At 67.9% G+C, this 54,551-nt stretch carries 61 protein-coding genes, 1 tRNA gene and 2 pseudogenes (2 of these 64 only partly in view); 41 read left to right on the top strand and 23 right to left on the bottom strand.

The genetic code is table 11. The features are described 5' to 3' along the window. Positions 1–935: the 3' portion of a GAF domain-containing protein gene (locus tag ABLE43_RS12435; RefSeq protein WP_348978754.1), read on the top strand. 1,051 nt of this gene lie to the left of the window's left edge; 935 of the gene's 1,986 nt are visible here — the last part of the coding sequence; its start codon lies beyond the left edge, outside the window; the stop codon is at positions 933–935. A gap of 65 nt (positions 936–1,000) precedes the next feature. On the opposite strand, the gene ABLE43_RS12430 is transcribed toward ABLE43_RS12435, so the two are convergent. The 3 genes from ABLE43_RS12430 to ABLE43_RS12420 form a co-directional block, all read right to left on the bottom strand. After that, positions 1,001–1,252: a GlsB/YeaQ/YmgE family stress response membrane protein gene (locus tag ABLE43_RS12430; protein WP_348978753.1), complete on the bottom strand. Its 252-nt coding sequence runs from the start codon at positions 1,250–1,252 to the stop codon at positions 1,001–1,003. Between the two features lie 121 nt (positions 1,253–1,373). Further along, positions 1,374–1,676, bottom strand: coding sequence for a CtrA inhibitor SciP (gene sciP, locus ABLE43_RS12425; RefSeq protein WP_348978752.1), 303 nt, complete (start codon positions 1,674–1,676; stop codon positions 1,374–1,376). An 83-nt stretch (positions 1,677–1,759) separates the two neighbouring features. After that, entirely contained in the window at positions 1,760–2,047 is a 288-nt protein-coding gene (locus tag ABLE43_RS12420) for a hypothetical protein (protein WP_348978751.1), read from the bottom strand. A 119-nt stretch (positions 2,048–2,166) separates the two neighbouring features. On the opposite strand from ABLE43_RS12420, the gene mnmA reads away from it, so the two are divergent. The 3 genes from mnmA to dapD all read left to right on the top strand — a co-directional run bounded on the left by mnmA (position 2,167) and on the right by dapD (position 4,924). Beyond that, positions 2,167–3,261 carry a tRNA 2-thiouridine(34) synthase MnmA gene (gene mnmA / locus ABLE43_RS12415; RefSeq protein WP_348978750.1) on the top strand — a complete coding sequence of 365 codons (1,095 nt, stop codon included), beginning with the start codon at positions 2,167–2,169 and terminating at the stop codon, positions 3,259–3,261. Between the two features lie 185 nt (positions 3,262–3,446). Continuing rightward, a complete protein-coding gene (locus tag ABLE43_RS12410; protein ID WP_348978749.1) occupies positions 3,447–4,109 on the top strand; it encodes a pyrimidine 5'-nucleotidase in 663 nt (220 codons plus the stop codon). Beyond that, positions 4,106–4,924 carry a 2,3,4,5-tetrahydropyridine-2,6-dicarboxylate N-succinyltransferase gene (gene dapD / locus ABLE43_RS12405; RefSeq protein ID WP_348978748.1) on the top strand — a complete coding sequence of 273 codons (819 nt, stop codon included), beginning with the start codon at positions 4,106–4,108 and terminating at the stop codon, positions 4,922–4,924. The genes ABLE43_RS12410 and dapD overlap by 4 nt, the downstream gene beginning before the upstream one ends. 128 nt (positions 4,925–5,052) lie before the next feature. On the opposite strand, the gene ABLE43_RS12400 is transcribed toward dapD, so the two are convergent. Beyond that, positions 5,053–6,288: a dipeptidase gene (locus ABLE43_RS12400; protein WP_348978747.1), complete on the bottom strand. Its 1,236-nt coding sequence runs from the start codon at positions 6,286–6,288 to the stop codon at positions 5,053–5,055. Positions 6,289–6,382: 94 nt separating this feature from the next. On the opposite strand from ABLE43_RS12400, the gene ABLE43_RS12395 reads away from it, so the two are divergent. Further along, positions 6,383–6,895, top strand: a complete 513-nt coding sequence (locus ABLE43_RS12395; RefSeq protein WP_348978746.1) for a hypothetical protein — start codon at positions 6,383–6,385, stop codon at positions 6,893–6,895. A 231-nt stretch (positions 6,896–7,126) separates the two neighbouring features. Here the strand turns inward: ABLE43_RS12395 and ABLE43_RS12390 are convergent, their stop codons facing one another. Further along, positions 7,127–7,558 (bottom strand): hypothetical protein, encoded by a 432-nt coding sequence (locus tag ABLE43_RS12390; RefSeq protein WP_348978745.1) that lies wholly within the window; start codon positions 7,556–7,558, stop codon positions 7,127–7,129. Between the two features lie 145 nt (positions 7,559–7,703). Here ABLE43_RS12390 and nadB point away from each other — a divergent pair, with 145 nt between their 5' ends. The 3 genes from nadB (at position 7,704) to ABLE43_RS12375 (ending at position 11,697) form a co-directional block, all read left to right on the top strand. After that, entirely contained in the window at positions 7,704–9,293 is a 1,590-nt protein-coding gene (gene nadB, locus ABLE43_RS12385; RefSeq protein ID WP_348978744.1) for an L-aspartate oxidase, read from the top strand. Between the two features lie 114 nt (positions 9,294–9,407). After that, a complete protein-coding gene (gene bla, locus ABLE43_RS12380) occupies positions 9,408–10,484 on the top strand; it encodes a class A beta-lactamase (RefSeq protein WP_348978743.1) in 1,077 nt (358 codons plus the stop codon). Positions 10,485–10,542: 58 nt separating this feature from the next. Continuing rightward, entirely contained in the window at positions 10,543–11,697 is a 1,155-nt protein-coding gene (locus ABLE43_RS12375; RefSeq protein WP_348978742.1) for a hypothetical protein, read from the top strand. Positions 11,698–11,700: 3 nt separating this feature from the next. Here the strand turns inward: ABLE43_RS12375 and ABLE43_RS12370 are convergent, their stop codons facing one another. The 7 genes from ABLE43_RS12370 to ABLE43_RS12340 form a co-directional block, all read right to left on the bottom strand. Continuing rightward, positions 11,701–12,303 carry an HAD-IA family hydrolase gene (locus ABLE43_RS12370; protein ID WP_348978741.1) on the bottom strand — a complete coding sequence of 201 codons (603 nt, stop codon included), beginning with the start codon at positions 12,301–12,303 and terminating at the stop codon, positions 11,701–11,703. 13 nt (positions 12,304–12,316) lie between these two features. Next, entirely contained in the window at positions 12,317–13,906 is a 1,590-nt protein-coding gene (gene purH, locus ABLE43_RS12365) for a bifunctional phosphoribosylaminoimidazolecarboxamide formyltransferase/IMP cyclohydrolase (protein WP_348978740.1), read from the bottom strand. A gap of 42 nt (positions 13,907–13,948) precedes the next feature. Beyond that, positions 13,949–14,236 carry a type II toxin-antitoxin system RelE/ParE family toxin gene (locus tag ABLE43_RS12360; RefSeq protein WP_348978739.1) on the bottom strand — a complete coding sequence of 96 codons (288 nt, stop codon included), beginning with the start codon at positions 14,234–14,236 and terminating at the stop codon, positions 13,949–13,951. Then, entirely contained in the window at positions 14,233–14,481 is a 249-nt protein-coding gene (locus tag ABLE43_RS12355) for a type II toxin-antitoxin system ParD family antitoxin (RefSeq protein WP_348978738.1), read from the bottom strand. Before ABLE43_RS12355 ends, ABLE43_RS12360 begins: the two co-directional genes overlap by 4 nt. A 57-nt stretch (positions 14,482–14,538) precedes the next feature. Next, positions 14,539–16,275, bottom strand: coding sequence for a heparinase II/III family protein (locus tag ABLE43_RS12350; protein WP_348978737.1), 1,737 nt, complete (start codon positions 16,273–16,275; stop codon positions 14,539–14,541). Continuing rightward, the gene (gene rpe / locus ABLE43_RS12345; RefSeq protein WP_348978736.1) at positions 16,272–16,931 is read right to left on the bottom strand and encodes a ribulose-phosphate 3-epimerase; all 660 of its coding nucleotides are present in this window, start codon (positions 16,929–16,931) and stop codon (positions 16,272–16,274) included. Before rpe ends, ABLE43_RS12350 begins: the two co-directional genes overlap by 4 nt. A 246-nt stretch (positions 16,932–17,177) precedes the next feature. Then, positions 17,178–18,440, bottom strand: coding sequence for an RsmB/NOP family class I SAM-dependent RNA methyltransferase (locus ABLE43_RS12340; protein ID WP_348978735.1), 1,263 nt, complete (start codon positions 18,438–18,440; stop codon positions 17,178–17,180). Between the two features lie 98 nt (positions 18,441–18,538). On the opposite strand from ABLE43_RS12340, the gene ABLE43_RS12335 reads away from it, so the two are divergent. The 5 genes from ABLE43_RS12335 (at position 18,539) to ABLE43_RS12315 (ending at position 21,869) form a co-directional block, all read left to right on the top strand. Further along, positions 18,539–18,706, top strand: a complete 168-nt coding sequence (locus tag ABLE43_RS12335; protein WP_348978734.1) for a DUF1674 domain-containing protein — start codon at positions 18,539–18,541, stop codon at positions 18,704–18,706. 44 nt (positions 18,707–18,750) lie between these two features. Then, positions 18,751–19,137 (top strand): hypothetical protein, encoded by a 387-nt coding sequence (locus ABLE43_RS12330; protein WP_348978733.1) that lies wholly within the window; start codon positions 18,751–18,753, stop codon positions 19,135–19,137. After that, positions 19,130–19,444, top strand: a complete 315-nt coding sequence (locus ABLE43_RS12325) for a YdeI/OmpD-associated family protein (protein ID WP_348978732.1) — start codon at positions 19,130–19,132, stop codon at positions 19,442–19,444. Before ABLE43_RS12330 ends, ABLE43_RS12325 begins: the two co-directional genes overlap by 8 nt. A gap of 67 nt (positions 19,445–19,511) precedes the next feature. Continuing rightward, positions 19,512–21,338, top strand: a complete 1,827-nt coding sequence (locus ABLE43_RS12320) for an AsmA family protein (protein ID WP_348978731.1) — start codon at positions 19,512–19,514, stop codon at positions 21,336–21,338. A 60-nt stretch (positions 21,339–21,398) separates the two neighbouring features. Next, entirely contained in the window at positions 21,399–21,869 is a 471-nt protein-coding gene (locus ABLE43_RS12315) for an SRPBCC family protein (protein ID WP_348978730.1), read from the top strand. 309 nt (positions 21,870–22,178) lie between these two features. Here ABLE43_RS12315 and ABLE43_RS12310 read toward each other — a convergent pair whose 3' ends face one another. Next, positions 22,179–22,883, bottom strand: a complete 705-nt coding sequence (locus tag ABLE43_RS12310; protein ID WP_348978729.1) for a hypothetical protein — start codon at positions 22,881–22,883, stop codon at positions 22,179–22,181. Between the two features lie 246 nt (positions 22,884–23,129). Here ABLE43_RS12310 and ABLE43_RS12305 point away from each other — a divergent pair, with 246 nt between their 5' ends. The 4 genes from ABLE43_RS12305 to holA are packed head-to-tail and all read left to right on the top strand — an operon-like array spanning position 23,130 to position 27,575. After that, positions 23,130–23,564 carry a DUF3576 domain-containing protein gene (locus tag ABLE43_RS12305; protein ID WP_348978728.1) on the top strand — a complete coding sequence of 145 codons (435 nt, stop codon included), beginning with the start codon at positions 23,130–23,132 and terminating at the stop codon, positions 23,562–23,564. Positions 23,565–23,575: 11 nt separating this feature from the next. Next, the gene (gene leuS / locus ABLE43_RS12300) at positions 23,576–26,083 is read left to right on the top strand and encodes a leucine--tRNA ligase (protein WP_348978727.1); all 2,508 of its coding nucleotides are present in this window, start codon (positions 23,576–23,578) and stop codon (positions 26,081–26,083) included. After that, positions 26,080–26,568 (top strand): LPS assembly lipoprotein LptE, encoded by a 489-nt coding sequence (gene lptE, locus ABLE43_RS12295; protein ID WP_348978726.1) that lies wholly within the window; start codon positions 26,080–26,082, stop codon positions 26,566–26,568. Before leuS ends, lptE begins: the two co-directional genes overlap by 4 nt. Beyond that, positions 26,565–27,575, top strand: a complete 1,011-nt coding sequence (gene holA, locus ABLE43_RS12290) for a DNA polymerase III subunit delta (protein WP_348978725.1) — start codon at positions 26,565–26,567, stop codon at positions 27,573–27,575. The genes lptE and holA overlap by 4 nt, the downstream gene beginning before the upstream one ends. Positions 27,576–27,841: 266 nt before the next feature. Here the strand turns inward: holA and ABLE43_RS12285 are convergent, their stop codons facing one another. Beyond that, positions 27,842–28,423, bottom strand: coding sequence for a class I SAM-dependent methyltransferase (locus tag ABLE43_RS12285; protein WP_348978724.1), 582 nt, complete (start codon positions 28,421–28,423; stop codon positions 27,842–27,844). 102 nt (positions 28,424–28,525) lie between these two features. Between ABLE43_RS12285 and ABLE43_RS12280 the strand changes: the two genes are divergently transcribed. Continuing rightward, positions 28,526–28,612: transfer RNA gene (locus ABLE43_RS12280), tRNA-Leu, on the top strand. A gap of 111 nt (positions 28,613–28,723) precedes the next feature. Further along, positions 28,724–28,942 carry a hypothetical protein gene (locus ABLE43_RS12275; protein WP_348978723.1) on the top strand — a complete coding sequence of 73 codons (219 nt, stop codon included), beginning with the start codon at positions 28,724–28,726 and terminating at the stop codon, positions 28,940–28,942. A gap of 246 nt (positions 28,943–29,188) precedes the next feature. On the opposite strand, the pseudogene ABLE43_RS12270 reads toward ABLE43_RS12275, so the two are convergent. After that, a pseudogene (locus ABLE43_RS12270) lies at positions 29,189–29,272 on the bottom strand (hypothetical protein); the annotation flags it as partial. Here ABLE43_RS12270 and ABLE43_RS12265 point away from each other — a divergent pair. Then, the gene (locus ABLE43_RS12265) at positions 29,253–29,378 is read left to right on the top strand and encodes a hypothetical protein (protein ID WP_348978722.1); all 126 of its coding nucleotides are present in this window, start codon (positions 29,253–29,255) and stop codon (positions 29,376–29,378) included. The pseudogene ABLE43_RS12270 and the gene ABLE43_RS12265 sit on opposite strands and share 20 nt — an antisense overlap. A gap of 41 nt (positions 29,379–29,419) precedes the next feature. On the opposite strand, the pseudogene ABLE43_RS12260 reads toward ABLE43_RS12265, so the two are convergent. From ABLE43_RS12260 to ABLE43_RS12245, 4 genes and pseudogenes are all read right to left on the bottom strand, one after another. Beyond that, positions 29,420–30,217, bottom strand: a pseudogene (locus ABLE43_RS12260) (recombinase family protein); the annotation flags it as partial. Between the two features lie 63 nt (positions 30,218–30,280). Further along, the gene (locus ABLE43_RS12255; protein ID WP_348978721.1) at positions 30,281–30,430 is read right to left on the bottom strand and encodes a hypothetical protein; all 150 of its coding nucleotides are present in this window, start codon (positions 30,428–30,430) and stop codon (positions 30,281–30,283) included. Positions 30,431–30,641: 211 nt separating this feature from the next. Beyond that, complete coding sequence (locus ABLE43_RS12250; protein WP_155178511.1) at positions 30,642–30,935, bottom strand: type II toxin-antitoxin system RelE/ParE family toxin; 294 nt, start codon at positions 30,933–30,935, stop codon at positions 30,642–30,644. Further along, on the bottom strand, positions 30,932–31,201 hold the full coding sequence (locus ABLE43_RS12245; RefSeq protein ID WP_155178512.1) for a CopG family ribbon-helix-helix protein: 270 nt from the start codon (positions 31,199–31,201) through the stop codon (positions 30,932–30,934). Before ABLE43_RS12245 ends, ABLE43_RS12250 begins: the two co-directional genes overlap by 4 nt. A gap of 684 nt (positions 31,202–31,885) precedes the next feature. Between ABLE43_RS12245 and ABLE43_RS12240 the strand changes: the two genes are divergently transcribed. Continuing rightward, positions 31,886–33,961, top strand: a complete 2,076-nt coding sequence (locus ABLE43_RS12240; protein WP_155178514.1) for a ParB/RepB/Spo0J family partition protein — start codon at positions 31,886–31,888, stop codon at positions 33,959–33,961. A 448-nt stretch (positions 33,962–34,409) separates the two neighbouring features. Here ABLE43_RS12240 and ABLE43_RS12235 read toward each other — a convergent pair whose 3' ends face one another. After that, positions 34,410–34,724: a hypothetical protein gene (locus tag ABLE43_RS12235; RefSeq protein WP_155178516.1), complete on the bottom strand. Its 315-nt coding sequence runs from the start codon at positions 34,722–34,724 to the stop codon at positions 34,410–34,412. A gap of 78 nt (positions 34,725–34,802) precedes the next feature. Here ABLE43_RS12235 and ABLE43_RS12230 point away from each other — a divergent pair. Both ABLE43_RS12230 and ABLE43_RS12225 read left to right on the top strand, forming a co-directional pair. Beyond that, positions 34,803–35,569, top strand: a protein-coding gene (locus tag ABLE43_RS12230; protein ID WP_155178518.1) for an IS5 family transposase whose coding sequence is annotated in 2 segments (ribosomal slippage) — positions 34,803–35,115 and positions 35,115–35,569 — 768 coding nt in all. Because the reading frame shifts where the segments join, the coding sequence is not laid out codon by codon here. Between the two features lie 41 nt (positions 35,570–35,610). Further along, positions 35,611–37,221 carry a retron Ec67 family RNA-directed DNA polymerase/endonuclease gene (locus ABLE43_RS12225; protein WP_155178520.1) on the top strand — a complete coding sequence of 537 codons (1,611 nt, stop codon included), beginning with the start codon at positions 35,611–35,613 and terminating at the stop codon, positions 37,219–37,221. 597 nt (positions 37,222–37,818) lie between these two features. Here the strand turns inward: ABLE43_RS12225 and ABLE43_RS12220 are convergent. Next, a complete protein-coding gene (locus ABLE43_RS12220; protein ID WP_155178521.1) occupies positions 37,819–38,868 on the bottom strand; it encodes an IS110 family RNA-guided transposase in 1,050 nt (349 codons plus the stop codon). 206 nt (positions 38,869–39,074) lie between these two features. Between ABLE43_RS12220 and ABLE43_RS12215 the strand changes: the two genes are divergently transcribed. Next, positions 39,075–39,374: a DUF736 domain-containing protein gene (locus ABLE43_RS12215; RefSeq protein ID WP_155178523.1), complete on the top strand. Its 300-nt coding sequence runs from the start codon at positions 39,075–39,077 to the stop codon at positions 39,372–39,374. A gap of 291 nt (positions 39,375–39,665) precedes the next feature. After that, positions 39,666–40,508: a DUF932 domain-containing protein gene (locus tag ABLE43_RS12210; RefSeq protein WP_155178525.1), complete on the top strand. Its 843-nt coding sequence runs from the start codon at positions 39,666–39,668 to the stop codon at positions 40,506–40,508. Between the two features lie 155 nt (positions 40,509–40,663). On the opposite strand, the gene ABLE43_RS12205 is transcribed toward ABLE43_RS12210, so the two are convergent. Beyond that, positions 40,664–40,891 carry a helix-turn-helix domain-containing protein gene (locus ABLE43_RS12205; RefSeq protein ID WP_155178529.1) on the bottom strand — a complete coding sequence of 76 codons (228 nt, stop codon included), beginning with the start codon at positions 40,889–40,891 and terminating at the stop codon, positions 40,664–40,666. Positions 40,892–41,037: 146 nt separating this feature from the next. On the opposite strand from ABLE43_RS12205, the gene ABLE43_RS12200 reads away from it, so the two are divergent. The 11 genes from ABLE43_RS12200 to ABLE43_RS12150 all read left to right on the top strand — a co-directional run bounded on the left by ABLE43_RS12200 (position 41,038) and on the right by ABLE43_RS12150 (position 49,477). After that, positions 41,038–41,325, top strand: coding sequence for a DNA -binding domain-containing protein (locus ABLE43_RS12200; protein WP_425475268.1), 288 nt, complete (start codon positions 41,038–41,040; stop codon positions 41,323–41,325). Between the two features lie 146 nt (positions 41,326–41,471). Further along, positions 41,472–41,693, top strand: a complete 222-nt coding sequence (locus ABLE43_RS12195) for a transcriptional regulator domain-containing protein (protein WP_155178531.1) — start codon at positions 41,472–41,474, stop codon at positions 41,691–41,693. 31 nt (positions 41,694–41,724) lie between these two features. Further along, positions 41,725–42,255 carry a DUF2285 domain-containing protein gene (locus ABLE43_RS12190; RefSeq protein ID WP_230461248.1) on the top strand — a complete coding sequence of 177 codons (531 nt, stop codon included), beginning with the start codon at positions 41,725–41,727 and terminating at the stop codon, positions 42,253–42,255. Between the two features lie 128 nt (positions 42,256–42,383). Further along, a complete protein-coding gene (locus ABLE43_RS12185) occupies positions 42,384–42,650 on the top strand; it encodes a helix-turn-helix transcriptional regulator (protein WP_155178533.1) in 267 nt (88 codons plus the stop codon). After that, the gene (locus tag ABLE43_RS12180) at positions 42,647–43,153 is read left to right on the top strand and encodes a DUF2840 domain-containing protein (protein WP_155178535.1); all 507 of its coding nucleotides are present in this window, start codon (positions 42,647–42,649) and stop codon (positions 43,151–43,153) included. Before ABLE43_RS12185 ends, ABLE43_RS12180 begins: the two co-directional genes overlap by 4 nt. Further along, positions 43,150–43,707 carry a S26 family signal peptidase gene (locus ABLE43_RS12175; protein WP_155178537.1) on the top strand — a complete coding sequence of 186 codons (558 nt, stop codon included), beginning with the start codon at positions 43,150–43,152 and terminating at the stop codon, positions 43,705–43,707. Before ABLE43_RS12180 ends, ABLE43_RS12175 begins: the two co-directional genes overlap by 4 nt. 35 nt (positions 43,708–43,742) lie before the next feature. Continuing rightward, a complete protein-coding gene (locus tag ABLE43_RS12170) occupies positions 43,743–44,075 on the top strand; it encodes a DUF736 domain-containing protein (protein ID WP_155178539.1) in 333 nt (110 codons plus the stop codon). Positions 44,076–44,265: 190 nt separating this feature from the next. After that, positions 44,266–44,991: a lytic transglycosylase domain-containing protein gene (locus tag ABLE43_RS12165; protein ID WP_425475267.1), complete on the top strand. Its 726-nt coding sequence runs from the start codon at positions 44,266–44,268 to the stop codon at positions 44,989–44,991. Between the two features lie 238 nt (positions 44,992–45,229). Further along, positions 45,230–46,987 (top strand): relaxase/mobilization nuclease domain-containing protein, encoded by a 1,758-nt coding sequence (locus ABLE43_RS12160; RefSeq protein ID WP_155178543.1) that lies wholly within the window; start codon positions 45,230–45,232, stop codon positions 46,985–46,987. Positions 46,988–47,002: 15 nt separating this feature from the next. Next, entirely contained in the window at positions 47,003–48,982 is a 1,980-nt protein-coding gene (locus ABLE43_RS12155) for a conjugal transfer protein TraG (protein ID WP_155178545.1), read from the top strand. A gap of 9 nt (positions 48,983–48,991) precedes the next feature. Continuing rightward, entirely contained in the window at positions 48,992–49,477 is a 486-nt protein-coding gene (locus ABLE43_RS12150; protein WP_230461249.1) for a ribbon-helix-helix domain-containing protein, read from the top strand. Here the strand turns inward: ABLE43_RS12150 and ABLE43_RS12145 are convergent. Further along, on the bottom strand, positions 49,393–49,824 hold the full coding sequence (locus tag ABLE43_RS12145; protein WP_155178547.1) for a hypothetical protein: 432 nt from the start codon (positions 49,822–49,824) through the stop codon (positions 49,393–49,395). The two genes, ABLE43_RS12150 and ABLE43_RS12145, sit on opposite strands and share 85 nt — an antisense overlap. 174 nt (positions 49,825–49,998) lie before the next feature. On the opposite strand from ABLE43_RS12145, the gene trbB reads away from it, so the two are divergent. The 5 genes in view from trbB to trbJ are tightly spaced (each overlapping or abutting the next) and all read left to right on the top strand, a layout consistent with a single transcriptional unit that may run on beyond the window. Beyond that, positions 49,999–50,985 carry a P-type conjugative transfer ATPase TrbB gene (gene trbB, locus ABLE43_RS12140; RefSeq protein ID WP_155178549.1) on the top strand — a complete coding sequence of 329 codons (987 nt, stop codon included), beginning with the start codon at positions 49,999–50,001 and terminating at the stop codon, positions 50,983–50,985. Beyond that, entirely contained in the window at positions 50,982–51,314 is a 333-nt protein-coding gene (locus ABLE43_RS12135; RefSeq protein ID WP_155178551.1) for a TrbC/VirB2 family type IV secretion system protein, read from the top strand. The genes trbB and ABLE43_RS12135 overlap by 4 nt, the downstream gene beginning before the upstream one ends. Continuing rightward, positions 51,314–51,595, top strand: coding sequence for a VirB3 family type IV secretion system protein (locus ABLE43_RS12130; protein WP_155178553.1), 282 nt, complete (start codon positions 51,314–51,316; stop codon positions 51,593–51,595). The genes ABLE43_RS12135 and ABLE43_RS12130 overlap by 1 nt, the downstream gene beginning before the upstream one ends. Then, positions 51,592–54,081, top strand: coding sequence for a conjugal transfer protein TrbE (trbE, locus tag ABLE43_RS12125; protein ID WP_155178555.1), 2,490 nt, complete (start codon positions 51,592–51,594; stop codon positions 54,079–54,081). The genes ABLE43_RS12130 and trbE overlap by 4 nt, the downstream gene beginning before the upstream one ends. Next, positions 54,078–54,551: the 5' portion of a P-type conjugative transfer protein TrbJ gene (trbJ, locus tag ABLE43_RS12120; protein ID WP_348978720.1), read on the top strand. Its footprint extends 285 nt past the window's final position; the window shows 474 of its 759 coding nt (coding positions 1–474); the start codon lies at positions 54,078–54,080; its stop codon lies off the right edge, out of view. The genes trbE and trbJ overlap by 4 nt, the downstream gene beginning before the upstream one ends.

The raw sequence follows: 54,551 nt of genomic DNA, 5'->3' as shown, positions 1-54,551 counted from the left end.
ATGCCGCGCTGACCCATATCGACGTCGGGCCGGACTGGACGAGCGGGGGCGCGCGCAGCGTCGCCGGGCGGCATCGCTTCGCGGACTTCGGCCCGCTGTGCGATCCGATGGCCAACGGCACGGCGGTGGTGATCGAGGATGTCCGCGCCGATCCGCGCAGCAGCGCGTTGCAGGAGATGATGGACGCGCTGCACGTCGGCGCGCTGGTCAAGATGCCGGTGCGCCGCGACGGGCGGATCGCGGCGATCTTCATGGTGCACGACACCGCCCCCCGCCGCTGGACGCCGGAGGAACTGGTGTTCCTGCGCAAGGTCGCCGACCGGGTCGAGGTCGGCGTGACCCAGGTCGAGGCGGAGATCCAGCAGAGCCTGCTGGTCCATGAACTGGCGCACCGGCTGAAGAACACGCTGTCGATGGTGCAGGCGATCGCGTCGCAGACGCTGCGCGGCCTCGTCGACCGCGCGCCGCTCGAATCGTTCGAGAAGCGGTTACAGGCGCTGGGCGTGGCGCATGACGTGCTGGTCGACCGCAACTGGGTCGGCGCGGACCTGCGCGCGACCGTGCGGCAGGTGATCGCGGTATTCGGCTGCGACGACCGCATCGTGCTGACCGGGCCGGAGGTGGCGCTGGGCGCGCGCGCGGCGCTGGGGCTGGCGCTGATCCTCCACGAACTGGGCACCAATGCGCTGAAATACGGTGCGCTGTCGAATGCGACCGGGCAGGTGACGCTGGCCTGGGCGGTCGAGGACGAGGTGCTGACGCTGGAATGGCGCGAGGTCGGCGGTCCGCCCGTCACTGCGCCCGCGCGTCGCGGCTTCGGGACCAAGCTGCTCGGACTGGGGCTGGCCGGGACCGGGGGCAGCCGGATCGACTATGCTCCGGAAGGGGTGCGTGCGGTGATGCGTGCGACGCTCGACGAACTGACCGGCGGCTGATCCAAACGCAACGGGCCGCCCCGGATGGGACGGCCCGTCGGTTGCCTTGAATTGGCAGGGTGCGTTTAGCGCACCGAACCGCGACGCACGAGGTTCACGATCGCCAGCAGCACGATCGCGCCGACCAGCGAATAGAGGAAGCTCGTCACGGTGATGCCGTTGTTGATGTTCGCCCCGGTCACGAAACCGGCGATCACCGCACCGACGATGCCGACGACGACGTTCAGGAAGATACCCTGCTGCGCATCGGTGCGCATGATGATGCTCGCCAGCCAGCCGACAATGCCACCGACGACGAGCCAGATGATGATTCCCATAGTCCGTCCCTCCATCTTGATGTCCCCACCCGGAATTTCTTCGTCCCGGGCGTACTGAGGGAAAGACTCTTGACAGGCGGGGTGGTTCCACTTCCGTTTTGAACGGACCTTCAATTATGTCTCAATATTTCTGCTGCTGCCGTTCGTAGAGCGAGCGATAATGCTGGATGCGGGTGACGCGCAGCCCCGGCATGCCCGAGCGGTCGACCGCGCGCTGCCAGCTCGCGAATTCCTCGGCCGACAGATTGTAGCGCCGGCAGACGTCGTCGACGCTCAGCAGCCCGCCGTTCACCGCGGCGACCACCTCCGCCTTGCGCCGCACGACCCAGCGGGTGGTGTCGGCGGGCGGCAGCGAATCGATCGTCAGCGGTTCGCCGAGCGGGCCGATCACTTTTGCCGGACGGATCTTCTGGTTCTCAATCATACTGGACCTCAGGCGGGGCATTCCCCCCGATGAAACCGGATGGCGCCGCACAAGCTAACGCCCTCGAAGATGGTATAAAAGACTTAGGTAAACATCGTCTTGCTCCGCATCCCCCCCGCCGCCGCCGGTGCGACGGGCGGGTTCCACGGTGCGACGGATGCCGCCAGCAGCGCCGCGGTCCAGCCGTCGAACGCCCCGTCCGCGGGATGCAGCAGCGAGACGGGCGCCCGTTGCCACGCCAGCCGGGTCTGCATCCGCGCGGTCTGCGTCGCGGCCTGCCGCCCCGCCACCGCCGCCAGCAGCACCGCGAGATCGGTGGGCAGGGTGGTGACGGCGGTGCCGCGATCGTACCGGGCGAAACTCAGATCCAAGCGTGCATCCCTCTGCATCCATTGGGATGATCGCTATGCGCGACCAACGCTGAAGGTCCGGTAAATGAAATCGGGTCGGCTTTTGCAACCTTTGCGGCAAACGCCTATCTGCCGCGATCATGGATTATGTGGATTTTCAGCTCGCCGCGCCGCTCGAACGTCGGCGTATCGTCGTCGCCATGTCGGGCGGGGTGGACAGTTCGGTCGTGGCCGCGCTGGCCCATGCCAGCGGTGCGGAAACCATCGGTGTCACCCTGCAACTCTACGACCATGGCGCGGCGGTCGGACGGGCCGGATCCTGTTGCGCAGGTCGCGATATTCGGGATGCGCGCGCGGTCTGCGACCGGCTGGGAATTGCGCATTATGTGTTCGATCACGAGTCCAGCTTCCGCGAAAGCGTGATCGACGATTTCGCCGACTCCTATCTGGCGGGGCGGACCCCGATTCCGTGTGTCAAATGCAACATGGGGCCGAAGTTCACCGACCTGTTCGCGCTTGCGCGCGACCTGGGCGCGGATTGCCTCGCCACCGGACATTATATCCGGCGGGAGGTCGGGCCGCAAGGGGCCGAACTGCATCGCGCGGCCGATCCGGCACGCGACCAGAGTTACTTCCTGTTCGCAACGACCCAGGACCAGCTGGAGTTCCTGCGCTTCCCGCTGGGGGCGCTGCCCAAGGCCCGCGTGCGCGAGATCGCCGCCGAGATCGGCTTTGCCGTCGCGGGGAAGCCCGACAGCCAGGACATCTGCTTCGTGCCCGACGGCGACTATGCGGGCCTCGTGCGCAAGCTGCGCCCCGAGGCGAACGAGGGCGGCGAGATCGTCGATCTGGAAGGGCGGGTGCTGGGTACGCACGGCGGGCTGGTCGGCTATACCGTGGGGCAGCGGCGCGGGCTGGAGATCGGCGGCCTTGCCGAACCGCTTTATGTCGTGCGGCTGGAGCCTGCGACGAAGCGGCTGGTGGTCGGCCCGCGGCGCGCGCTGGCGGTGGGTGCGGCAAGGTTGTCGGGCATCAACTGGATCGGCGGCGATCATGTCGGGCCGCTCACCGCCAAGGTGCGCTCGATGGCGAGGCCGGTGGCGGCGCGGCTGGAAGGCGACCGGCTGATGTTCGACGCGCCCGAATATGGCGTGGCGCCGGGGCAGGCGGCGGTGCTGTACGCGGGTGAACGGGTGCTCGGCGGCGGCTGGATCGAGGAGACCGAGGCGGCCTGAACGATCCTCCCCGGCACGGGGAGGGGGACCAGCCGCAGGCTGGTGGAGGGGGCTGTCCGCGATAGCAACCGTTGCGTCTGCCGACACCCCCCTCCACCATCGCCTTCGGCGACGGTCCCCCTCCCCGTGCCGGGGAGGATCAGGTGCTTGCCGCCTGGCCTGCACCCGCCTACAGGCCGCACCCGATGCTGCCCGCGCTTGCCCATGTCCGTGACTGGATCTTCGACCTCGACAACACGCTGTACCCGGCGTCGTGCGACCTGTTCGCCGAGATCGAGGCGCGCATGGGCCAGTATATCTGCCGGCTGCTCGACTGCGATCCGCAGGAAGCGCGCCGGGTGCAGAAGATGCACTTCCACGCGCACGGCACCAGCCTGTCGGGGCTGATGACCGAGCATCAGGTCGATCCGCACCATTTCCTGAACTTCGTTCACGACATCGACCTGTCGCCGCTGGTGCCCGATCCCGATCTGCCGCGCCTGCTTGCCCGCCTGCCGGGGCGCAAGCTGATCTTCACCAACGGCGATATCGACTATGCCGGGCGGGTGCTGGAAAAGCTCGGCCTGTCGGACAGTTTCGCCGGGATCCACGACATCCACGCCACCGCCTATCACCCCAAGCCGCACGTCCGCGCCTATGAAGGGCTGTGCGCGGCATGGGAGATCGACCCGCATACGGCGCTGTTCGCCGAGGACATGGCGCGCAACCTCGTGCCCGCCAAGGCGGCAGGGATGACGACGCTGTGGGTCGACAACGGGTCCGAACAGGGGCCGGTCGCGGACCACAGCCATATCGATTACACCACGCACGACCTTGTCGCGTGGCTACGCTTCGTGGAGGAATCATGACCGACCTTGCCGCCCGGATCGACGCAGCGTGGGATGCCCGCGCCGACCTGACCGTCCACACCCAGGGCGAGGTGCGCGAGGCGGTGGACGCCGCGCTGGCGCTGCTCGATTCGGGCGAGGCGCGCGTCGCCGAGCCGGTCGAGGGCGGCTGGCAGGTGAACCAGTGGCTCAAGAAGGCGGTGCTGCTGTCGTTCCGCCTCAACGACAATGCGATCATGGACGGTCCGGGCGGCACCAACTGGTTCGACAAGGTGCCGGGCAAGTTCACCGGCTGGGGCGAGCATCGTTTCCGCGAGGCGGGCTTCCGCGCGGTGCCGGGCAGCATCGTGCGGCGCGGAGCGTTCATCGGCAAGGGCGCGATCCTGATGCCGAGCTTCGTCAACATTGGCGCGTACGTCGGCGAGGGGACGATGGTCGATACCTGGGCGACGGTCGGCTCGTGCGCCCAGATCGGGCGGAACGTCCACCTCTCGGGCGGGGCGGGCATCGGCGGCGTGCTCGAGCCGCTGCAGGCCGATCCGGTCATCATCGGCGACGGCGCGTTCATCGGCGCGCGCGCCGAGGTGGCCGAGGGCGTGCGCGTGGGCGAGGGTGCGGTGCTCTCGATGGGCGTGTATCTGGGTGCCTCGACCAGGATCATCGACCGCGCGACCGGCGAGGTATTCCGGGGCGAGGTGCCGCCCTATGCGGTGGTGGTGCCCGGTTCGATCGGGGGCGGCGACGGCAAGCCTGCGCTCTACTGCGCGGTGATCGTCAAGCGGGTGGATGCGCAGACCCGCAGCAAGACCAGCATCAACGACCTGCTGCGCGACTGATCGCCGGGAAACGGCCCCAATAGCACGTACCCCCGCGCAGGCGGGGGGCCAGGGTGCCGATCGCTATCGCTGCATGGCTCGGCTCTGGGCCCCCGCCTGCGCGGGGGTACGGATGGGATAGGCCAGCCTTACGGTCGCCACGTCGCATCCACCGGCTTGCGGCCCGCCATCGACCGCGCGACCGTCTCCGCCTGCGCCAGCACGCGCAGGATATTGCCCTGCGCCAGCGCCGCCAGATCGGCGTCGCTCCACCCGCGGCGCGCCAGTTCGGCGAACAGCAGCGGATAGCCGTCGACGCCCTGCATCCCCTCCGGCCCGGTGCCGGAGATGCCGTCGTAATCGCCGCCGATCCCGACATGCGCCTTGCCCGCGATCCGGGCGACATGCTCGACATGGTCCGCCATCGTCGCCGCCGTCACGCGTGGGGCGGGGTGCGCCGCCTCCCATGCACGCAGCGCCTCGGGCGCGCGGGCGCCGTAGAGGTTGGTCGGCAGCCCCTGTGCCTTGGCGAAGGCGCTGCGGCTATTGTCCCAGTCGTTCCACGCGCCCGACAGGAAGGCGGGATAGGCGTTGACCATCACCACCCCGCCGTTCCGCCCGATACCGCCAAGCAGCGCATCGGGAATGTTGCGCGGCCGGTCCGCCACGGCGCGCGCGTTGGAGTGCGACGCGATCACCGGCGCCTTCGTCACCGCCAGCACCGCCGCCATCGTCGCATCGGACACGTGCGACACGTCGACCAGCATCCCCAGCCGGTTCATCTCCGCGACCACCTGTCGCCCGAAACCGGTCAGCCCGTTCGCCTGCGGGGCATCGGTCGAGCTGTCGGCCCAGCCGACGCTCTTGCCGTGGGTCAACGTCATGTAGCGCACGCCGAGCGCATGGTACTGCCGGAGCACCGACAGCCGCCCGTCGATCTGGTGCCCGCCCTCCACGCCGATCAGCGAGGCGATCCGCCCGCTGCGCGCGATGCGGCCCATGTCGGCGGCGTCCCGCGCCAGCGCCATGCGCGCGGGGTTCGCCGCGATCATCCGCCGGACGATATCGATCTGCTCGATCGTCGTCTCGACCGCCGCCGGGCCGGTGATGCTCGCCGGAATCCATACCGACCAGAATTGCCCGCCGACATGGCCCTTCGCCATGCGCGCGAGATCGGTCTGGAGCGGCGGATCGATCCGGCTGGTGTCGGCGGTCAGGTCCACCGCCTCCACCGCCGCGGCGTGATGGTCGCGCAATTCCCACGGCAGGTCGTTGTGCCCGTCGATGATCGGTGCGCGCCTGAGCACCGCCTCTGCCCGCGCCCGGTCGCGCGGCGAGGGGGCGGGAAGGGGCGCGGCGAGCAGGAGGAGCGAGGTCAGCAGCATGGGTGCAGGCTAGCGCGCCCGGCCGCCACGGCAAGCGCTTTACCCGCGGCGCGGCGCATGCTTGGATGCATCTGCCCCGTCGTCAGGAGATCCGATGCTCGCACTGCTGCTCCTGCTCGGCCAGACCGCCGCGTCGCCGCTGCCCGGCCCCCCGCAGCGCATCTCGATCCTCGTCGATCCCTGCGCCTCGCAGCGCCGCCATGCGCAGGACGACGAACTCATCGTCTGCGGCGAGGGCGCGCGCGATCCCCGCCTGCCGCTCCCGTCCGAGCGCGGTCCGCCCGACCGGCCGCTCGCCTCCAATCCGAACGCCGACGGGCGCGGCGCGATCGCCGCCAGCGCGCCGCCCTGCGCCACGCTGTCGCAGGGATGCACCACCGGCGTGGACATCATCGGCGGCGGGGTGTTCGCGATCCGCGCGGTCGGCAAGCTGATCGATCCGGGCAGCTGCTGCGAGGAGCCGGGCGAGTACAAGGACGTCGGTCGGCTGATCGGCGATATCGTGCGCGGGGTGAAGGGCGGCCCGTCGAGGGCGGAACGGGCGAAGCGCATCGCGATCCCGCTCGATCCGGCGGTGCCGCTGCCGGTCGCGCCGCCCGCGAAATAGCGGCAAGGACGGATCGACCATCAAGGGGTTCAGCGTCTCCCGCCCCTGCCAGGAGTCCTCTGCGAAATTCGCGCGCCTGACCAGAAGCTATCCGTACCCCGGCGAAGGCCGGGGTCCAGTTGCGATGGTCTTTCCGTACCTTGCCAACGTCGCCCAACTGGGGCCCGGCCTTCGCCGGGGTACGACAAGGGGAGCGATTCCACCCACGGCGCTGTCGATTGTCGCTCGGGCCTATTCGAGCACGATCCGCCCGGTCGGACGCCGGAGCATCGTCGCGGGCGCGACGGTCGGATTGGTCGGATAGCGCCGCCCGTCGAAGCGCAACCGTGCGACATAGGGACGCGGCACCCCGCCGCCCGCCACCGTCACCCCCAGGTCGCGCCAGCCGCGCGTCGTGGTCGCCAGCACCCGCACCGGGGCGCGCGCCACCGTCATGCGCGTGACGATCCGGAATCCGCCGCGCCGGGCGGGCGTCAGCACGTACAGCACGCATCCGCCGCTCCCGCACGCCGCGCGATCCTGCGCCAGCACCAGCCGTTCGGGCGCGCCGTCGCCGTTCAGATCGACCGCGGCGGTGCGATAGCGCACCAGCCCCAGTTCGCGGCGGATGAACGCCGCCGCATCGGGGGTCGCCAGCGCGGCGAGGGCGAGGGACAGCGGCACCGGACATTCCCCTTGCGATTGCAGGCCCCTTGCAAGTGCAGGACGGCAGCATAACGCCCGGCACGCCCGCCCGCTCCCACGTCGGCGCTTGTCTGGCCAAGGCAATCGCGCGTAGGCGGGGGGAAGTCCTGTCCCGGAGAGACCCTTGCCCAACGACGCCCAGCAATCCGACATCCTCATCATCGGATCGGGTGCCGCCGGGCTCACCGCCGCGCTGAACCTCGCCGACCGTTTCCGGGTGACGGTGCTGGCCAAGGGCGCGTTGAACGAGGGGTCGACCGCCTGGGCGCAGGGCGGGATCGCGGCGGTGCTCGAACCCGGCGACACCTTCGACAATCATGTCGAGGACACGATGGTCGCGGGCGCGGGCCTGAACGACCGCGCGACCGTCGAGTTCGTCGTCGAGGAGGCCCCCGCCGCCATCGAACGGCTGGCGAAGCTCGGCGTGCCGTTCAACATGGACGGCGAGGCGCTGCACCTGACGCGCGAGGGCGGTCATTCGCACCGCCGCATCGTCCATGTCGACGATGCGACCGGCTGGGCGGTGCAGGAGGCGCTGATCCGTGCGGCGCGGGCGCATCCCAACATCACCCTGCTGCCCGACATGGTGGCGGTGGACCTTGCCACCAGCCGCCACGAGCAGCGCTATTCGGGCGCGGGCAACGTCTGGGGCGCATACGCCTTCAACCGCGCGACCGACCGGGTGGAGCTCTACACCGCGCGCGCCACGATCCTCGCGACGGGCGGGGCGGGGCGGACCTATCTGTTCAGCACCGCGCCGCGCGGCGCGACCGGCGACGGCATCGCGATGGCGTGGCGCGCCGGGTGCCGGGTGTCGAACATGGAGTTCATGCAGTTCCACCCGACCTGCCTCTACAATCTCGAGGTCAAGAACTTCCTGATTACCGAGGCCGTCCGGGGCGAGGGCGGCAAGCTGATGAACCCGACCACGGGCAAGAACTTCATGCCCTATTACGACCCGCGCGCCGAACTGGCCCCGCGCGATATCGTCGCCCGCGCGATCGATGCGGAGATCAAGCGCTTCGGGCTCGATTACGTCCATCTCGACATCAGCCATATGGACCCCGATTTCGTGCGGGGGCATTTCCCCAACATCCACGACAAGCTGCTCGGCCTCGGCATCGACATGACGCGGCAGGGCATCCCGGTCGTACCGGCACAGCATTACACCTGCGGCGGGGTGGTGATCGACCGCGACGGGCGCACCGACCTGCCCGGCCTCTATGCGGTGGGCGAGGTGTCGCAATCCGGGCTGCACGGCGCGAACCGGCTGGCGTCCAACTCGCTGCTCGAATGTTTCGTGTTCGGCGAGGCGGCGGCGCGCGACATCGCACGCCGCTGGGCCGACCTGCCGCCGCCACCCGCGATTCGGGCCTGGGACGAAAGCCGCGTCGCCGATTCGGACGAAGAGGTCGTCATCAAGCAGAACTGGACCGAAATCCGCCGGTTCATGTGGAATTACGTCGGCATCGTGCGCACCACCAAGCGGCTGGAGCGCGCCCGCCACCGCATCGCGATGCTGGGCGAGGAGGTGGCGGATTACTATGGCCATTTCCGCGTGACGCCCGACCTGATCGAACTGCGCAACCTGCTGCAATGCGCCGACCTGATCGTGCGATCGGCGCTGCATCGCAGGGAAAGCCGCGGGCTGCACTATACGCTCGACTATCCCGACACGGCGGCGGAGGCGGTCGACACCATATTGGTTCCCTGAGTGCTGCGGTTCGTCGCCTGAATCGGGGGTTTCATCGCAAGCGCCGCCGCTTGCGCTTCCCCGTTCACCGATCGCCGACCATGATCGTGGCAGCGGGGTGAGATGAGTGCAGGCATGAAGAATTTGGTCCGGTCGCGCGGCGTGCTGGTCGCGGCGGGGTTGCTGGCGGCGGGCGGCATCGGCATCGCCACGCGCCATCTCCCGCCCGAGGCGCAGGCGGGGACGCAGCGCTATGCGGTGGCGGTGCCGCTGCCCGCGCCGACCCGGCCCGCCCCGGCGGCGCTGGTACAGGCGATCAACGCGCTGGGCGGCGGGTTCCAGGGCAATGTCGGCATCGCGGTGCGCAGCATCGACGAGGGCTGGGTCGTCGGCCATGCGATGGACCGGCGCATGCCGCAGCAGTCGGTCAGCAAGCTGTGGGTCGCGATGACCGTGATGAACGCCGTCGACGAGGGGCGGCTGGCGCTGACCACGCCGGTCACGGTCACGCGCAGCGACCTGACGCTGTTCCACCAGCCGATCGCCTATCTGATGAAGGACGGGGTGTTCCGCACCACCGTCGCCGACCTGCTGCGCCGCGCGCTGACGATGAGCGACAATACCGCCAACGACAAGTTGCTGAACCTGGCGGGCGGGCCGGTGGCGGTGCGCGACTTCATCGCGGCGAAGGGGCTGGGCAACATCCGCTTCGGCCCCGGCGAGCGGCTGCTCCAGGCGAAGACCGCGGGGCTGCCGTGGAAGCAGGAGTATTCGCAGGGCAACAACTTCGCCGTCGCCCGTGCGCGGCTCGACCCCAATGTCCGCCGCGCCGCCTATCAGGCCTATGTCGCCGATCCGCCCGACGGCGCGGGTGCGGGCGCGATCGCCGATGCGCTGGCCCGGCTGCACCACGGCATGCTGTTGTCGCAGCAGTCGACCGCGTGGCTGCTCGACACCATGGCCCATACCCGTACCGGCCGCGCCCGCATCCGTGCCGCGCTGCCGCCGGGGTGGAGCGTGGCGCACAAGACCGGCACGGGGCAGGATCTGGGCGGGCGCACCGCCGGGTTCAACGACATCGGCATCATCACCGCGCCCGACGGCAAGGCCTATGCCGTCGCGGTGATGATCGGCGACACCGCCCGGCCCGTGCCGGAGCGGCAGCAGCTGATCCAGACGGTGGTGTCCGCGATCGTGGCAGTGCACGGCTGAGCTTGCCGGTTGCGCGGGAAGCCTGCATCCTGCGCCGAAACGGGCGGGGGAGGCGGGCATGCTGCGATCGATGGCGACGGTGCTGGCGGCGGCGCTGCTATTGTCGGCAGGGGCCGAGCCGTCCTGCGCCGACAGCTGGGCGCTGCCGACCGTCGAAACCTATGTCTCGGCGAACGGGCGGGCGCGGATGATCGTGACCCCGCGCGATCTCGACAGCCAGCTCGCCTATTTCGAGGACATGGTCGACGGCAAGGCCGGACCCGGCCAGCGGGAGGATGGCGCCAAGGCGGCGCGCGCCCGCGTCGAACGGCTGTCGGGCGGTCGGTGGCAGGCGGTGTGGGACCGCCCGATCCCGAACGGGGTGGCACCGGTGCAGGCGATCGTGCGCGACGATGCGCGCTATGCCGCGACGTTCGACGACTGGCACGGCACCGGCTACGGCCCGAACGCGGTGGTGCTCTATGGGCCGGACGGCCGGGTCATGCGGCGGCTGGCGCTGGCCGACATGCTCCCCGCCTTCTACGTCGATGCGCTGCCGCATTCGGTCAGTTCGATCGACTGGCGTAGGGAGCCCCGCTTTTCGGCGGACGGATCGCGGATCGTCCTGCCGATCGTCATTCCCGAATCGGGCTATGTCCGCAAGGCGCGCACCGTCGACCTGAATATCCGCCTGTCGGACGGCGCGGCATCGTTCGCCGATGCCGGGGCATGGGCGCGGGCGGGCCGGGAGGGCTGTCGGGTCCGCAAGTGGCAACTGGCGGCCGAGGCGGCGGAAAAGGCGGCATTCCTCGCCCCGCTCCGCCGCCCGGCGATCAACGATCAGGGAAGCTGGCATGCGTATCTGCGCGAGGCGATCGCGCGGCGCTTCGGCAACGATCGCAGCGCGTCGTCCACGGTGCTGCGCAAGCCGGACGCACCCGATTATGCGGTATCGGAGTCATGGCTGCGCGAGGAGATGACCGACCCGACCGGCCGGGGGGCGGCGTTCGCCACGCTGTCGGACGACAATCTGGTGGCGGTGGTGCAGCGGGTCGCCGCGACCATCCCGGCGGGGCGGATGCGCGGGACCACGCTGTATTTCGCGATTTCCGCGGATCGCTGGCCCGCCGTCGCCGCGGCGTTGCGCCGGAGCGGCGCGACCCTCGTCCATCTCGATCCCGACGTGCCGATTCCCCAGCGGCCCGAGCGGATCGCGCAGCGCTATGGCGCGTGACGATCAGCGATAGTCGGTGATCGCATGGTCGCCCGCGTCCGGGCGCACGCGGTTCCCGACGACGGCGACGGCGGCCCCCGCCGCCTTGCCCGCCGCGACGCCCGCCGAGGAATCCTCGAACACGAGGCAGTCCCCGGGCGACACGCCCAGCCGTTCGGCGGCGAGGCGGAAGCCCTGCGGGTCGGGCTTGCCCGCCGTCACATCCCCGGCGGTGACGAACACGTCCGGCACCGGCAGGCCGATCGCGCGCAGCCGGACCTCGGCGAGGTTGCGCGGCGCGGAGGTGACGATCGCCCAGTCGCCGGGGGCCAGCGCGCCGATGAACGCATGAATGCCGTCGATCGCGACGATGCCGTCGGTATCGGCCAGTTCGGCGGCGTTGAGCCACGCCGTCTCGACGCCCACGTCCATCCCCGGCGTGGCGAAGCGGCGCACCGTATCCTCGCTGCGCACGCCGTGGCACACCGCGATCAGCGCGTCGGCGTCGATCCCGTGCCGCGCGCACCACCGCCGCCACACCCGCTCGACCACCGCATCGGAATTGAGCAGCGTCCCGTCCATGTCGAACAGGAAGGCGGCATAGGTGGAGTCGCGAAAGACCGGCATCGCCGCCGCCCGATCAGTGGCGGAAGTGGCGCATGCCGGTGAACACCATCGCGAGGCCCGCCTCGTCGGCGGCGGCGATCACCTCCGCGTCGCGGATCGACCCGCCCGGCTGGATCACCGCCGTCGCCCCCGCCTCGACCGCCGCCAGCAGCCCGTCGGCGAAGGGGAAGAAGGCGTCCGACGCGACCGCCGAACCGATGGTGCGCGGTGCGTCCCAGCCCGCCTTGTCGGCGGCGTCCTTCGCCTTCCACGCGGCGATGCGCGCCGATTCCAGCCGGTTCATCTGCCCCGCGCCGATCCCCGCCGTCGCCCCGTCCTTGGCATAGACGATCGCGTTCGACTTGACGTGCTTGGCGACGATCCATGCGAAGCGGCAGTCGGCCAGTTCCTGCGGCGTCGGCTGGCGCTGCGTCACGACCTGCAACTCGACCTGCGACAGATTGCCCGCGTCGCGCGACTGGACCAGCAGCCCGCCCGCGATGCTCTTGACCGTCAGCCCCGCGCGCGCCGGATCGGGCAGGTCGCCGGTCAGCAGCAGGCGCAGGTTCTTCTTGGCGGCGAACACCGCCTTGGCCTCGTCATCGGCGGACGGGGCCGCCACGACCTCGGTAAAGATGCCGCTGATCGCGCGCGCGGTCTCGCCGTCCAGCGGACGGTTGACCGCGATGATCCCGCCGAACGCCGACACGCTGTCGCACGCCAGCGCCGCCTGGTACGCCTCGATCAGCGTCTCGCCGGTGGCGACGCCGCACGGGTTGGCGTGCTTGACGATCACCACGGTCGGCGGCCCGTCGCGGAACTCGCTGACCAGCTCCAGCGCGGCGTCGGCGTCGTTGTAGTTGTTGTAGCTCAGCGCCTTGCCCTGCACCTGCTCCGCCTGCGCGATGCCGCGTGCGGCGGGGCCGCGCGGGATATAGAGCGACGCCGACTGGTGCGGATTCTCGCCATAGCGCAACTCGGCGCCGCGGGTGAAGGCGAGCGGCAGCGTGTCGGGGAACGCCTGCCCCTGGTCCGCAAAGGCGAACCACTGGGCGATCGCCGAATCATAGGCGGCGGTGGCGGCATAGGCCTTGGCGGCGAAGCGGCGGCGGGTGGCCAGCGTGGTCGCGCCGCCGGTTTCGGCCAGCTCGGCGATCAGCGCGGCATAGTCGGCGGGGTCGGTGACGATCGCGACCGCATCATGGTTCTTGGCCGCCGAGCGGACCATCGACGGCCCGCCGATGTCGATATTCTCGATGATGGTGTCGCGGTCGGCGCCCTTGGCCACCGTCGCCTCGAACGGATAGAGGTTCACCACCACGATATCGATCGCGCCGATGCCGTGTTCGTCCATCGACGCGACATGCTCGGGATTGTCGCGCACCGCCAGCAGCCCGCCGTGGACCACCGGGTGCAGCGTCTTGACCCGCCCGTCCATCATCTCCGGGAAGCCGGTCAGGTCGGAAATATCGCGTACGGTCAGGCCCGCATCCCGCAGCGCGGCGGCGGTGCCCCCGGTCGAGACCAGCTCGACGCCATGGCCCGCAAGCGCGGTGGCGAGATCGACGATGCCGGTCTTGTCCGAGACCGAGAGAAGCGCGCGCTGCGCGGTGACGTTTTCCATGGGCGCGCCCTTTCGCGCGAATGGCGGGGGAGGGCAAGGGGGCTACAGATGCAGGCTGACGTCCTGTCGCATGTGCAGGATACGGATGACCTCGATGCGGTCCGCCTCGTCGCGATAATGGATCATGTGCGATCCGGCGCGCTGCTTTCGATAGCCCGGACGGACGTCGACGGCGCAACCGGGCAGTCGCCCTTGCACGAGTCTGTCGCAACTATGGACAATCGTCTCGACGTAGCGGTCCGGCTGATCCGCGTCCCAACGGCTTTCGCTGTAATTCCAGATCGCCGCCAGATCGTCCCGTGCCGCCGGGGTTAGCAGCAGTCGCTTCAACGCGCTTCGAGCTTCCGACGTTGGCCGGCCTTGAACGCTGCGAGATCGAACGGTTGCGGCTCGCCGGAAGCCTCGCCCTGCCGCAAAGCCTCGCGCAGCGCCTCGACCTTGTCCTCGTGCGCTTCAAGCAGGCGCAATCCCGCACGCACGACATCGCTGGCCGATCCGTAGCGCCCGGCCGAAATCTGGTCGCGGATGAAACCGTCGAAATGATCGTCGATGGTGACGGAAGTGCGGTGCGCCATGGCGTTCGATCCGTTGCCTCAAGTCCGGCATAGCATAGCGTCGAATACTGCGGGCCGCTACCGCCCGCGGTGGAACCGCCACGACAGGTCGTGCCCGCCCGGCGGCGTCGTGCCCGACAGCACCAGCTGGAACGTACCCGCCGGCAGCCCGTCCGCGCCGATCCAGAGGCTTTCCTCGACCGAGAGCGTCGCGCCCTTCGCACGGAAATGCCACACCGGGCCGTCGGGCAGGCGCAGCAGCGCCGCCTGATCGTCCGCGCCGCCCTCGATCGCGATGCCGGGGGCGAGGTGGAAACGCACGACGAACGGCGTGTCGCCCCGGCGCGTGCGGCGACCGGTGGGGATCAGCATGTCCTCGCCCTGCACGTCGCGCCCGTCGGCGCTCAAGCTCAGTACCCGGCGGTGGAGGAAGCCCAGCCGCCGGGCATAGCCGTCATGGGCGGCCTCGACCCGACTGATCGCGTCGCTTTCCTGCCGCACCATGTCGACCGTGCCGACGCCCTTGCCGAGCGTGGCATCGTTCAGGATCGCGGTCGAATTGGTGTCGGCCAGCACCAGCGTCGAATGCGCGGCGGTCGAGCGCAGCGCGCGGCGCAGTTCGGCGGACAGGGTCAGCGCCGCCACCCCCGCACCGCCGCAGTTCACCACGATCCGCTGTCCGCCGTCCGACAGCTCGAACGCCAGCGTCGAGGCGCAGCCCTCGCGCGCGGCGCGGGGCGGCGGGGGCGGGGCGGCATCGACGATCAGCACGGTGCGCCCCGCCGCCAGCCGCTGATAGCCCCAGTCGCCCGCATGGCGTAACGGGCGGGTGCGGACGCCCGTCGCGGCGATCACGTCGGCGATGCGTTCGCCGTCCACCGGCCCGGCCCCCTGCCACGATGACAGCCCGCCCTCGCCATGGCAGACCCCCAAGAGCGCCGCGACCATGATCGTCAGCGTCGCCGCGACCGGCTCGGGCAGGTCGAGCCGCCGCGCGGCATAGATTTCGCGCAACGACGCCAGCGTCATCACCGCCTGCAACTGGTCGGCCGGGGAGCGCCCGACCAGCCCGCCGTCGTCGAACACCCCGGTCGTCAGCGCGCGCTCCAGCCCCGCCTCGCCGAAGGCACGGCGCGGATCGCCGCCGGGGATGACGAGGCCACCCGCGACCACGCCCGACCATGCGACGATCGCCGCCAGTCCGGGCGGGGCCTTCGCCGCCTCGCCGTCCAGATGGCGCGCGGTGCGGGCGATCGCGTGCAGCACCTGCGAGCGATAGACGAGATCGGTCGACGACAGGATCAGCGGGGCGTGCGCGATCCACGACAGCATCCGCCGCCCGCACGTCTCCGCCTCCCACGCCGGTTCGGCGATGCGCTCGCCATGGTCGGCCAGCCACTGGCGCATGATCGTCTCGGCGATCGGTACCGCGGTCACCCGCGGCGCGACGCTGGAGAGGTCGCGCAGCCAGCCGAAGCCGTGGAGATGCCCGGCGAAGCTGCGCGAGAATTTGGGGCGGTTGAGCTCCAGCCGGTCGAGCGGCAGCGATTCGCCGCGGAACATCAGCCGTCCGTCGAGCAGCGCCGCGCCGCGTGCCAGATCGCCGAGGAACGGATCGTCGGCGACCGCGATCAGCTTCAGCGGATGCCGCCCCTTCAGCCGCAACCGGTGGAGCGGGGTGCGCCACGCGAGGCGTTGCAGCTTATCGCGCACCCGTTCCGACAGCGACAGGCCGGTGCCGCCGCCCTGCCGCACCAGCCGCTTGCCGACCTCGATCCCGTCGCGCGGCCCGTCGATCGGCGGCTCGCCGGTCATGCGCCGCGCAGGGCGGCGATGTTCGCGGCATAGGCGGTCGGACCGCCGGTGAAGGTCGCGGTCCCCGCCACGAGGCAGTCGGCCCCGGCGGCGATCGCCTTGGGCGCGGTCGCGCGGTCGATGCCGCCGTCGACCTGCAGGTCGATCGCCCGCCCGGTCGCGTCGATCCGGCGGCGCAGGCCCTCGATCTTGGTCAGCTGGCTGTCGATGAACTTCTGTCCGCCGAAGCCGGGATTGACGCTCATGACCAGCAGCAGGTCGACGAGGTCGATGATGGGATCGACGATCTCGACCGGGGTGCCGGGGTTGAGCACCACGCCCGCGCGCTTGCCCAGGGCCTTGATCCGCTGGAGCGTGCGGTGGAGGTGCGGCCCCGATTCGGGATGGACCGAGAGGATGTCGGCCCCGGCTTCCGCAAAGGCGTCGATCAGCGGATCGACCGGCGTCACCATCAGGTGCACGTCGAACGGCTTGGCCGAATGCGGGCGCAGCGCCTTCACCACCATCGGCCCGATGGTCAGGTTGGGCACGAAATGCCCGTCCATCACGTCGACATGGATCCAGTCGGCCCCGGCCTCGTCGATGGCGCGCACTTCCTCGCCCAGTCTGGCGAAGTCGGCGGAAAGGATCGAGGGAGCGATACGAACGGCTTGCATGGGATAGCGTCCTAGCATGGTGGCGGGGGGCGGCAAGGTTTGTGGGCGTCGGGCGTGGGGCGGGCGAAGAAGAAAGAAGGTCGGTTCACGCGAAGGCGCGGAGACGCGAAGCGGTTGCGCCGGAGGCAAGGCCATGCCGCGTCAGCGGCCTTGATCCTCGTCGCGCCGGGCGCAGCGTCTCCCGAACGCGAACCGCTTGCCCCGTGCGCAACGCCTCCGCGCCTCCGCGCGAACCAATCTTCTAACCTACCCTTGCCGTTTCAGCCGGACGATGAAGAACCCGTCCATCCCGCCGACCTCCGCCAGCGTCCCCGGCAACGTCCGCACATGGCCGCGCGGATGGGGGACGACCCCGTCCGGCAGTTCCTCCGCCCGCGCCGGTTCGACCGCGAAGTCGCCCCGCGCCCCCAGGAACCGGTCGAGCTGCGCCTCCCCCTCGGCGGGTTCGAGCGAGCAGGTGGCATAGACCAGCCGCCCGCCGGGCTTCACCCAGTCGGCGGCGCGCGCCAGCAGCCGCGCCTGCAACGCCGCCGCCTCGGCGATCACCGACGGGCGGACGCGGTGAAGCACGTCGGGGTGGCGGCGGAAGATGCCGGTCGCGCTGCACGGCGCGTCGAGCAGCACCGCATCGGCGGGTGCCACGGGCTTCCACACCAGCGCGTCGCCGGTGACGACCTTCGCCGACAATCCGGTGCGTGCCAGATTCTCCTCCAGCCGGGCGAGCCGCGCCGCCGACGAATCGAGCGCGGTCACGTCCCACCCCGCCGCAGCCAGTTGCAGCGTCTTGCCGCCCGGCGCGGCGCACAGGTCGAGCGCGGTACCCGGCCCCTCGCCCAGCAGCCGCGCCGGGATCGACGCGGCGAGATCCTGCACCCACCACGCTCCCTCGGCATAGCCCGGCAGCCCGGGGATCGGCGCAGCATCGCGCAATCGCCGATGGTGCGGCGCGAGCGTCAGCCCCTCCGGCCCATCCGCGCCCTTCAGCGACAGGTCGAGCGGGGGCTGTTCGGCGATCGCCGCCTGCGCCGCGATCACCATGTCCTCGCCCCAGTTGGCGACCCAGCGCGCGTCGGTATCGGCGGGTAGCGCCGCCGTATCGGGCAGGCGGGCGTTGCCGCGCATCAGCGTGCCGAACACGCCGTGGACCAGCTTGCGCGGACCGCCGTCGACCAGCGGCAGCACCGTCGCGATCGCCGCATGCGGCGGCGTGTTCAGCACCAGCGCCTGTCCCAGCGCGATCCGCAGCGCAAAGCGCGCCTTGGCGTCGTCGGGCAGCGGGCGCTGCGTCGCGCTGTCGATCAGCGCGTCGAGATCGGGCAGGCGGCGCAGCACGGCGGCGGCGATCGCATGCGCCAGCCCGCGATCCTCGCGCCGGTCGAGATCGGCGGTGGCCGACGCCAGCGCCGCCTCCAGCGGCAGTCCGCGCCGCAGCACGGCGTCGAGCAGGCGCAGCGCGGCGCGGCGCGCGGGCACGCCGGGCGGTTCGGGGGCAAGGCGGGGGCGGGCCATCTCAGCGCGCCCCGTTCGGGAATAGGTTGCGATCGGTCACTTGAATCCTGTCGTTCCACGGCCAAGTCTGGGTGCGACCGAACCGGAAGGACTCCCCTATGGGCACGCGCCCCGCACATGTGAAGCCGCCCGCGCATCTCTCCAAGTCGCCGCCGGTGCCGACGCCCGAGCCGCTGCCGGCAAAGGACGACCATGACGACCCGCTGGGCCTCAGCCCCACCCGCTACGGCGACTGGACGCACAAGGGCATCGCGGTCGACTTCTGACGCGGACCGTGCTTCATTTCCCCCGGGGTCGGGGGAGTTGAACCATGCCGTCGTTCGTCGTGTCGCTGCTGATCCTCGCGGGTGCACAGGCCGCCCCGCCCGAACAGGCGGCCCCGTCCGAGGAGATCACCGTGGTCGCCCGCAAGCTGCGCGACTGGCGCGGCAATGCATCGAAGCGCGACGGCGTGACCCGTTGCGTGACGCGACGTTCGACCGGCGATGCGGAAATCGATGCGATCGGTTGCCGGGCGTTGACCGACTGCATGCCGCGGTTCGAGCCGGAAATCCTCGCCGTGGCGAACAGCACGGCGAAGCGCGCCGAGCGTGAGCGGCTGAACGCGCCGATCTACCAGCGGATGGGCGTCTGTTTTGCCGAACGGCGCGAAACGCTGGTCCGCGAACTGGCCGACCGGCGCGCCGCCGGTGGCTGACGCGGCACCCTTTCCCGGCGGCACGGTGCACGAAGCCGCCGCTGATGTGCGGGCGTCCATCGCCGACGATCCCGCCGTCCTCGCCCGGTGGCACGGCCTGACGCCGATCGCGCGCAACGAATATCTCTGCTGGATCGACGATGCGAAACAGGCCGCTACCCGCGCCCGACGCATCGCCCGCATCCGCGACGACCTGCTGGCGGGCAAGCGCCGCCCGTGCTGCTGGCCCGGCTGCATCCACCGGACCGACAAGGCCCCCGGCCGCTGGCAGCAGGCGATGTCGACCGGTCGCGGCACCGACGCATAACCTTCAGCATTGTCAGTACTTCCATTGCGGTGACGGAACGAACCGGCCGGTCGGTGCTTGTCGCTCCATGAAGTCGCTTCCCCGTTTCTGGCGTCGGTTGCTTGTCGGGCTGGTCCTGCTGGCTTTGCTGTTGCTGCTCCTGCTTGCCGCGTTTCCGTGGGGCGTGCTGCGCGACCGGGTAGCCACGCGACTGGCCGAGCGGTTCGGCGCGGACGTATCGATCGGGCGGATCGAGCGGGTCGAGCCGCTGTCCTTCTCCCCCACGCTTGTCGTGCGCGACCTGCGCATCGCGCAGCCGCACTGGGCGGGGCAGGGCGATCTGGTGCGGCTCCACCGGCTCGACCTGCGCTTTCGCGTGCTGCCGCTGCTGCGCGGCAGGTTCGACCTGACCGCGCTCGCGATCGACGGCGGGCGGGTGGCGCTGGTCCGCGCGAAGGACGGGACCAGGAACTGGGCCCCCGACAAGCGCGGCAAGGGCGGATCGGCGTCCGACATCACCACCCTCGCCGTCCGCAACCTCGTGATCGACTATCGCGACGCGGTGCAGAACCGGCACTTCGCCGTGACCGTCGCGTCCGATGCGCAGGGGTTCCGCGCGAGCGGCAACGGCGCGATCGATAACCGCCCGGTGCGGGTATCGCTGACCGGCCCGACGATCCGGGGCGACGGGGAATGGCCGTTTGCGGCACGGGTCGCCGGGCCGACCATCACCCTCGATGCGAAGGGCGTGATGGCGTCACCGCTCAATACCAAGCGGATGACCGTCGATCTGACCACGCGCGCCGACAATCTCAAGACGCTCGACGCGCTGGTCGAGGCCGGGCTGTTCGGTACCCAGCCGGTGCGGCTGGTGGCGCGGGTACGCCACGACGATCCGACATGGACGATCGAGCGGCTGTCGGGAGCGATCGGCAGCTCGCGGCTGGCGGGCGCGCGGGCGACCGTCACGAAGGACGGCGACAAGACCGGGATCGACGGGCGGCTGCATTTCGCGACCCTGTCCTTCGCCGATCTGGAGACGGACGAGGGCCGCGCCCGCGCCGCCGCGCTGGAGCGGCGCATCGGTCCGCGCGTCGTGCCCAACACCCGGATCAACCTCGCCAAGCTCGGCAATCTGGACGGCAGGCTGGGCGTCCGGGTCGACCGGCTGCGCGACGCGCCGGGGTTGCGCAGCCTCGATGCGACGCTCGCCATCGCCGACCGCCGCCTGACCGTCGCGCCGTTGATCGTGCGACTGGCGCAGGGGCGGATCACCGGCGGCGTCACCGTCGACCAGCGCGGGCGCAGCACCCCGCGCGCGACCTTCGACCTGACGCTCGCCGATTCGCGCATCTCGACCTTCGCCGGGGGTGCGCCGGTCGATGCGCCGCTGCGCGCCCGGCTGAAACTGGTCGGCAGCGGCGAGACGATCCGCGCCGCGATCGGCCGGTCGGACGGGCGGATCGGCTTTGCCGCCAGCGACGGCACGCTCCCCGCCAAGCTCGCCTCGCTGCTCGGGGCCGATGTCGCGCGCGGGGTCGTGACCGATGACGATGCCCGCGCCCGGCTGCGCTGTCTCGCGCTCGGGCTGGCGGTGACGAACGGCGTGGGGCGGCTCGATCCGCTGGTGATCGACACGTCGCGGGCGCAGACGCGGGGCGAAGGCCGCGTCAACCTCGCCGACGAGACGCTGGCGGTCGCGCTGACCGGCGCGCCCAAGCAGGCGACGCTGCTGCGACTCGACCGGCCGGTGCGGATCGCCGGGCGGCTGCAGGCGCCGCAGGTGGCGATCCCGCCCGGCACCAGGAGCGCGGGCGGCCTCCTGCGCATGCTCGGCAAGGCGATCAGCGGTCGTCAGCCGCCGCTGGCGGGCGATGCCGATTGCGGCGCGCTGATCGCGCGGGCGCTGCGGTAGCGTCGCAGGCTTGCCATGGCACCGGTCAAGCGGCAGCCTTGCCCGAAAAGGAGGCTGCCCATGACCGATTTCCCGCAGGATCGCGAACTGGTGCTCGACCGCATGCTGCATGCGCCGCGCGCCGCCGTCTGGCGTTGCTGGACCGAAGCGGACCTGCTGCGCCGGTGGTTCGTACCCGCGCCATGGACGGTCGCCGCCGCCGTGGTCGATCCGCGCCCCGGCGGCGCGTTCGACGTGACGATGCGCAGCCCGGAGGGGCAGGAGATGCCCCATCGCGGCACCATCCTCGACATCGTGCCGGGTGAGCGGATCGTGACGACCGATGCCTTCACCGCAGGGTTCCTGCCCGGCGACGGGCCGCCGTTCATGGTCGCGACGATGACCTTCGCCGACGACGACGGCGGCACCCGCTATGTCGCCCGCGCCCGCCACTGGTCGGTCGAGTCGCGCGAACAGCATGCGGCGATGGGATTCGACACCGGCTGGAACCGGTGCGCCGACCAGCTGGAAGCGCTCGCGCGGACGTTGTGAGGGCGGCGGGCCGGAGCGGATCGACATTCAATCGCTACTCCGTCACCCCGGACCTGTTCCGGGGTCCACCAGGCCGCAAACGCCGTCGATAGAGCCCGGGACCGTACCGGTTGCTGTGCCGTAGACCCCGGAACCGGTCCGGGGTGACGCAAGGGATGGCTGCAACGATCGAACCGAATCCGGACCGCTGAACGTCGACCCGACCCGGTAATCCCTCGCAGACCGCCATGACCATGGCTTCCCACAGGAACGGGAACGCCGACCATCATCGCAAAAGCCGGACGTCGATCGTTCGCGGCGTCGAACCGGTCAGAAGCGGAAGGCGGTGCCCACATAGACCGCCTGGCTGTCGCGGCGCTCGGGCTCGATCCGGAGCATCCGCTCGCGGTCCGAGCGGTAGCGCACGCCTGCGGTCACATCGAGATTGCGGGTCAGCTTGTACGATCCGCCCATGTCGAGCGAATAGCTCTGCGGATCGGCGATCATGCGCGGCTGGTCGGCGAGCGGACGGTCGCTGCTGGCACCCACGCGCGCGCTGGCCTTGCGGCCCGAATAGCTCAGGCCGACGCCCATCTGCTCGCGGCTGCCCGGCTGTCCGGCCAGATCGAGCCGGGCGAGGTCGCCCGACACCGCGAACCGCTTCCAGCCGACCGACACGCCGAGGTTGTAGGCGACCGGATTGACGCTGGGCATCGCCGCCGCGCTCGCCACGCGATCGGGCAGGCGGCTGGCGCGGGCGGCACGGCTGCGCACCGCGACCTTGACCGCGCGGTTGGTGATGACCGCGCCTTCGGACGGGGTGAACTGGAAACCGGTGGCGCTCAGGCCGGTGCGGGCCAGCGCCGCGGCGAGGCGCGGATCGGCCGATGCCGGGGTGAAGGAACCGATCCCCGCCAGCGGCAGCGGCGTCTGCGCGATGCGCTTGAGCACCCGCGGGGCACGTTGTTCCTGGGCGAACAGCGCAGGCGACGCGACAAGGCCGGCGGCGATCACTGCCCCCAGTCCCACGCTCATCGCTATCCGGCCACCCGTCATGATTTCCTCACTCCCCGCCAATCGCGGTACCACGATTCGGTTGCCGGTATCCATGGGTGCAGGTCGCTTTCCGGACACCTGTTGCATCGAACCCACATATTTGTCCGACTTTGCCTTCGCGCCGTGCCGCCCCGGCCGGAATCGCATCCCGCTTGCCGCACCGGGCAGACCCCCTATAGAAGCGGGCGGAACCGCCATATTGGCCTGTAGTCAAGGAATCCGCCGATGAATCGCCCGCTGCTGATCGCATTGCTGGCAACGTTCGCCCTGCCGATGACCGCGTGCAGCGGGGGCAAGGGCCGGGTGTCGGGCGATCTCGCCGCATCCAAGGTGACGACGATCGGCGTCAACAGCTATCTGTGGCGCGCCAGCCTCGACACGCTGTCGTTCATGCCGCTGACCCAGACCGACTCGAACGGCGGCGTGATCGTGACCGACTGGTACGTCAATCCGCAGACCCCGACCGAGCGGACCAAGGTGACGGTGACGATCCTCGACCAGGATCTGCGCGCCGATGCGCTGCGCGTGGCCGCGCTGCGCCAGGTGAACCAGGGCGGCCAGTGGGTCGAGGCGCCCGTCGCCGCCGCCACCGTACAGAAGCTGGAGGACATCATCCTGACGCGGGCGCGCGACCTGCGCCGCGGGGCGGTGACGGGCTGAGCGACACGGCGATGACTCCACGCTTTTCGCCCGCCGAGGCCGATGCCCGCTGGCAGGCGGCATGGGATGCTGCCGCCACCTTCGTCGCCGACGATTCGTCGCCGAAGCCCAAACGCTATGTGCTCGAGATGTTCCCCTATCCGTCGGGGCGCATCCACATGGGGCATGTGCGCAACTATACCATGGGCGACGTGCTCGCGCGCTTCCTGCGGATGACGGGGCACGAGGTGCTGCATCCGATGGGCTGGGACGCCTTCGGCATGCCTGCCGAGAATGCGGCGATGGAGAAGAAGGTCCATCCCGGCGAATGGACCTATGCCAATATCGCGGCGATGAAGGCGCAGCTGAAGCGCCTCGGCCTCGCGTTCGACTGGAGCCGCGAGTTCGCGACCTGCGATCCCGACTATTACGGGCACGAACAGGCGCTGTTCCTCGAGCTGCTGAACGGCGGCCTCGTCTATCGCAAGGAATCGGCGGTCAACTGGGACCCGGTCGACATGACCGTGCTGGCCAACGAACAGGTGATCGACGGGCGCGGCTGGCGCTCGGGCGCGCTGGTCGAGAAGCGCAAGCTGAGCCAGTGGTTCCTGAAGATCACCGACTTCGCCGACGATCTGCTGTCGGGGCTGGGGTCGCTCGACCAGTGGCCCGACAAGGTGCGGCTGATGCAGGAGAACTGGATCGGCAAGTCCGAAGGGCTGCAATTCGCGTTTCAGCCCGTCGCCCCGTTCGACCGGCGAATCGAGGTCTATTCGACCCGGCCCGACACGATCTTCGGCGCGAGCTTCGTCGCGATCGCCGCCGATCACCCGGTCGCGCGCACCCTCGCGGAAACGAACCCGGACGCCGCCGCCTTCATCGACCTGTGCAAGCAGGGCGGCACCACCGCCGCCGAGCTGGAAACCGCCGAGAAGCTGGGGTTCGACACCGGCTATCGCATGCAGCACCCGCTCGACCCTGCGCAGACGCTGCCGGTCTATATCGCGAACTTCGTGCTGATGGACTATGGCACCGGCGCGGTCATGGGCGTGCCCGCGCACGACCAGCGCGACCTCGACTTCGCGCGTAAATACGGCCTCGACGTGCGCCGCGTCGTCGCGGACGGCGAGACCGTCGATCCGCTGTTCGTCGGCGACGAGGCCTATACCGGCCCCGGTCGCCTCGTGAACTCGGGCCCGCTCGACGGGCTGGACGTCGCCGCCGCCAAGCGCTTCGTGATCGAGCGCGCCGAGGCCGAAGGCTGGGGCAAGGGCACCACCGTATGGCGGCTGCGCGACTGGGGTGTCAGCCGCCAGCGCTATTGGGGCACGCCGATCCCGATCGTGCACTGCGACGCCTGCGGCGCGGTGCCGGTGCCGAGGGACCAGCTGCCGGTACGGCTGCCCGAGGACGTGTCGTTCGACATTCCCGGCAATCCGCTCGACCGCCATCCGACGTGGAAGCACGTCGACTGCCCGGCATGCGGCGCACCCGCCCGGCGGGAGACCGACACGCTCGACACCTTCGTCGATTCGTCGTGGTATTTCATCCGCTTCGCCAGCCAGCCGCAGGACCGCCCGTTCGACCGCGCGGTGGCGGAACGCTGGCTGCCGGTCGGGCAGTATATCGGCGGGGTCGAACATGCGATCCTCCACCTGCTCTACGCCCGCTTCTGGACGCGCGCGCTCGACCATGTCGGGCTGATCGACCTGAAGGAGCCGTTCGCCGGGCTGTTCACGCAAGGCATGGTCACGCACGAAACGTACAAGTCGGCGGACGGGCGCTGGCTCGCCCCCGACGAAACGGAAGTTGGCGAGGGTGTACGCTTCGTCAAAGGAACGAATGACCCGGTTGTCATCGGCCGCGTCGAGAAGATGTCGAAGTCGAAGAAGAACACGGTCGATCCCGAACCGATTCTCGATCGCTACGGCGCGGATGCCGCGCGCTGGTTCATGCTGTCCGACAGCCCGCCCGAACGCGATTTGCCGTGGAGCGAGGCGGGGATCGAAGGCGCGGAACGCTTCGTCAAGCGGGTGTGGAAGCTGGTCGCGGGGCATGTCCCCGGTAACACCAGCCCGCAGGCGCTGACCCGTGCCGTCCACCGCGCGATCGCGGGCGTCGCCGCCGATATCGAGGCGCTGCAGTTCAACAAGGCGGTTGCCAAGCTCTATACGCTGCTTGGTGAGGCGGAGAAGGCGGACGCCATGTCCGACGCCGATCTCGACGCGCTGCTGCTGCTGGTCGGCCCGATGATCCCGCATCTGGCGGAAGAGGCATGGTCGCAACTTGGGCGGACCGGCCTCATCGCCGATGCCCCATGGCCCGCGGTCGATCCGGCGATGCTGGTCGACAGCGAATCGACCATCGCGGTGCAGGTGAACGGCAAGCTGCGCGACACCATCGTCCTGCCCAAGGGTGCCGCCAAGGACGTGGCCGAAGCCGCCGCGCTCGCCAGCGACAAGATCGTCCGCGCGCTGGACGGCAAGGCTCCGCGCAAGGTCATCGTCGTCCCCGATCGCCTGGTGAACATCGTCGCATGACCCGCCTCGCCGCCTCGCTCGCCCTGATCCTGACGCTCGGCGGCTGCGGCCTGCGTCCGCTCTACGGCGGCGGGGAGACCGGGGCGGTGCGCCGGACGCTGTCGGGGATCGAGGTCGCGCCGATCGCGGGGCAGAACGGCTGGCTGGTCGCCAATGCGCTGCGCGACCGGCTGCGGGCGGAAGGCCCTGCGCGCTATCGCCTCGAAATCCGGCTGGACGACGACATCACCGGTCTTGGCGTGCGGCGCGACGATTCGATCACGCGCGAACGGCGGACGCTGCGCGCGCGCTATCAGCTGGTCGACCTGTCGAACGGGGCGGTGACGCTCGACGCCACGGCGGGGTCCGACGCCGGGATCGACGTGGTGCGCAGCGAATATGCCACCATCGCCGCTGAACGCACCGCGCTCGAACGCCTGTCGGTGATCGTCGCCGACCAGATCGTCACCCGCATCGCGCTCACCACCGAGCGCCGACGCCCGTGAAGCTCCGCCCCGAGCAGGTGGGCACCAAGCTCGACCGGCCCGGCCCCGATATCCGCCTCTACCTCTTCCACGGTCCCGATACGGCGGGCGCGATGGCGCTGGCCGCGCGGCTGGCGAGGGGCGTGGGCGAGGGGGCCGAGCGGGTCGACATGGACGGCGCGACGCTGAAGGCGCGGCCGGGCGTGCTGGCGGACGAGGCGGCGTCCCTGTCGCTGTTCGGCGACCGGCGTCACATCCGCGTGACCGGCATGGGCGAGGAATCGCTGGAAGCGGTGACGCTGCTGCTGAACGCCGCCAGCGCCGGAAATCCGGTCGCCGCCATCGCCCCGAGCGTCAAGGGCACGTCGAAGCTGGTGAAGCTCGTCACCGCCGCGCCGAATGCGGTCGCCGTCGCCTGCTACGTGCCCGATGCCGCGCAGGCGGCGAAGCTGGCGGTGGCCCTGGCGCGCGACCACGGGCTGCGGCTGCTGGGCGACGTGCCCGAACGGCTGGCGGCGGTGACGGCGGGCGACCGCGCGGTGCTGGCCAGCGAGATCGAGAAGCTGGCGCTCTACCTCGACGCCGCGCCCGACCGCCCGCGCGATGCCGATGGCGAGGCGTTCGATGCGATCGGCGCGTCGATCGCCGATGCCGAGGTGCACGGCATCGTCGCGGCGATGATCGCGGGCGACGTGGCCCATGCCGCCATCCCCGAACCGCCCGGCGGCGGCGCGATCCCGCTGCTGCGCGCGGTCGCGCGGCGGCTGCTGGCGCTGGCCGAGATGCGGGTCGAGATCGACGACGGGCAGCCGGTCGATCAGGTGATGGAGCGCCACCGCGTGTTCTTCAAGGAACAGGGGCCGACGCGCGAGGCGCTGCGCCGCTGGGACGCCCCCCGCCTCGCCCGCGCGGTCGAGCGGGTGCGCGATGCCGAACGCGCCGCGCTGTCGGGCAGCGGCCTCGGCGACGTGGCGACCGCCGCCGAAGCGATCGCCATCGCCCGCGCCGCCGCCGGGCGCGGGCGATAGGGCGGGCCGGGCTTCGGCGGGAACGCCCGCGAACCTGCTGCCTTCGCGGAAAAGGATTCTGCGGCGGATATCGCGCGCCTGACCCGAACCTGCCCGTACCCCGGCGAAGGCCGGGGGCCAGTCGGGCTGGTCTTTCCGTGGCTTGCCGACGTTCCCCAACCGGGCCCCGGCCTTCGCCTGGGTACGGAAAAGAGCCTTTCGCCGAGGGCTACTGCTCAAGGGAGGGGAATGGCCGGATATCGATCCGCCCCCCAAGCACTCCCAGATCAACGCACGCGAACCGCCGCGTGATAGGCATTGCCACCCGCATCGTCCTCGGTAGCGACCAGCTGCAACCCCACCCGATCGAGCGCCTCGGCATAGGCCGCGATCCCGAGCGAGCGCGACGGGCGACCGGTCAGCGTATCGATCCATTCGCAGCGTTCGCAGGGCGCACTGAACAGGAACTGCCCGCCCGGCTCCAGCGCACCCGCCACCCTCGCCAGCAGCGCGCGCTGCACCCCGGCGTCGAGCAGGAACAGCAGCCCGATCGCGATCGCGCCAGGAAATCGCCTGCCGAAAAAGTCGCTGTCCTCCGCCGGTTCGCAGGCGGCGGGCATGCCGGGCAGGTTGCGGCGGAACGCGGCCAGCAGCGACGGCGATGCGTCCACGCCCCACAGCGCATGACCGTCCGCCGCCAGCGCGGCGGCGATCGGCACGCCCGATCCGCAGCCGATATCGAGGATCGCCGCGCCGGGCGACAGGCAGCGCGCCGCCCACGACCGGACCGGCGCCGTGCCCATGTCGCTGCGCACCGCCATGAACCGTTCGGCGATCGCCTCCCACCCGGCGGAACGGTCCATGGTCATCCGCCGTCTCTCCTGCCACCCGATAAAAGCATTTGCGCGGGGGAAAAACCGCTGCTAGGGGCACCCTCCTACCAGCCGAGGGGGCTTCCCCAAGGTGACTGTGCGGTCGTGGCGGAACTGGTAGACGCGCAACGTTGAGGTCGTTGTGGCCGAAAGGCCGTGGAAGTTCGAGTCTTCTCGACCGCACCATTTCGGTCCAAAAGCCCGAGTCCCTAGCACCGCCGCCTCTACGCCAGAGGCGGCGGTGAGGGTCCGCAGCAACTCGGTGCGCGTGCCGCGGATTCGCACGTCCGTCTTGCTATGGACCTCGACCCGCTGTGCAACCGCTCGAATATGATTCCGCGCATAGGAGCCATCATCGTGGCGGAGCTTGTGCTTCGCCGCCGACGCGAACGCATGAAGGCTCTCGACCGTGATCTCCGGGCTGATCCGCTCGATGTGCGCGACCGCGCGCTCGGCATCGCCTCTGGCCTGATCGCGGAGAACAGTCAGCTCCGCGATCCGCGCCTTGAGCGATGAATCGCCCAAATCGACCAGCCCGTTCTCGATCGCCTCATAGAGCCGGGAGAGTTTGGTGTCCGCCTCCGTCGCCCGCCGTTCCATTTCGGCGACGTGCTGGCGGCGCTCTGTCACCCAATCTTCCCGCCGCGCGATAAGCTGGTCCATCAGCACTTCGAGCCGCGCGGGATCGAGCAGTCGCTTTTCCAGATGGTCGATCACCGCCTCGTTCAGCCGGTCCATCGGGAGCGAGACGCCGGGGCAACCTGTTTTCCCCTTCGTGGCCTTGGTCGCGCAGGTGTAATAGCGATACTCCTGACCGCTGCGGCTGGTGCCGGTGCGTAGCGTCATGGCCCCGCCGCAGCAGGCGCAGAAGCAGATGCCGGTCAGCAGCGTCGATCCGCCCACCGCGCGGGGCGGCATCATCTTCGGGCTGCGCGCTTTCAGGGACCGCTGAACGGCCTCGAACTCCGCCACCGAGACGATCGGCGGCACTTCCATGATAGCGTGTTCACCCTCGGGTTTCCGGCGCTTCTTCTTGACGTCATAGGTGTTGAAACGATGCTGGCCGATGTAGGTCGTCCGCGTGAGCACCTGATGCACCGTACCTTTGCCCCAGCGCCCGCCATAGCGCGTGCGGATATTGTTGTCGTTGAGCCAGCATGTGATCGCCATGACGCCCATCGGCCCGGAGCCATCGGCGCCCTCCAGCGCCAGACGGAAAATCCGGCGCACCGTCTCGACATGGATCGGGTCGATCTCCAGCTTCTTCTTGGTCTTCGTGCCGCGCTGCTCGGCATCAACCACGCGATAGCCGATCGGCGGACGCGCGCCGTTCCAGAAACCCTGGCGGGCATTCTCGTTCATCGCCCGCAGCGTATGCTTGGCGGTCTCCTTCGACTGATATTCGTCGAACAGCGTCATGATCCTGCGCATCATCTCGCTTGCCGGATCATCGCCGAGCACCTGCGTGATCGAGACAACCCTGACACCATTCTTGGCCAGCTTGCGCAGGTAGAATTCGAACTGGAACTGGTCGCGGAAGAAGCGCGAGAAGCTGTGAACAACGACCGTGTCGAACACCGGAGGCTTTTCCAGCGCCGCATCGATCATTTCCTGAAAGGCGGGCCGGCGATCGTCGGTGCCGGAGACGCCGGGCTCTACGAACTCGGCGGCGACCTCCCAGCCTTGTGAGAGGCAATAGCTTTCAAGCTGCCGGCGCTGGTCAGGGATCGAAAGGTCATGGTCCGCCTGACGGGGAGTCGAAACACGAAGGTAGAGTGCGGCGCGGGCCATCGCCACGACAGGCGCGCCCTCTTGCTCAAGCGCAGTGACTGTCATGACGCGATACTCCTCGGTTCACGGCAGCGGACCGAACAGCGCATCCAATTCCTCGCGGAGATGACCTTCGATGACCCGCAGTTCGGCGTCGCCAATAGGGACTTGCTCGGGCCAATCATCGGTGACGACGATCTCATCGCCTTTGGCTGCCCCCAAACTCTTGGACACGCGCCGCTTCGCTTGCGGCTGCAAATAGTCGTGGAGGTCATCGAGACCTTCCGACCATCCGCGTGGCGCGCGGAACCGGCGTTTGCGAGAAAGTACCATCCGCGAAAGCTGCCAATCAACAGCCGCTCTCGCAAACAACGTATCCAAGCGAAGCGCAGATAGGGGCGAAGGGCGGCGCACGGCATCATCGCGTTCCGTGCGGCCAAGCTCATCAATCGTCCGACTCGAAACTGCGCTCCTCGCGACAATGCCAGAGGCGCAGGATGAAAATCGTCGCGTCCGCGATCTCGTAGCGCAGCTCGTAATTGCCGACGATGATGCGCCTGACCTCGCGCGGCGAATAGGCGTCCAGCTTCTCGCCAATCCGGGGATATTCGAGCAACCGATCCGGCGCGCGCGCGAGCTGCTGTACGACCCGCGCCGCTGCCTCGGGGGCGACAGGTCGCAGATGCTCGTGCAGCCGCACGAGATCTAACGATGCCTTGCCGGTCCACTTGATTCTCATGCCGAGGGCGGCGGAAGCGGGGTGTCCGTTCCGAGGCTGTCAGCCCACGCCTGAATCGCCTGATGGTCGATCACCCGTCCGGCATCGACGTCATCAAGGGCTTCGAGCGTCATCCGGTGACGTTCCTCTTCCTGATCGACCCACGCCGCCAGTGCCTGCTTCATCACCCAGCCGCGCGAGCGTTCCAGTCGCGAGGCCATCGCTTCAACCTTTTCCGCGAGCCCCAAGGGGACGTGAGCGGTCAATACCTTCGTCTCGATCGCCATGTTTATCACCTGCTATCAGTCCGATTAAAATATAATCGAAATCGGGTGAAAAGGCAAATTGAGCAAGAGGATTTGGCGCCTCCCTGCGGGACCGCCGCTCTATCTCCGCTGCGCTCCGACCGAGCCGCTGACGGGTCTCGTCCGTGCCGGTGACGATCAGCATGGCGGGTTGGCGCTGACGCGCCGGGCGGAACGCGGATTCAATTGAGCGCACTCTGCGGCGTCTATCGAAACCGACAGGGTTCGCGCGTTGCTTTGGCCGCGTTGCACTCTTGCTCTGGCCGGAGGGCACGGCGACGGCTGGCCCCCAGGTCCGCGCGCACGCCGCCGCGCCGGCCGGTCGCCGCAAGGGTGCGGCATTGATGGCGCCGCTGAGCGGCGCGGTCGCTGGGGCTCCGCCCTCATCGGCGGACCCGCTGGCGGGTCCGGCTTCCTTCCTGTTGCGGAGATCGGACCAGGGCTGCGCCGGTCCGATCGCGTTGCTGTGTCGTTGCACTCCCGCGATGGGGTGGGCGTCGCTTCCCTTTAGGCCCGCCGCGCCGGGCCGCAACGCGCGCGGGGCGCGCTTACCTCCTCTGCGTTCCGGTCCTCACGGATGCTGCCCGGCTCCGCCGGCAGGCCTGCCGGTCGCTTCTTCGCCGCCCACCCCATTCCGGGGTGAATGTGGTTTTTAGGAGAAGTGTGATGAACGCTGTTACCGAAACCGTAGTCGCCGAGCCTGTGTCGGGCGTCGAAATCTTCGTGCCGCTCGCCAAGCTCAAGAAGTCCCCGCGCAATGCCCGCAAGGTGCCGCATGGGGAGGCCGCTATCGAGGCGCTGGCCGCTTCGATCCAGCACAAGGGGCTGATCCAGAACCTTGTCGTGGAGCCGGAGGTCAAGGAGGACGGGACGCCGACCGGCAATTATCTCGTTACCGCTGGCGAGGGCCGGAGGCTGGCGATGCTGCTGCGCGCCAAGCGCAAGCAGATCAAGAAATCCGAGCCGGTGCGCTGCTGGCTGGATACGCAGAACGACCCGTCCGAGATCAGTCTGGACGAGAACGTGACCCGGACCCCGATGCACCCTGCCGACCAGTTCGAGCGCTTTCAGGAACTTTCGGAGAACAAGGGCTGGGGCGCGGAGGAAATCGGCGCGCGGTTCGGCGTGTCGGCTGGCGTGGTGAAACAGCGGCTTCGCCTTGGCGCTGTCAGCCCCAAGCTGTTGCAGGTCTATCGGGAGGACGGGCTGACCTTGGATCAGCTTATGGCCTTCGCGATCACCGAGGACCATGCCCGGCAGGAGCAGGTTTTCGAGGGGCTACATCACAACCGCGAACCGTGGATCATCCGCCGCGACATGACCGCCGCCAACGTGCCCGCCGATGATCGCCGTGCGGTGTTCGTCGGGGCCGACGCCTATGTCGAGGCGGGCGGCAATATCATCCGCGACCTGTTCAGCGAGGATCGGGGCGGGTTTTTCGAGGATGCGGGCTTGCTCGACATGCTCGCCGCCGAGAAACTGCGCGACATTGCGGGTGAGGTTCAGGCCGAGGGCTGGAAATGGGCCGAGGCGCATATCGATTATCCCCATGCCCATGGAATGCGGCGTTTCTATCCGCAGTCGGTTCCCCTGTCCGACGAGGACGAGGCGCGGCTGGAGGTGCTGTCCGCCGAGTATGACGAGCTTGCCGAAGGCTATTCGTCCTATGACGAAATGCCCGAGGACGTGGCGGCGAAGCTGGAGGCGGTGTCCGACGAAATCGACACGCTTTCGGCCAAGCGTTCGGCTTACGATGCCAATGTAATCGCACATGGCGGGGCGTTCGTCGTGTTGCACCATGACGGCAGCGTTCGGGTCGAGCGCGGTTTCGTGCGGGCAGAGGATGAGGCGCTGGCCGATCCGCAGCCGGAGCCGGAAGAAGGCGATGCGACCGAGCCGCAGACCGGCGAGAGCGAGCAGCCGGAGGACGGCGATGAGAGCGTGCAGGATGCCGACGAGGACGAGGAACCGGGCAAACCGATTTCCGACAGCCTCACCCGCGACCTGTCCGCGCATCGGACGCTTGCCTTGCGGGTGGCGCTGGCCGAGCAACCCGATACGGCGTTGATCGCGCTGACCCACACGCTGACCGCGCAACTGTTCTACAGCTATGCGGAGGCCGGTTGCCTTGAGGTTCGTCCGACCGTCACCCCCTTGGGGAGCCATGCGGACGGGATCGAGGATACGCCCTTGGCGGCGCGGGCGAGCGAGCAGCACGAAGCATGGGCCGAGCGGATGCCGCGCGACGTGGCGGACCTGTGGGCCTTCATCGTCGGGCTGACGGACGAGAAGCGGATAGCGCTGCTGGCGCATTGCGCGGCCCGCACCGTCAACGCGCTGCGTCTGCCGTGGGATCGCAAGCCCCGCTCGCTGCAAACCGCCGACAGGCTGGCGACCGCGCTGGCGCTGGACGTGGCGAAGGACTGGACGCCGACCGTGGACAGCTATCTTGGCCGTGTCACCAAAGCGCATATCGTCGAGGCCGTGACCGAAGGCGTGTCGGAAGATGCCGCCCGCCGCATCGCCGACATGAAGAAGGTAGATATGGCCGAGGTCGCCGAGCAGCTTCTGGCCGGGGCCGGCTGGCTTCCCGCGACCCTGCGGACTCCCGAACCGGAGGCGGAGCAATCCGCACCCGTCGAGGCCGAGGATGCCGGGATCGTGGACCAGCCGTCCGAAGCGGAGGATATCGACACCGAAACGGAGGACGGTGAAGCATCTTACGCGGTTGCTGCCGAGTAGCGCCATTGGACCGGGGTCGCATATGCGGCCCCGGTTCTTCCTTGTATTGCGCCAAAATCGCGGCCACGCTCCTACCGGGCGGCCGCTTCTGCTAGGCATAGCTCAATCGCCGCTCGCCGGGCATGGCCCGGCTCGCGGGTCAACGCTTGAAGTTTTATGCGTTTTGGAGAACAACCGCCGCAGGCTTACAGGCAGAGTTGTTATCGAGAATCGCGATATAAGACACCGATGTTGGGCAGTGATGCTCTCCATCTACCCCTAATGCAGCTTTACCGCTGAGCGGACGATCTGATCGAACGCATAGGAGTGCCTGTAAGCCACCTATAGGGGGGTGGGGTGTCTAGTCTGGCGAAACTACAAGCGGCGACGTCGCTCGATGATCTGGCTGCAATCCTGGGATACAAGCCCGCCGCGCTTGCCTACCTAGGCCGTGAACCCATAAAAGTGTTCAGCGGACGGTTTTCGGCCCATCCGGCAACGATATGAGATAGTCGGCTATAGCTTGGGCCGTCGCCGCTGCGGCGTCGGCGTCCACAACAGACATCCCCATGTGCTCGGAGGCTATGCCGGTGAGGTAGGCGGTAGCCTCACCCTTTGAGCCGCCGCGAGAGATCGTGCTGACGACGTGAAGCAGGTAACGATCGTATTCGTCCGCGCACCCCTCATCGGGAGAACTCCCGTTATGCGCCAGTCCGATAGGATCCCAGAACTTCCACCCGATTTCACGTAGGCGGGAGAGCTGTATCTTTGGGTAAAGGGTCATGTTCCAAGCATAGCCGAAAAATGCAGTTCTCAGCCATCTGCACTTTCCATTTTGGCTGTTTGCTGATTCAGACTTTGCATGAGCCGATACGACCTGACCGACTTCGAGTGGCGCGTGATCGAGCCGCTCCTACCCAACAAGCCGCGAGGCGTTCCGCGCGTCGATGATCGGCGCGTGCTCAATGGTATCTTCTGGGTGCTGCGTTCTGGTGCGCCGTGGCGCGATCTGCCCGAACGCTACGGCCCGCGCACTACCTGCTACAACCGCTTCGTCCGATGGCGGAAGGCCGGTGTTTGGGATCGGATGATGGATGCTATTACCGCCGCACATGATGGCGACATCCAGATGATCGACAGCACCTCCGTTCGCGCTCACCAACAGGCCGCGACGGCAAAAAGGGGGATCGAGATCATTGTCTCGGTCGCTCCCGAGGCGGCCTCACCACCAAAATCCACGCGGTCGTCGATGCGCAAGGACTCCCGATCCGGCTCGGCCTGACAGCAGGACAGGCGCACGACGGGCAGGTCGCGGGCACGCTGCTCAACCATCTTGGTCCGCACACAATCGTGCTCGCCGACAAGGCCTACGACGCTGACCGCATCCGTGAGCTAATCGAAGAGCAAGGCGCCACGCCGAACATCCCGGCCAAATCCAATCGGAAGTGGAAACCCTGCTTCAGCAAACGGCTCTACCGCGAACGTAATTTGATCGAGCGCTTCTTCTCCAAATTGAAGCACTTCCGCCGCGTCGCCACGCGATACGACAAGCTCGCCGAAAACTTCCTCGCCATGGTCCAGCTCGCATCAATGCGGCTATGGCTGCGTGCTTATGAGTCTACGGCCTAGTCTATCATCTCCCTGACGCGCAGAAATATACCGCGTTCACCATTCCAAAGCGGGATGGAACGCAGCGGCAGATTCTCGCCCCGACGCCCAAGCTGAAACTTCTGCAACGACGTCTCGCCAACGTCCTCTACCTGGCGCTGGCCGACATCGACAAGGCTGGCACACCCAGGCGCCAGCTCTCTCATGGCTTCGCCAAGCATCTGTCCATCGTGACCAACGCGGCCGTCCACAAGCGGCGGCGTTATGTGCTGAACCTAGATCTCAAGGACTTCTTCCCCTCGATCAATTTCGGCCGCGTGCGCGGCATCTTTATAAAGGACAAGCGCTTCGCCCTCGACCCCAAGGTGGCGACGCTTATCGCGCAGATTGCCTGCCACGACCATGTTCTTCCGCAGGGAAGTCCATGCTCGCCGGTCATTTCCAATATCGTCGGACACTTGCTCGACATTCGGCTGGTTCGTTTCGCCAAAGCGCAGAAATGCACCTATTCGCGCTATGCCGATGACATCACCTTTTCCACGAACGCCAAGGCATTTCCGGCCGACGTTGCCGCTCCGGTATCTGGATCGGAGCACGACTGGGCGCTGGGCGCAGCGCTGCTCAAGGAACTCAAAAAGGCGGATTTCGAGGTCAATCCGGCCAAGACTCGGATGCAATATCGCGGGTCACGACAGGTCGCGACCGGCCTGCTCGTCAACGAGAAGCCGAACGTCCGGCCTGAATACTATCGCACCGTGCGCGCGATGTGCTGGTCGCTGTTCAACAGTGGAACCTATTATCGTATGGTTCCTGCCGCGCTAGCGGGCGGGAAACCCGGCGATCCCGACGTGCAGGAACCGGCCTCCTCGCTGGCCCCGCTGCAAGGCATGCTCGGCTACATCTACCATGTGCGCAATCAGGTCGACACGCGACCTGCTGCCGAGAAGAAGAAAGAGGAGACATCGACGGCGACGCGCAAGCTCTATGTCCGCTTCCTCTTCTACCGCAACTTCGTTGTGGCTCCGAAGCCGCTCATCATTCCCGAAGGCAAGACTGATTCCATCTATCTGCGCGCGGCGATAGAGAAGCTCACCGCCTACCAACCCCGGCTCGGCGAAATGGACAAAGGTAAGTTCAAGCCCGCGCTCAAGTTCATGAATTTCTCCGCCGCAATCCATGACGTGCTTCAGATCGGCAACGGTGCGGGGGATCTGAAGCACTTCATTCGGAAATACCCCGATGCCCTCAAGCACTATCGGCACCGACCTTTGCCGAACCCGGTTATCGTCCTGATCGACAATGACGATGGCGCAAATGATATTTTCAGCGTCGCCAAAAATCTCGGCGCCCCCCACATTTCGCGGACCTCCACCGATCCATTCTATCGGCTTGCCCCCAACCTCTATCTCATCAAGACGCCGGAGATGGGTTCCAAGGGGACGAGTTGCATCGAGGATCTGTTCGAACCCGCCCTTCGAAAAACCGTCATTGACGGGAAGGTGTTTGACCCGAACAAAAAGCACGGCGAAGCCGGGAAATACGGCAAGGCCAGGTTTGCCGAGAAAGTTGTCCAGCCGCAGAAGGACAAGATCGACTTTTCCAAATTCGCGGACCTCCTAGACCGTATTGTTGCGGTCCTCGACGACTACGCCGCAAACCCGCCACCGCCCTGACATGCACGAGTACGGATTTTCTTGGATGGTCGGGAAGCTTCATCATCGCCAGCAGGCAACCATTACCGCGCGGCGTAGATGGACAGTCATCCATATTTTCGGTTCAATTCGTCGGCTCGCGCGATAGGAGGATTTCGTCAGAGGTCCGGCTAGCCTTCACCCTCGATGAGAGGGCCGATGATCCGTCTATGCATCGCGTTTCTTCATCGGCACGACCACGCGGCCTCTCGATTAGCTTGATCTAACCGGGGCCGGCTTCGCCTTGCTCGGCCTGGCGCAACGCCGCCGCGCGACTTTTTTCCGCCGCCTTCGGCTTTGCATCGCGAAACATATGTGGACGCCCCTATCGGGAGAAGATGCAGTTTTCGAGCAGGAGCAAGAAACGGTCGGGTGCTTCCATATGTCCGGCCTCTGCGAGGCGGCGCATCTGGCCGCGGGCCCTGATGAAGTCCGCGGATCCTGGTCCCTATCAAAAAAACGCGCTCGGATGGCGCAGCTTCGCGAACGGGTTGTCCTGATCCAGCGGATTGACCGACTTGCATCATACTCTCTGGTGCCCCCTCCCGAACTGTTGTGAGGCTCAGCCTCGAAAGGCGATCAGATCGCGGCCGGCGCCGGCGTCACGATGCTGTTGCTGAAGGCGCGCTTGCGCATGAGCACCGCCCACGCGATGCGCGCCAGCTTGTTGGCCAGCGCTACGGTGACGAGCCTCGCCGGCTTCTTCTCCAGCAGCCCGCGCACCCAGTCGAGGAGCGGTCCCGGGCAGTTAATCCGTGCCGATCGAATGATCGCGGTCGAACCGACCACCAGCAGGGTGCGCAGATATTTGTTGCCGGCCTTGGTGATCCTGCCGAGCCGCTCCTTGTTGCCGGACGAGCTCTGTCGTGGCGTCAGCCCGAGCCATGCCGCCATGCCGCGACCGGAGTCGAACTGCGCGGCATCGTTGATTGTGGCGGCCAGCGCCGTCGCCGTCACCAAGCCGATACCGGGGATCGTGGCGAGCCGGCGGCTGTCCTCGTTGGCGCGATGCCAGGCGAGCATCTCGGCATCGAGCGTCGCGATCTGCTCTTCAAGCGCTTCGAGCTGGCCGATGTGCACCGCGACCACCGCACGGGCATAGGCCGGGATCGTCTCGGCCGACCGTGAACCATGAACACGCTCGATCAGCTCGGGCAGCCGCTTGATCCCCTTGGGTACGATGATGCCCAGCTCGGCCATGTGCGCCCTCAGCGCGTTGACGATCATCGTCCGGTGCTTGACCAGCATCATCCGCGTCTTGTGCAGCATGAGGGCCTCCTGCTGCTCGACCGTCTTGACCGGAACGAAGCGCATCGTCGGCCGCGTGACGGCTTCGCAGATCGCCTCGGCATCGAGCGCGTCGTTCTTCCCGCGCTTCAGATACGGCTTCACATAGACCGGCGGCATCAACTTCACCTCATGCCCAAGCTCTTCGAGCTGGCGCGCCCAATGATGCGCGGTGGAGCACGCCTCGATGCCGACGAGGCAAGGCGGAAGGCCTGCAAAGAACGGCACCACCTCATCCCGGCGTATCTTCTTGCGATTTACTACCTTGCCCTCCGAGTCGACCACGTGGGCCTGAAAGACGTTCTTTGCGATATCGAATCCGACCGTAAGAAATGTAGACATACAAAGCTCCTGCTCGAAAAGAGGCTTTGCCCAACCTGCCATAAATGTCCGGCTGGGTGGGGCGTCCACATCATCAAAAAAAGCCGCGCGTCGCCATCCTCCGCTGCGCTCCGGCCGCAAGCGGTGCGCGTCCGATCATCCCCGCTTCACCGATCGCCATCGAGGCCGCGGCGGTCGTGGCCCGAGCGAGAGAAAGGAACTTCGACATGGCGACCATCGGCACCTTCACCCAAGCGGCCAACGGTTCTTTCGCCGGAACCATCAAGACCCTCACCCTCAACGCCAAGGCGACCCTTCGCCCGGTCGAAAAAGAAGGCGACAAGTCTCCCGACTTCCGCCTCGCGGTCGGCTCGATCGACTGCGGCGCGGGATGGCAGAAGACCAGCCGCGAAAAGCGCGACTACATCTCGGTCAAGCTGGACGATCCGAGCTTCCCGGCACCGATCTACGCCACCCTGAGCGAGACCGACACCGCCGGCGAATATGCGATGATCTGGTCCCGCTGACCCGAGACGGCGCCCCGCTCCCATCGGAGCGGGGCGCCTTCGTGTGTTTGTCTCCCCCCTGACAATGCGGACGGGCCATGAGGCCCGGCGTTGTGGTGAGGTGCTTGGGGCGCTGCCCCTGGCGCCCTTCGGATCGGCTTCCGCCCAGCTTCCTCCACGCGGCGAACCGCGTTCCGTGCAGCCGGTTCCCCGCGAAGCCGCCCGCTCCGGTTGCACCCCCGGTCTCGCCGACGGGCAGGGTTTCAGCGCGGCGCTCCGCTGCGCGGAAACCCAAGCCCAAGGAGTTCAGCCATGTATCATCAGCTTGCCACCCGGTTCGGCCGCAACGCCCACCAGATCAGCGGCAGGGAGCCGCTCGACAACGAGGCGCTCTATCGCCACGTCCCGTCCATCTTTGCCCGCGAGGCGCACGACAGCCGGTCGGAGCGCTACGTCTATGTCCCGACCATCGACATCGTGGAGGGATTGCGCCGGGAAGGATGGTTTCCGTTCTTCGCCGTGCAGTCCGTGCCGCGCGACGGCAGCCGCCACGGCCACGCCAAGCACATGCTGCGCCTGCGCCGTGACGACGGTATCGGCAAGCCGGAGGCTGCCGAAGTCATCATCGTCAACAGCCATGACGGGACCAGCGCCTATCAGATGTTCGCCGGAATGCTGCGCTTCGTCTGCACCAACAGCATGATCGCGGGCGAGCGGTTCGAGGAAGTCCGCGTGCCGCACAAGGGCAATATCGAGCACGACATTATCGAGGGCGTTTACACCGTTGCCGAGGACTTCCCCCGGCTGATCAACGCCAGCGAGTCGATGAAGGCGATCCGGCTGTCCGAGGACGAGCGACGCTTGCTCGGTGAGGTCAGCCTTGTCGCTCGCTATGGCGAGGACGAAAGCCCGCTGCGTCCCGAACAGATCATCGAGCCCCGCCGCCGCGAGGATGTGAGCGACAGTCTGTGGGCCACGTTCAATGTGATACAGGAGAATGTCATTCGGGGTGGGTTGCAGGGCCGCAAGCGCAATGCCGAGGGCCGCATCCGCCGCGCGCAGACCCGCGCGATCAACGGCATCGATCAGAATGTGACGCTCAATCGCGCCCTCTGGACCTTGGCCGAGGGAATGCAGCGCCTCAAGGCGGCTTGACCGCTCGCCGCCGCAGGGCCGGAACACCGGTCCTGCGGTTCCACCATTTCGCGCCGATCCGCCACGGCGGATCGGTGGCGACCGCGCGTCCCAAGATCCGCGCGGTCGCAATCGCGCTCGCCGGGCTGACGCCCGGCTCGCAATGCAGATGAAGGTTAGTCGGTCTCGGAGATGTCGGTCTCGGCGACCAGTTCGGCCGGCGTTGCGCCAAGTGCCGAGGCCAGGTGAAACAAGGTGACGACGGTCGGATTGCGTCGGCCGCGTTCCAGATCGCTGACATATTGTTGAGTAAAGCCGGATGTTTCGGCAAAGCGCTCCTGGGTAAAGCCCTTCTCCTTTCTCAGCCTGGCAAAGTTCAATCCCACGAGGCGCCGCATGTCCATGCGCGGCAAACTGGACGATACACCTTATTCGGTTTATCCCATATAAGGTGTATCCGTTGATCGGCGCGTGTCATCGCTGCGATCGGTGCATTCAACGATGCAGGACTTGCGCGTAGCCCAGCGATGTATTTCGACTAGATTGGCAAATGGGGACGGGCGCCATGAGCACATGCCGATTCAAAGATCGCGTGCCGGATTCGGCGAAGGTCACGGCCTATGACGAGAGTCATGCGCGGGACTATCTGCGCCTGCTCGATGCCGATGCCGAAGGCGCCAACTGGCGCGACGTTGCCGCGACGATCTTCGGCATCGATGCCGCGATCGAGCCCGAACGGGCGAAGGTCATGCACGCCAGCCACCTCGCGCGCGCAAGGTGGATGACCGAGGTCGGATATGCGCATCTGCTTGGTGCGGAGCCGCCGTTAAATCGTTAATATTTCGTCCGATTTGGTGACGATTAAGCCGCCGATCCCGCCGCGCGACAGGCATGGTTGTGCGCAACCTTTGCGCTATCTGGGGGCGATTGCGACGTCATCATGACATCCTTGAAGTATGTGCGATACGCACATGGGAGGATGCCATGCCGACGCCCCCGAGGCGTCGCCAGCGGCGCGCCGACGGTCTATCCGGCGCGCTCGGGCGCGCTGATCTCGCTGCCGAATTCCTGCGAAGGAACCACACCTATCGCGCCGAACATGCGCAGATGCAGCACAGCATCGCCAGCGGCGCCGTCGCGAGGAACGCCGCCGAGGCGGCGTTCGCACGGCGCTGGGGGTTGTCCTTTCGCGACGGCGCCGGATGACCTGTCAGAGCCGGTCGCCTGGCGTCCGGAATTGACCGCCGTCACGGTCATTCTGGACGCAGCACCGGAGGAATTTGAGACCGCGGCCCCGGCCGATCCGCGCGCGCTCGGCGCGCTGCTTGCCGACCATGCCGGGATCGACGGACGCCATGTCATCGTGGCCGACGCAGCGGGCGAGCATCGGCTTTGGCTCCGCGCGGTGACGCCCGGCCAGCCGCTGGCCGCCGTCATCCCGCTCGACAAGGATTTCATCACGCGCATCGCGAGCCTGCTGCGTTTCCACCGCCGTCTGCTCGGGCGCGCGCCGGGGCCATTGCCGCGCGGCTGGCCGCTCACCGCCTACCGGCTTATGCGGCTCGACCTGATGCTTCGTGCGTTCGACCTGCGAAGCGCCGGCGCGACTTACCGCGAGATCGCAGCCGAGCTGGGGCGCGACGATGCGACCCGATTATCGGCGAGCGACTGGAAGATGTCGGCTTCACGTTCGTTCGTCGTGCGCCTGGTCCGCGACGCGACCGCCTTCGTCAATGGCGATTACCGCAAGCTCTTACGCATCCGCTGATTCCTGATCCTCTGTAGCCTTTGCGAGGGGTGGTCGCATCCGCGCAGCCGCACATCTTCATACCCCACCCGTTCGCTTCCAGCCTGTCATTTACGCCTCCTGCCGCCACCGCCCGCAGGAGCCATCACTTGTCCGATACGCCCACCAACCTGCCGCCCCGCTTCCTGCGCACACCGGAAGCCGCGCGCTTTCTCGGCCTCTCCGGCCGGACCCTTGAGAAGCACCGCTATTTCGGCACCGGCCCCGCCTACCGCCGGATCGGCGGTCGCGTCGTCTATTCGGTCGATGACCTGCGGGCCTGGGCCGACATCGGCACCAAGCATTCGACCTCCGATCCGGGCCAGGACGACCTCATGCCGCGCGCGGACTCGGCCATCGCCCGGAGTCGGCGATGAGCGTCCCTCCGTCACCCATGCGTCACCGCGTGCCGTCCGATGACGGCATGACTCGTGTTGAACTGACCTGGATCGAGAAGCGGATCGAGCACTGGATCAGGTTCGGCCGCGTCGCCGTGGACGAGATCGTCGATCGCCGCCGCCGCATCGTCCGCTTCCGGCCCGGCGCGATCTTCGCGTTCGTCCGCTGGGCGGCGAACGACTACGGCACGGTTATCTCGCGCATCGACATCCTGCGCGCGGTCGGCGCGGACGAGCCGTTCACGACGTTGCCGTTCGTGCGGCCCGGCGGCGACATCCTGCTCAAGATCGAGGGCTGGCCCAAAGTGAGTCAGGTTCTCGCAGCGATCGACGCGACTGAAGCGGCCGGCGTCGATCCCTGCGACGCCGCGCCCGACCATTGGCGGCACGTCCACAACCGCATCGCCGCCGGACAAGCCCCGCGCTCCTACACGCTGGAGCGTCATCGCGCCTGGCTCAAGCGCCGGGAGATCGAGGGATGACGCGCCGCTTCTATCTCCGCGCGACAGCCTCCGTCGCCTCAGCGTTCGTCCTATCGTTCGCTGCCATCGCGCTCACCGATCCGCTTCCGCGCGTCATCTGGAACGCCAGTGCGAGCGCGCCCCTCGGCCTTTACCGCATACGGCCCGACAGCGATCCGCCCGTTGGCCCGCTTGTCGCCGTCGCGCCGCCCGAGCGGCTCGGCCGCTGGATGGCAGAGCGCGGCTATCTCGGCCGCGACGTGCCGCTGTTAAAGCATGTCGCGGCCAAGGCGGGACAGCGCGTTTGCCGGGTCGGCGCGACGATCAGCGTGGATGGGCGGGCGGTTGCCGTCGCCCTGATCCGTGACCGGATCGGCCGTCCGCTGCCCGCGTGGCAAGGTTGCCGCATGCTCGCCGCCGGTGAGCTGCTGCTGCTCAATCCCGATCATCCCGACAGCCTGGACGGGCGCTATTTCGGGCCGCTGCCGGCCTCGACCGTGCTCGGCCGCGCGATCCCGATCCTCACCCGAGACACCCCCGGAGCGCCGCTGACCTGGCGTGCCGCCCGGCCCTGACCCGCATCCAACCCGCCAAACGAAAGGACATTCCCATGCAGATCGGCAGCTTTTTCCGCACCGCCAACGGCTATGAAGGCATCATCGAGACAGCGACGCTCGACATCCGCATCTCAATCGTTCCCGCCGACCCGACCGACGCCGAAAAGGCGCCGGACTGGCGCGTCCACCGCGGCGATAGCGAAGGCCCGGAGATCGGCGCGGGCTGGAACGAGACCGGCGAACGCGCCGGAGATTACGTCTCGCTGCGCATCGACGACCCCGCGTTCGCGCAGCCGATCCGCGCCGCGCTGTTCCAGAACACGGGCGACAAATCGGTCTGGTCGCTGCGCTGGAACCGCCAGCCAAAGTCGCGCGAGCAGGACTGAGCCGGTGCGATCCCTGTTCATCCCTTTGTTCGCGGGAAAGCCGTCTCATCCCTTCGTCCCGCTCGGCCCAAGGCCGGCCAGCGCGCGCAGCGGAGGTCAAGGGCGGCCAAAGGCCGGCGCTTGGCGCGAACCCTTTACCGCAGAGAGCACGCTGGCAGGCTGGCGGCGAAGCGGAGTCGGATCGGTCATATTGATTGCCGCCGTCCTGCTGTCCGGTGGCGCTGCACCGGGAACGGCCTGGGCGCAAGAAGCGCCCGTTGCCGCCCCGGCCGCAGCACATCCCTATGCCGGTCATGTCGCCGACGCCGCGCGGCGGTTCGGGATTCCCGAGGCGTGGATATGGGCGGTCATGCGCGTCGAAAGCCGGGGCAATTCGCGCGCCGTCTCGCGGGCTGGCGCGATGGGACTGATGCAGATCATGCCCGCGACTTGGGGCACGATGCGCGCCCGTTACGGTCTCGGTCCCGATCCGTTCGACGTGCGCGACAACATCATGGCGGGCGCGGCCTATCTGCGCGAGATGCACGACCGCTACGGCAACGCGAGCGCGATGCTGGCGGCCTATAATGCGGGACCGGGGCGCTACGACGACTATTTGTCGCGCGGCCGTCCGCTGCCCGCCGAGACGGTCGGCTACCTCGCCCAGTTCACGGCCGTAGTCGGCGCGCCGGGAGCGGTCGAAACAGCGGTGAGTGCGCCGCCGGACCGCTTCGCGTGGCGTCGTGCGGCGCTATTCGTCCGCATCACAGGCAGCGGGTCCGCGCCGTCTGCCGCGCAATCGGACGACACGTCCGATGCGCCAGGATCAGTCGCGGCACGCCCTACCGAAGCGCAAGGAAGTGCTGTTCCTTCGTCGCCGGAAACGCAGGCGGACACGCTGTTCGTCCCCCGCGCCCGCGCGGGCCGACCGCAATGATTTCCCCTCGGTTCAGATGGTCCACCGGATTCAGGGAAGCGATCGGGAGGGCAGGAAACAGGGGGGAGGTGCGAGGGCAAGATACAAGCCGCACCCCGTTTCGCCGAAATGCCGAGGCTTTTCCGTGGCTTCACATGGGGGCGTCGGTCGGCGCGCGTGCCGCGCGGAAGGGAAAAGCCAGTCAAATCAACGCCTCCAATGGCACCATCGGCCATTTTCGGCGGAAAACGGCCCGGCCATGAGCGAGGATCGCGAGTTCCGCGTCCGGCCCGGCAAGGCCAAGCGCAGCTCGGCGGGAAGCCGTAACGCGCGGGGCCTGGTCGCCGAGGTGCTGCGCGTCGCCGCGATGAGCGGCGGGGGCCAGCGTGGCGGCTGGGGCGGATCGCGTCGGCGCGGCCAATCGAGCTTCGGCAAGGGCCGCACAGCTTTCGCACGCAGTCGCCTGTTCGGCTCGGGCCGGCGCGTGCTGGTGAAGGCGCTCCCCGTCCGTCATCGCATCAGCGGCCGGCGCATGGCGCCGTTGTCTGCGCACATCGCTTATCTGAAGCGCGAAGGCGTGACCCGCGACGGCTCGCCGACACGCATGTTCGACGCCGAGTCCGATCGCGCCGACGATCGCGGGTTCGCCGAACGCTGCAAGGACGACCGGCATCATTTCCGCATCATCGTTTCGCCCGAGGACGCCGCCGACCTCACCGATCTTCGCGAATACACCCGCGATCTCGTGCGCCAGATGGAGGCGGACCTGGGGACGCGGCTCGATTGGATCGCGGTCGATCACTGGAACACTGACAATCCGCACGTCCATCTGCTCGTGCGCGGCGTCACCGACCAGGGCGCGGATCTCGTCATGGCGCGCGACTATATCAGCCACGGTCTGCGTTCTCGCGCCGAGGAACTGGCCTTCGCCGAGCTGGGGCCGAAGCCCGAGCATGAAATCAGCCGGGCGCTCGACCGCGAGGTGACGGCCGAGCGTTGGACCCGGCTCGACACCGAGATTGGCCGCGCGGCCGACGAGCTGGGCGTGATCGACCTGCGCCCCGAACGGCCCGGCCTGAACGATCCGCAGCTCCGCCGCTTGATGGTCGGACGGTTGCAGCATCTGGAGACGATGGGCCTCGCCGCCGAGGGAGAGCCAGGCCAATGGGCGGTGGCCGAAGGCGCGCAATCCAGGCTGCGCGAGCTCGCCGCGCGCGGTGACATCATCCGCACGATCGGCCAGGCCCTCAAGGATCAGGGACAGGATCGACCGCTCGACAGCTATGCCGTCGTGAGCGGCGCACCTGAGAAGCCGATCGCCGGCCGGTTGATCGACAAGGGATTGCACGATGAACTTACCGGCGCGGCCTATGCCGTGATCGACGGCACGGACGGCCGCACCCACCATGTCCGGCTACCGGGGATCGAGGCGCTGGAACAAAGCCCGGCGCTCGGCGGGATCGTCGAGTTGCGCGCGATCGGCAAGGCGGGCGAGGCCAAGCCGACCCTGATCCTCGCCACGCGGTCGGACCTGGACCTATCCGCGCAGGTGAAGGCCCCCGGCGCGACCTGGCTCGATCATCGGCTGATCGAGCGCGGCGCCGGCGTTGGAGACGCCGGGTTCGGCGCCGAGGTGCGCCGGGCGATGAATGCCCGAACCGATCATCTCGTCCGCGAGGGGCTGGCGCGCCGCTATGGCGAACGCACCGTGTTCGAGCGCGGGCTGATCGACACGCTGCGCCGCCGCGAGCTGGATGCGGTCGGGGCGAAGATCGCCGGAGAAACCGGCCTGGCTTACCGGCCCACGCAGGCCGGCGAGAAGGTTGCGGGCGTCGTCCGCCAGCGCCTTGCCCTCGCGTCGGGTCGCTTCGCCATGATCGACAACGGATTGGGCTTCCGCCTCGTGCCTTGGGCCAGCGCCCTCGAACAGCAACTCGGCCGTCAGGTGTCCGGCATCGTCCGCGACGGCGGCGGGCTCGACCTGATGGTGGGCCGCAAGCGCGGCCTCGGCATCTGAACAAGGAGACATTCCATGCCTGCTACCAAAATCCTGTGGGGCCAGATCATCGCGGTGTTCTTTATCGTGCTGACCGCGATCTGGAGCGCGACGCAATGGACGGCAACGGCGTTGGCGTATCAGCCCGAGCTTGGTGAACCCTGGTTCGTGGCGCTCGGCTGGCCCGTCTATCCGCCATACGCCTTTTTCTGGTGGTGGTTTAGTTTCGACGCCTATGCGCCCGACATCTTCCAGACCGGCGCGTTCATCGCCGCGTCGGGTGGGTTCGGGTCCATCGCTGTCGCCATCGCCATGTCGGTCTGGCGGGCGCGCGAGGCGAGGAACGCCGAGACCTATGGCTCGGCGCGCTGGGCGACCGAGGAGGAGGTGCGCGCGGCCGGACTGCTCGGCGGCGACGGCGTTGTGATTGGAAAGCTGGGCCGCGCCTATCTCCGCCACGACGGCCCCGAGCATGTGCTATGCTACGCCCCGACCCGAAGCGGCAAGGGCGTCGGCCTCGTGGTGCCCTCGCTTTTGACCTGGCCGGCGTCGGCGATCGTCCACGACATCAAGGGCGAGAACTGGACATTGACCGCCGGCTTTCGTGCGAAGCATGGCCGTATCCTGTTGTTCGACCCGACCAACGCCGCATCGGATGCCTATAATCCGCTGCTGGAAGTTCGCCGCGGTGAACGGGAAGTGCGCGACGTACAGAATGTCGCCGATGTGCTGGTCGATCCCGAAGGCAGTCTCGAGCGCCGCAATCACTGGGAGAAGACCTCGCATTCGTTGCTGGTCGGCGCGATCCTCCACGTCCTCTACGCCGAGCCGGACAAGACGCTGGCCGGCGTGGCCTCGTTTCTCTCCGATCCATCGCGCACAATCGAGCAGACGCTGGCGGCGATGATGGCGACGCCGCATCTGGGCGAAGCCGGGGTGCATCCGGTCGTCGCCAGCGCGGCGCGCGAACTGCTGAACAAATCCGACAACGAGCGATCGGGGGTACTCAGCACCGCCATGTCGTTCCTCGGGCTATATCGCGATCCCGTGGTCGCCCAGGTCACGCGCGCCTGCCACTGGCGCGTCATGGATCTGATCGCAGGCGAACAGCCGACGACGCTCTACTTCGTCATTCCCCCCAGCGACATCTCGCGGACCAAACCGCTGATCCGTCTGATGCTCAACCAGATCGGGCGACGGTTGACGGAGGAACTGCCGAGCGGCGCGAAGCGTCACCGCCTGCTCCTGATGCTCGACGAGTTCCCGGCGCTGGGGAGGCTCGATTTTTTCGAGAGCGCGCTGGCGTTCATGGCCGGCTATGGGCTGAAATCCTTCCTGATCGCGCAGTCGCTGAATCAGATTGAGAAAGCCTATGGGCAGGACAACGCGATCCTCGATAACTGCCACGTCCGGGTGAGCTTCGCGACGAACAACGAGCGGACGGGAGAGCGCGTGTCGAAGGCGCTCGGCACCAAGACCGAGATGCGGGCGATGAAGAACTATGCCGGGCACAGGCTTTCGCCCTGGCTCGGACATCTGATGGTGTCGCGCTCCGAAACCGCCCGTCAACTTTTGACTCAGGGCGAGGTCATGCAGCTCCCGCCCGATGAAGAAATCGTCATGGTGTCGGGCGTCCATCCGATCCGCGCGAAGAAGGCGGCCTATTACATCGATCCCCGGCTCGCCGAACGAATCTTGCCGCCGCCCGATCCGATCGCGTCGCAGCATCGGGAGGTCCGTCCCGATGACTGGACGGGGCGCACAGCCATCGTCGATCCCGCCGATGTGGCGCGGATTGTTCGCGCCCAGGAGGACGTCGCGAATGGCGGGCTGCGCCGCGAGCCCGAACTGCCCGAGCATGTCGCCATAGCGCCCGAGACGCCGCCGCCCGCGCAGGAGTTTTCGATCGTGGACGATGAGCCCGACGACGACGCGCGGCAGGCAGCCGTGCGACGCCGGATGCAAGGTATTGCGCGGCAGGCGTCGCTCGACCCCGGCGACGGTATCGAGCTGTAGGCTGCGATCATGCGCGTCCGACTCAATGTCTATTTCCCGCCCACGCTCGCCAAGCAGGTCGACGAGCTAGCGATCCGGCGACGTATCTCGCGATCGGCGATCGTCGAGGCGGCAGTGGCTTCCTATCTGTCGCCGGATGGCGCCGATCGCATGGAGGCGGCGTTCGCTCGCCGGCTCGACCGGCTGTCGCGCCAAGTGCAGCGGTTGGAGCGGAATACCGGCCTTTCGACCGAGGCGCTGGCGCTGTTCGTGCGGTTCTGGCTGTCCGTGACACCGCCGCTCCCCGACGAGGATCAGGCGGCCGCACAGGTGAAGGGCCGGAAGCGCTACGAAGGTTTCATCGAAACGCTCGGTCGGCGCTATGCCAGCGGCAAGAGCCTGCTCGACGAAATCGGACGGGATATTGCGCCTCAGGATGACAGCACGATGGACAGAACCAGCGATAGCACGCCGAGCGCAAGCGAGATTCCTCCGAGCCATGCCGATAGGCGATAGCCGGGGTCGATGTGCTTGAAAGGAATGACTGCCAATTCCCAAAACTTGGCCCGCCGGATCGTCAAATCCAGTTCCGGCTGTTCGTCCTCGGTGCGTCCCTGCAAATCGATCCAGCCAGCCCAATCCACGACAACTTTGTCGGCGGGCAGATTCACCGAATATCTGATGATCCGATAGATGCGGTGCTTTCCGGACGTGATAGCGACCCAATGGCCGTGCGTTGCTCTCCTGTCTGATTTCGAACTGAGATGACTGTGGCGGACCACGATCCAGCCCATCGCTAACTCGACCTTATCCGCAAATTTTGCGGGGGAGATTCTCCCAAACTGACCACTTGCGATTCGCATGAACTCTCCCTGATGATCAACAAGGCGAACTATACCTTCCTCGCCTTCTGCAAGTTTCTGCCGCCGCCTTTACTACGCCGCAACCTAACTGTTGCAGCGGCTGAATTTCTGGCTCTCTTGATGTGCTCCTGACGCCGGGCGGCGGTTCGCCCGGTCCATTGCAGGGGCCAAGTCTTGACCGTCCAGCCAACCCAATCCGAGGCGAGATCACGCGGCGCGCGGATGCTGCGCACGGCGCTTGGGAATTCGATCGCCGCGTGGTTGGACGACCCCGCCGTCATCGAAGTGATGCTGAACCCCGATGGCCGGCTCTGGCTCGATCGGCTCGGCGAAGGGGTCAGCGACACGGGTTTGTCGCTGGCGGCGGCGGACGGCGAGCGCATCGTTCGCCTGGTCGCGCACCACGTCGGCGTCGAGGTTCATGCCCGGTCTCCGCGCGTCTCGGCCGAGCTGCCCGAAGGCGGTGAGCGGTTCGAGGGGCTGCTGCCGCCCGTCGTCACCGCGCCGGCCTTCGCGATCCGCAAGCCCGCCGTCGCCGTCTTCACGCTCGATGATTATGCGGCGGCCGGGATCATGCGACCGGACGCGGCGATGGCGCTGCGTCAGGGTGTCGAAGCCCGCGCCAATATCCTCGTCGCGGGCGGGACCGGCAGTGGCAAGACCACGCTCGTCAATGCGCTGCTCGCCGAAGTCGCCAAGACCACTGACCGGATCGTCCTGATCGAAGACACGCGCGAGCTGCAATGCGCCGCGCCCAACCTCGTCGCCATGCGGACCAAGGATGGCGTCGTCTCGCTGTCCGATCTCGTTCGCTCCTCGCTCCGCCTGCGGCCTGACCGCATCCCTATCGGCGAGGTGCGCGGCGCGGAGGCGCTCGACCTGCTCAAAGCCTGGGGCACCGGACATCCCGGCGGCATCGGGACGATCCACGCCGGCACCGCGCTCGGCGCGCTGCGGCGCATGGAACAGCTCATTCAGGAGGCCGTCGTGACGGTCCCTCGCGCGCTGCTCGCCGAGACCATCGACATCATCGCCGTGCTGGTCCGCGACGGACACGGCCGCCGCCTCGCCGAGCTGGCCCGCGTCGAGGGACTCGATCCCGCCACCGGCGACTACCGCCTCACGCCGCTGACCACCCCCCAACCCGGAGACCTGCCATGATCCATGTCCTTCGGCATGGCGCACGCCGCGCCATGCTTGCCGCCACCGCCAGCGTTATCGCGCTGAGCATGTCCGTTCCTGCCTACGCCGGCGGTTCGTCGATGCCGTGGGAAGCCCCGCTGCAAAGCATCCTCGAATCCATCGAGGGGCCGGTGGCGAAAATCGTCGCGGTTATCATCATCATCGTGACCGGCCTGACTTTGGCGTTCGGCGATACGAGCGGCGGCTTCCGTCGGTTGATCCAGATCGTGTTCGGCCTGTCGATCGCGTTCGCGGCCAGCTCCTTCTTCCTGTCGTTCTTCAGCTTCGGCGGCGGGGCGCTGGTCTGATGGAGAGCCCGGAGTCCTTTGGCTCGCCGATCGCGGGTTTCTATGCCCCCGTCCACCGGGCGCTGACCGAGCCGATCCTGCTCGGCGGGGCCCCGCGCTCGCTCGCCATCGTCAACGGGACGCTGGCGGGCGCGATCGGCCTCGGCCTACGCCTCTGGATCGCCGGGCTGGTCATCTGGGCCATCGGCCATGCGCTGTCCGTCTGGGCCGCCCGCCGCGATCCGCAATTCGTGGACGTGGCCCGCCGCCACCTCCGTTACCCGAGCTGGATGCGGCCATGATGAGCCTCAGCGAATATCGCAACAAGGCGGCGCATCTCGCCGACTTCCTGCCCTGGGCGGCGCTGGTCGGTGAAGGCGTCGTGCTCAACAAGGACGGGTCGTTCCAGCGCACCGCCCGATTCCGCGGCCCCGATCTGGACAGCGCGACGCCAGCCGAACTGGTGGCGACCACCTCGCGGCTCAACAATTCGCTTCGCCGGCTCGGTTCGGGCTGGGCGATCTTCGTCGAGGCGCAGCGCACCCCCGCGCTCGATTATCCCGAGGATGATTTTCCCGATCCCGTGTCGGCGCTGGTCGATATGGAACGGCGCGAACAGTTCCGCGAGGAAGGCGCGCATTTCGAGAGCGCCTATTATCTGACCCTGCTGTGGATGCCGCCCCCGGAAGAGGCCGCGCGGGCCGAAGGCTGGCTCTACGAGGGCCGGTCCACAGCCGGCGTCGATCCGTGGGAGCTGCTCAAGGGCTTCACCGACCGCAGCGACCGCGTGCTCAATCTCGTCGAAGGTTTCGTGCCCGAGGTCCGCTGGCTCGATGACGCCGAGACGCTGACTTACCTCCATTCGACGATCTCGACGCGCCGCCAACGTGTGCGTGTGCCCGAGACGCCGATGCACCTCGACGCGCTGCTGGCCGATGAGCCGCTGACGGGCGGTCTGGAGCCGCGCCTGGGCGACCATCATCTACGGACGCTGACGATCACGGGATTCCCGAGCGTCACATTCCCCGGCCTGCTCGACGAGCTGAACCGGCTCGCCTTCGAGTATCGCTGGTCGACCCGCGCGATGATGCTCGACAAGACCGATGCGACGAAGCTGCTGACCCGCATCCGCCGCCAATGGTTCGCCAAGCGCAAAAGCGTTGCAGCGATCCTCAAGGAAGTGATGACCAACGAGGCATCGACGCTGCTCGACAGCGACGCCTCGAACAAAGCGGCCGACGCCGACACCGCCTTGCAGGAGCTAGGCGCCGACTACGCCGGCATGGCCTATGTCACCGCCAGCGTGACGGTGTGGGACCGCGATCCCGCCATTGCCGCCGAGAAGCTGCGGCTGGTCGAGAAGGTCATTCAGGGCCGCGACTTCACCGTCATCCCCGAGGGTATGAACGCGATCGAGGCATGGCTGGGAAGCCTCCCTGGCCACACTTACGCCAACGTCCGCCAGCCCCCGATCTCCACCATCAATCTCGCCCACCTGATCCCCCTGTCAGCAGTATGGGCGGGGCCGGAGCGGGACGAGCATTTCGGCGCTCCCCCCTTGCTTTACGGCAAGACCGAAGGCTCGACCCCGTTCCGGTTTTCCCTTCACGTCGGCGATGTCGGTCACACCCTCATCGTCGGGCCGACCGGCTCCGGCAAATCGGTGCTGCTGGCGCTCATGGCGATGCAGTTCCGCCGCTACGAGAACACGCAGGTCTTCGCCTTCGACTTCGGCGGCAGCATCCGCGCCGCCGCGATCGGCATGGGCGGCGACTGGCAAGATCTCGGCGGGATGCTCGCCGACGAGGCCGGGGACGGCGTTCAACTCCAGCCGCTCGCCCATATCGACTCGCCCGAAGAACGCGCCTGGGCCGCCGAATGGCTGGCGGCGATCCTCGCATCCGAGAATGTGACCGTCGATCCGCAGGCCAAGGAGCATATCTGGTCGGCGCTGACATCGCTCGCCACCGCGCCGATCGCGGAACGGACTCTGACGGGGCTCGCCGTGCTGCTCCAGAGCCAGCAGCTCAAGCAGGCGCTCGCGCCCTGGTGCGTCGGCGGCGCATGGGGCCGGCTGCTCGACGCAGAGACCGAGCGGCTTGGTGAGGCCACCGTTCAGGTGTTCGAGACCGAAGGCTTGATGGAAAGCGGTGCGGCGCCCGCCGTCCTGTCCTACCTGTTTCACCGCATCGCGGGGCGGCTCGACGGAAGCCCGACGCTCATCATCATCGACGAAGGTTGGCTGGCGCTGGGATCGCCCGCGTTCGCCAAGCAGCTTTCGGAATGGCTGGTGACGCTGCGTAAGAAGAACGCCAGCGTCATCTTCGCCACCCAATCGCTCGCGCAGATCGAGGGCAGCACGATCGCGCCGGCCATCGTCGAGAGCTGCCCGACACGGATATTCCTGCCGAACGAACGCGCGGTCGAACCGCAGATCGCGGTGATCTACGAGCGGTTCGGGCTCAACGCCCGCCAGATCGAAATCCTCAGCCGGGCAACGCCCAAGCGCGACTACTACTGCCAGTCGCGGCGCGGCAACCGCCTGTTCGAGCTGGGGCTGGGCGAGGTCGCGCTGGCCTTCGCCGCCGCGTCTTCCAAGACCGATCAGCGCCGGATCGCGGAACTGGTGGAGGCGCACGGCGCATCCGCCTTCGCCGCTGAATGGCTGCGCCACCGCGGCTGCGCCTGGGCGGTCGAGCTTCTTCCCGAACCCGAACCCGATCCGCTGGCCGGAGGCCGGGAAGTTACCGGCCAGCTCCCCCTTGCCTTGAAGGACATGACCCCATGAAAACCTCCCTCCTGCGCCGCGCCATGCTGGCCGGTGCGATCGCCACGTCGAGCATGATCGGGATCACTGCCGCGACGCCGGCCCACGCCCAGTTCGGCGGCATCGTCTATGACCCGACGAACTACGCCCAAAATGTGCTGACGGCGGCTCGGTCGCTCCAGCAGATCAACAACCAGATTCAGCAAATCCAGCAAGCAGCGACGAGCCTCACCAACGAGGCGCGCAATCTCGCCTCGCTGCCTTTCAGTTCGCTCCAGCAGCTCCAACAGCAAGTGCAGCGCACCCAGCAGCTTCTCGGCGAGGCGCAGCGGATCGCCTACGACGTGCAAAACGTCCAGCAGGCGTTCAACGGGCGCTACAAGGGCGCCGCGCTCACCGGCACCCACGCGCAGATGATCGCCAACGCCAATGCGCGCTGGGAGGACAGCGTCGGCGCGTTCGAGGACGCGCTGCGCGTTCAGGCCGGCGTC

Origin of the sequence: Sphingomonas silueang (assembly GCF_040049155.1) — a bacterium.
Lineage (GTDB): Bacteria > Pseudomonadota > Alphaproteobacteria > Sphingomonadales > Sphingomonadaceae > Sphingomonas > Sphingomonas silueang.
This window is presented reverse-complemented; position numbering and strand designations above follow the sequence as displayed.

Coding starts and splice junctions, on each gene's coding strand:
- ABLE43_RS12430 (WP_348978753.1), bottom strand. CDS start 1,252: ATGGGAATCATCATCTGGCTCGTCGTCGGTGGCATTGTCGGCTGGCTG.
- sciP (WP_348978752.1), bottom strand. CDS start 1,676: ATGATTGAGAACCAGAAGATCCGTCCGGCAAAAGTGATCGGCCCGCTC.
- mnmA (WP_348978750.1), top strand. CDS start 2,167: ATGGATTATGTGGATTTTCAGCTCGCCGCGCCGCTCGAACGTCGGCGT.
- ABLE43_RS12410 (WP_348978749.1), top strand. CDS start 3,447: ATGCTGCCCGCGCTTGCCCATGTCCGTGACTGGATCTTCGACCTCGAC.
- dapD (WP_348978748.1), top strand. CDS start 4,106: ATGACCGACCTTGCCGCCCGGATCGACGCAGCGTGGGATGCCCGCGCC.
- ABLE43_RS12400 (WP_348978747.1), bottom strand. CDS start 6,288: ATGCTGCTGACCTCGCTCCTCCTGCTCGCCGCGCCCCTTCCCGCCCCC.
- ABLE43_RS12395 (WP_348978746.1), top strand. CDS start 6,383: ATGCTCGCACTGCTGCTCCTGCTCGGCCAGACCGCCGCGTCGCCGCTG.
- bla (WP_348978743.1), top strand. CDS start 9,408: ATGAAGAATTTGGTCCGGTCGCGCGGCGTGCTGGTCGCGGCGGGGTTG.
- ABLE43_RS12375 (WP_348978742.1), top strand. CDS start 10,543: ATGCTGCGATCGATGGCGACGGTGCTGGCGGCGGCGCTGCTATTGTCG.
- ABLE43_RS12370 (WP_348978741.1), bottom strand. CDS start 12,303: ATGCCGGTCTTTCGCGACTCCACCTATGCCGCCTTCCTGTTCGACATG.
- purH (WP_348978740.1), bottom strand. CDS start 13,906: ATGGAAAACGTCACCGCGCAGCGCGCGCTTCTCTCGGTCTCGGACAAG.
- ABLE43_RS12355 (WP_348978738.1), bottom strand. CDS start 14,481: ATGGCGCACCGCACTTCCGTCACCATCGACGATCATTTCGACGGTTTC.
- ABLE43_RS12350 (WP_348978737.1), bottom strand. CDS start 16,275: ATGACCGGCGAGCCGCCGATCGACGGGCCGCGCGACGGGATCGAGGTC.
- rpe (WP_348978736.1), bottom strand. CDS start 16,931: ATGCAAGCCGTTCGTATCGCTCCCTCGATCCTTTCCGCCGACTTCGCC.
- ABLE43_RS12340 (WP_348978735.1), bottom strand. CDS start 18,440: ATGGCCCGCCCCCGCCTTGCCCCCGAACCGCCCGGCGTGCCCGCGCGC.
- ABLE43_RS12335 (WP_348978734.1), top strand. CDS start 18,539: ATGGGCACGCGCCCCGCACATGTGAAGCCGCCCGCGCATCTCTCCAAG.
- ABLE43_RS12330 (WP_348978733.1), top strand. CDS start 18,751: ATGCCGTCGTTCGTCGTGTCGCTGCTGATCCTCGCGGGTGCACAGGCC.
- ABLE43_RS12320 (WP_348978731.1), top strand. CDS start 19,512: ATGAAGTCGCTTCCCCGTTTCTGGCGTCGGTTGCTTGTCGGGCTGGTC.
- ABLE43_RS12315 (WP_348978730.1), top strand. CDS start 21,399: ATGACCGATTTCCCGCAGGATCGCGAACTGGTGCTCGACCGCATGCTG.
- ABLE43_RS12310 (WP_348978729.1), bottom strand. CDS start 22,883: ATGAGCGTGGGACTGGGGGCAGTGATCGCCGCCGGCCTTGTCGCGTCG.
- ABLE43_RS12305 (WP_348978728.1), top strand. CDS start 23,130: ATGAATCGCCCGCTGCTGATCGCATTGCTGGCAACGTTCGCCCTGCCG.
- leuS (WP_348978727.1), top strand. CDS start 23,576: ATGACTCCACGCTTTTCGCCCGCCGAGGCCGATGCCCGCTGGCAGGCG.
- lptE (WP_348978726.1), top strand. CDS start 26,080: ATGACCCGCCTCGCCGCCTCGCTCGCCCTGATCCTGACGCTCGGCGGC.
- ABLE43_RS12285 (WP_348978724.1), bottom strand. CDS start 28,423: ATGACCATGGACCGTTCCGCCGGGTGGGAGGCGATCGCCGAACGGTTC.
- ABLE43_RS12275 (WP_348978723.1), top strand. CDS start 28,724: ATGGACCTCGACCCGCTGTGCAACCGCTCGAATATGATTCCGCGCATA.
- ABLE43_RS12250 (WP_155178511.1), bottom strand. CDS start 30,935: ATGAGAATCAAGTGGACCGGCAAGGCATCGTTAGATCTCGTGCGGCTG.
- ABLE43_RS12245 (WP_155178512.1), bottom strand. CDS start 31,201: ATGGCGATCGAGACGAAGGTATTGACCGCTCACGTCCCCTTGGGGCTC.
- ABLE43_RS12240 (WP_155178514.1), top strand. CDS start 31,886: ATGAACGCTGTTACCGAAACCGTAGTCGCCGAGCCTGTGTCGGGCGTC.
- ABLE43_RS12235 (WP_155178516.1), bottom strand. CDS start 34,724: ATGACCCTTTACCCAAAGATACAGCTCTCCCGCCTACGTGAAATCGGG.
- ABLE43_RS12220 (WP_155178521.1), bottom strand. CDS start 38,868: ATGTCTACATTTCTTACGGTCGGATTCGATATCGCAAAGAACGTCTTT.
- ABLE43_RS12215 (WP_155178523.1), top strand. CDS start 39,075: ATGGCGACCATCGGCACCTTCACCCAAGCGGCCAACGGTTCTTTCGCC.
- ABLE43_RS12210 (WP_155178525.1), top strand. CDS start 39,666: ATGTATCATCAGCTTGCCACCCGGTTCGGCCGCAACGCCCACCAGATC.
- ABLE43_RS12205 (WP_155178529.1), bottom strand. CDS start 40,891: ATGGACATGCGGCGCCTCGTGGGATTGAACTTTGCCAGGCTGAGAAAG.
- ABLE43_RS12200 (WP_425475268.1), top strand. CDS start 41,038: ATGGGGACGGGCGCCATGAGCACATGCCGATTCAAAGATCGCGTGCCG.
- ABLE43_RS12195 (WP_155178531.1), top strand. CDS start 41,472: ATGCCGACGCCCCCGAGGCGTCGCCAGCGGCGCGCCGACGGTCTATCC.
- ABLE43_RS12180 (WP_155178535.1), top strand. CDS start 42,647: ATGAGCGTCCCTCCGTCACCCATGCGTCACCGCGTGCCGTCCGATGAC.
- ABLE43_RS12175 (WP_155178537.1), top strand. CDS start 43,150: ATGACGCGCCGCTTCTATCTCCGCGCGACAGCCTCCGTCGCCTCAGCG.
- ABLE43_RS12170 (WP_155178539.1), top strand. CDS start 43,743: ATGCAGATCGGCAGCTTTTTCCGCACCGCCAACGGCTATGAAGGCATC.
- ABLE43_RS12160 (WP_155178543.1), top strand. CDS start 45,230: ATGAGCGAGGATCGCGAGTTCCGCGTCCGGCCCGGCAAGGCCAAGCGC.
- ABLE43_RS12155 (WP_155178545.1), top strand. CDS start 47,003: ATGCCTGCTACCAAAATCCTGTGGGGCCAGATCATCGCGGTGTTCTTT.
- ABLE43_RS12150 (WP_230461249.1), top strand. CDS start 48,992: ATGCGCGTCCGACTCAATGTCTATTTCCCGCCCACGCTCGCCAAGCAG.
- ABLE43_RS12145 (WP_155178547.1), bottom strand. CDS start 49,824: ATGCGAATCGCAAGTGGTCAGTTTGGGAGAATCTCCCCCGCAAAATTT.
- ABLE43_RS12135 (WP_155178551.1), top strand. CDS start 50,982: ATGATCCATGTCCTTCGGCATGGCGCACGCCGCGCCATGCTTGCCGCC.
- ABLE43_RS12130 (WP_155178553.1), top strand. CDS start 51,314: ATGGAGAGCCCGGAGTCCTTTGGCTCGCCGATCGCGGGTTTCTATGCC.
- trbE (WP_155178555.1), top strand. CDS start 51,592: ATGATGAGCCTCAGCGAATATCGCAACAAGGCGGCGCATCTCGCCGAC.